Source organism: Clostridium sp. AM33-3 (genome assembly GCF_003480315.1).
Lineage (GTDB): Bacteria > Bacillota > Clostridia > Lachnospirales > Lachnospiraceae > Brotaphodocola.
The window spans coordinates 57,672-115,342 of sequence record NZ_QUIV01000008.1 but is presented as its reverse complement, the minus strand read 5'-3'; the positions used below and the strand labels follow the sequence as shown (position 1 = coordinate 115,342).

Below are 57,671 nucleotides of genomic sequence, written 5' to 3'. Positions count from 1 at the left end.
CAGCAGATACCCAGGCAGCAGATGCATCAGCAGAGACCTCTGCGGATGCGCAGAGCGCAGACAATGCAGAAAGCACAGAGGCTTCCGGCGAAGAGACAAGCGGCAACTAGTGTGAGAGCAGAAGGAGGAAAACATCAATGGGATTAACAAAATCAGTCCTGAAGCGGCCGGTTACCGTTGTTATGGTAATCCTGTGCCTGATCGTGTTCGGTCTTCAGTCTGTTCTTGGCGCAAAGCTGGAGCTGATGCCGACCATGGAAATGCCGGTACTTATTGTATATTCTGTATATCCGGGAGCCAGCCCGGAGGATGTAAATGATCTGGTAAGTACGAAGATCGAGAAAGAGATAGGCTCCTTAAGCGGTGTTGATACCATTCAGTCCCGCTCCATGGAAAACGTATCTCTGGTCATCATCCAGTATGATTATGGCAAAGACATCGATGAAGCATACGATGACTTAAAGAAGAAGATGGATGCCCTGGAGGGAGATCTCCCGGACGACTGCAATGCCCCGGTTATCATAGAGATGAATATTGACGAGATGGATACCGTGTCCCTGTCGGTCAATAACAAGGCGCAGTCCGACCTTTACAACTATGTAAACAACAAGATCGTTCCGGAGTTTGAGAAGATCACCACCGTTACCGATGTCAGCATCAGCGGCGGACAGAAGGAGTACATTCAGGTACAGCTGATTCCGGAGAAGCTGGAGCAGTATCATTTAAACCTTTCTTCTGTGGCTACTGCCATCGGCAGCGCAGACTTTACCTATCCGGCCGGTGACACCATTGTGGGAGGCCAGAAGCTTTCCGTCAGTGCCGGAACCCAGTATGACACAGAAGAATTATTAAAGAGCATTCCGTTAAATCTCGGAAATGGCAATGTGATCTACCTGTCTGATGTCGCAAACGTTCAGATGGCGAAAGAGGATGCCAGCAGTATTGCGCGTTATAACGGTGAGGATACCATTTCCATCGGTATCAAGAAGCAGCAGAGCGCTTCTGCGGTGGATGTTTCTAAGGCAGTCAAGAAGACCATCAAGAATCTGACCGATGCAGATGAGAATCTGGAGATCATCACCGTAAGTGATACCAGTGATGAGATCAACTCTTCCTTAAAGAGCGTTATGCAGACCATGGTGATGGCAGTTGTGGTCTCCATGCTGATCATCTTCCTGTTCTTTGGTGAGATCAAGGCATCCCTGATCGTTGGTACCTCCATCCCGATCTCCATCCTGGTTGCCCTGATCCTGATCCAGGTTATGGGCTTCTCCTTAAACGTAGTTACCTTATCGAGCCTGGTACTTGGTGTAGGTATGATGGTAGATAACTCCATTGTAGTGCTGGAGAGCTGCTTCCGTTCCACCAAGGGAAAAGGCATTGTGGGATACCGGGAGGCTGCCCTGGAGGGAAGCGGCATTGTGCTGCAGTCCATTATCGGAAGTACCGTGACCACCTGTGTTGTATTCCTGCCGCTGGCTCTGCTTCAGGGCCTGACAGGCCAGATGTTCAAGCCGTTAGGCTTTACGATCATCTTCTGTATGGTGGCATCCCTCATCAGTGCAATGACCATCGTTCCGCTTTGTTACTGCTTCTACCGCCCGCAGGAGAAGGAGGAATCTCCGGTCGGTGCTTTGATCCGTGCCATGCAGAATGGCTATCGCAGCATCATGAAGGTGCTGCTGAAGAAAAAGAAAACCGTCCTCTTCACTTCTGTTGCATTGCTGGTGGCTGCCTTCTGGATGGCTTCTCAGCTGCGCATGGAGCTGATGGTTTCCGATGATACCGGTGAGATCTCTGTCAGCATTGAAACCCGTCCGGGTCTGACCCTGGAGGAGGAAGACAGGATTTACGAGCAGGTAGAGAAGATCGTTACCGCAGATGAAGACCTGGATTCCTATATGTTAACCTCCGGTGGAAGCGGTATGTCTGCCATGACCAGCTCCGGCGCAACGCTGACTGCTTACTTAAAGGATGACAGAAAGCGTGAGACCAATGAGGTCATCAAGGAGTGGAAGCCGCTGTTAAACCAGATCGCAGGCGCAAACATTTCCATGGACATCGCGTCCTCGTCTACGATGACTAGCAGCACCAGCGGTATTGAGTATATTTTACAGGGTACCCAGTACGATGAGCTCAAAAGCGCATCTGACCAGATTACCAAAGAGCTGCTTGCACGTCCGGAGGTTTCCAAGGTGCACAGTACCCTGGAGAATGCGGCGCCGGTTGTCAAGCTGAACATTGATGCTGTGAAGGCAAACGCGGAGAATATCACTCCGCTTCAGATCGCAGGCACCGTCAGCAGCATGCTGGGCGGCAAGGAAGCAACCACCTTAAACGTAGATGGCGATGATGTCAGTGTTATGGTCGAGTACCCGGAGGATGAGTACGACACCATCGACAAGCTGAAGGGCATTGTCCTGACCGGAAACGCAGGCGGCTCCGTGGCACTGGCAGATGTGGCAGATATTGTTTTCCAGGACAGCCCGAACACCATTACCAGAAAGGATAAGCAGTATCAGGTAACCATCACCGGTGATGTTCCGACCGATGATGCCCGCCAGATCGATGCGATCGAGAATAAGTTATACAATGAAGTAGTAAGCAAGCACCTGACTCCGACCATCACCCGTGGATTAAACTCCCAGGATGAGAGCATGAAGGAGGAGTTCGGAAACCTGGGCACCGCGATCATCACGGCAATTTTCCTGATTTTCGTAGTCATGGCAGCACAGTTTGAGTCACCGAAGTTCTCTCTGATGGTCATGACCACCATTCCGTTCTCCCTGATCGGTTCCTTCGGACTTTTATACCTGGCGGACTGCCCGATCAGTATGGTATCCCTGCTGGGATTCCTGATGTTAGTCGGAACCGTAGTAAACAACGGTATCCTGTATGTCGATACCGTAAACCAGTACCGCAGTGAGATGGACCGCGACACCGCCCTGATCGAGGCCGGTGCGACCCGTCTGCGCCCGATCCTGATGACAACGTTAACGACCATTGTATCCATGATCCCGATGGCGCTGGCCTACGGTGACAGCGGTAAGAGCATGCAGGGTCTGGCCCTGGTAGATGTGGGAGGTCTCGTGGCTTCCACTGTGCTGGCACTCTTAATGCTGCCGATCTACTATGAGGTTATGAGCCCGAAAAAGAAACCGGAACCCCATTACGATTAATAAGCCAGACGGCTTCGGAGGATGTTAGATGAAACGATTAAAACAGGCATTATCTCTGGGAATGGCCGGAGTGATGATGACAGCAGCGCCGGTTACGGCGTTTGCTGCCAGCCCGGAGTTTTCACGCAGTGCAGAGGAGTGGGCCAGATTACAGGACAATAAGATCGAGTACGATGAGATTGCAGATCTGATCCACGAATACAATGCGACCGTCCAGAAAAATGCCATTGACTTAAGCAAATTCCGTAAGGATTACGGCGAGAGCAATGACGAATGGGCCAACCGCTACCGGGAACTGGCAGACGATCTGGAAGCCAGCTTAAGCTACCCGGATGTGGATGATACTTCCTATGCAAGTATTATGACGGCCATTGTGACCAGTGAGATGCAGATCGATAACTGGAGAAAATCCGCCGATGAAGCGGTGGATGATTACATGACCTACTATTATAATTATGCTTCCGCGGAGGCCATGCTGACTTCCAATGCCCAGCAGCAGATGATCGCATATTATGTAAATCAGCTGCAGCTGGAGCTGGATCAGAAGAATCAGGAGCTGCTGACCGAGACGTATCAGAGCGTTCAGAACCGACAGTCTCTGGGGATGGCAACCGATGTGGATGTCCTGTCTGCGGAGGAAAGCTTAAGAAATGCGAACAAGGCGATTCTGGATGATCAGAATACCATTGAGAACAACCAGGAAAAGCTGTTTGTTGCTCTGGGCTGGAAGCATGATGACCGGCCGGAGATCGGCACGCTGCCGGAGCCGGATCCGGACCGGATTGCGGCCATGAATCCTGCTGCGGATAAAGCGCAGGCGGTGGAAAACAGCTACACCATGAAGGTAAATAAACGGAAGCTGGAAAACGCAAAGAGCGATGATACGAAAGAAACCCTGGAGAAAACCATCCGGGAGGATACCCAGACCATCGGAGCTTCCGTAACCGGCAGCTATCAGAATGTGCTGGCAGCGAAGGCTTCCATGGACCTGAAGGGAGCACAGGCTCAGCTGCAGGAAAAGACCATGCAGACAACGGAACGCCAATATCAGCTTGGCATGATCGGGAAGATGGACTATCTGAACAGAAAGTATGCATACGATTCTGCCGTGATCCAGGCACAGATTGCAAAGTATAACCTGCTCCAGGCAATCCAGTCCTATGAGTGGGTACTGAATGGCCTGGCAAATGCATCATAAGGCGGTGAACAGGATGAGAAAAAATTGCAGCCGGAAGGCATATCTGAAACGTGTGGGAGCAGCAGTACTTGCAGGCACCATGCTCCTTGCGGCAATGCCGGGCACTGCATTTGCGGCGTATGCCCCGGTCACCGGAAATCCGGAGGACACCTACGATGCAGAGACCTGGGCAAAGCTTCAGGACAACGTGCTGGAATATGATGAGATTCCAGATCTGGTGCATGTCTATAACAGCAGCATTTCGGAAATCTGGAAAAACCTGCGGGAAAGCAAGGAAAAAATTGACCGGAATATCCAGGAGCTGGACAGTCAGCGCGGCAAGATGAAAAATCTGAAGGACGAGGCGAAGGATCAGGGAAACTGGACAGGATACGGAAATTATACCATGCAGGAAATCATCCTTGGCAAGGTTGCATCGGGCCTGCGCAGCACCGATCTGTACAACCGGAAAACGGTGGTCGGTATTCAGAAGGGCGAAAAGCAGATCACGAAGGCGGCGCAGTCTCTGATGATCACGTACGATTCGCTGTTAAAACAGCGCAATACCCTGGAAAAGCTGCAGGAGCTTTACGCAAAGCAGTATGAGATCGCGGTAAACAAGCATGCCCTTGGCATGGCAACCGATCAGGATGTGCTGACAGCCCAGACCAACCGGCTTTCCGCGGCAAGCTCCGTGGCATCTTTAGACGGCGGACTGCTGCAGTTAAAGCCTACGTTATGTACTCTGACCGGATGGGCGGCGGATGCTTCCCCGGAGCTTGCTCCGATCCCGGAGACTGATCTGACTCAGATCGATCAGATGAATCTGGAGGAAGATACGAAGAAGGCGATCGGCAATAACAGCACCCTGATCAGCCAGCGTACCTCCGCAAAGGGAACCAGCAATGCCAGTATCGAGAGCCGTCTCGGTGTGATCGAGGAGGGCGAACAGAAGCTGACTATTGAGATGAAGCGCCTGTACAACGATGTATATACACAGAAAGAGGCATTCGAAGGTGCAAGAGCCGGTTATCAGGCAGCTCAGAAGACACACGACAAATATACACGCATGTATCAGATGGGACTTCTCGGAGAATCCGATTATATTGGCACCGAGATTTCCTATTATCAGGCAAAGAGTTCCTATGAGAGCGCAGATACTGCGCTGCGCCTGGCCATGGAAACCTATAACTGGGGTGTTCAGGGCCTGGCGTCCATAGAATAGCCTGGGCCAAAACAAGTTCAGCCGCTGCTGTGTGATGGCAGCACCGGCTGAAAATCCGGGAAAAAGAAAAAACGAATATTCAGTTCAGGGCGATGATCCTTAAGTAGGGGATAATCGCCCTGATTCAGTTTTTCCTGAAGCTCTCTGCGGCTTTCCTCCGGAATTTCTCTGCAGGCTTCATCGAGAAAACAGAACCGCGGGTAGAGGACGCACCACCAGTTGTGGCCCTTTCCTTTTCCGAGGATGAGACGGGCGGCATCGTAGGTGCCGCAGGGGATCACCAGATCATCGTAGACTCTTGTGGGAAACCAGGTGCGTTCCAGGGAAAGCGCAGCGCTATAGGGCATTTGCTTTTCGGCAAGAAAACGACTGGCGGCAGTCTCCAGGCTGGTTTTGTTTTTGAAAAGCCAGCCGGAAACCTCGTTCTTGCTGTCTGCGCTTTCCGGCAGGTGGTCCCGGATATAGTCTAAAAGAAAACTGCGTACCTCCAGCTTTACGGCCTGATCGGTTTTGGAATCGCTGTTGGCGAGAATGTGGAAGCGCAGAATGGAAGGGGCGATGCGGTCTGCCAGTGCTTCCCGGTGTTTCTGCAGGTTTGCCATGGAAAGCAGCAGGGAAAGGAGAAGAAGGGGAAGAACTAATTTTTGTTTCATGGAAAAAGCCTCCTTCTGGCAGGGAAAAAAATCTATTCTTGTATACCCTGTCACTTCTTAAGTGTTGACAGATATGGTATAATTAATCAGATATTTTGGAAAAGAGAGGGAACATTATGAGCAAAAAGAAAATCGCAGTCCTGTTCGGCGGACAATCCTCAGAGCATGTAGTATCCTGTGTGTCTGCGGCCAATGTGATTGACCAGATAAATAAAGAAAAGTATGACCTGCTCCTCATCGGCATTACCGAGGAAGGACACTGGGTGAAGGCAGAGAGCGTGAAGGATATCCGTTCCGGAGCCTGGAGAGGGAGCAGCGTGGAGGTTGTTATCTCCCCGGATGCAACAAAAAAGTGCGCTCTCATTATGGAGAACGGCGTGACCAGAGAAGAGAGGATCGATGTGGCATTTCCGGTTCTCCATGGCCTTTACGGTGAGGACGGTACCGTTCAGAGCCTGTTCGAGCTGGCAAAGATCCCGTATGTAGGCTGCGGTGTGCTGGCTTCCGCGGTATCCATGGATAAGCTGTATACAAAGATCATCGTAGATACCCTGGGCATCCGCCAGGCAAAATATGTTCCGGTGATGCGCTGGGAGATGGAAAAGGATATGGATATTCCGGTAGCGGCAGTGGAGACTCATTTCCAGTATCCGGTATTCGTAAAGCCGTCCAACGCAGGCTCTTCCCGCGGTGTAAACAAAGCAGAAACCCGCAGAGAGCTGATCGAAGCCTTAAAGGAGGCTGCGAAGCATGACCGCAAGATCCTGGTGGAGGAGACCATCGTGGGACATGAGGTAGAGTGTGCGGTCCTTGGCGGCGGCCAGAAGCCGGTAAAGGCTTCCGGTGTCGGCGAGATCCTGGCAGCAGCAGAGTTCTATGATTTCGATGCAAAATACAATAATGCAGAGTCCCGCACTGTTATCGGACCGGAGCTTCCGGGCGATTCCGCAGAACGCGTGCGAGAGGCAGCCGCAAAGATCTTTAACGCAGTAGACGGCTATGGCCTGTCCCGCGTAGACTTCTTTGTTACCAACGATGGAGAGGTCATCTTCAATGAGATCAATACCATGCCGGGCTTTACTGCCATCAGCATGTACCCGATGCTCTGGGAGGCTGCCGGTATTTCAAAGCCGGAGCTGGTAGACCGCCTCATTGACCTGGCCTTTGAGAGGTAGGAAGCCATGAGTGACAGAAACGCGCCGGTTGGCGTATTCGATTCCGGTGTGGGGGGCCTGACGGTAGCAAGAGAGATCATGCGGCAGCTGCCGGATGAGCGGATCGTTTATTTTGGAGATACCGCAAGGGTCCCCTACGGAAGTAAATCCCGGGATACGGTCCTGCGTTATTCCCGCCAGATTATCCGTTTCCTGCGGACCAGGGAGGTGAAGGCCATTGTCATTGCCTGCAACACGGCAACGGCTCTGACTCTGGATACTGTGGCGGCAGAGTCGGATATTCCGATCATTGGTGTGATCCATGCCGGGGCAAAGACGGCTGTGGAATCTACCAGAAACGGCCGTATCGGTGTCATTGGAACGGAAGCGACCATCGGCAGCGGTATTTACACGGAGGTCATGAAAAAGATGAAGCCGGGCATTCAGGTGTTCGGCAAATCCTGTCCGCTGTTTGTTCCGCTGGTGGAGGAAGGGTGGCTTCATGATCCGGTGACAGATGAGATCGCTTCCCGGTATCTGAGCATTTTGAAGGAGCGCTATATTGACACCCTGGTGCTTGGCTGTACACATTATCCGCTGCTGCGCTCTACCATGAGACGGCTGATGGGGGAGGATGTCACTCTGGTGAATCCGGCTTATGAGACCGCGATCGAGCTTCGCGGACTTCTTGCGGAGCATGGGCTGAGCCGCGATCCGTTCGCACCGTTTGCAGGGGAGAAGTATCAGTTTTATGTCAGTGACCTGGCGGAGAAATTTACAGATTTCGCAAGCTCCATATTACCGGAAGATGTAAAGGAAACGAAGAAGATCAATATCGAAGAATATTAAAAATGCGATAGAAATGCCATAAGAGAGTTGAGGATTATGACAAGAGATGTACTGATTCGCTTAAGCGGCCTCCAGTCCATGGAGGACGATGAGGGCGTGGTAGAGGTGATCACGGCCGGTGATTACTTCTGGAAGAATAACAAGCATTACCTGATCTATGATGAGGTCATGGAGGGAACGGACGGAACGATCCGCAACACCATGAAGCTGACACCAGATAAGCTGGAGATCAGGAAAAGCGGGCCGATATCTGCCAGTATGGTGTTTGAGGTGGACAAAAAGACCCAGACCCATTATGCGACTCCCATGGGAGAGATGCTGGTGGAGATGACTACGAGCCGGATTGGCTTTGAGGAAGAGGATGATCACCTGAAGGTAGAGGTAGAGTATTCCCTCGATATCAATTACGACCATGTATCCGACTGCCGCATTGTCCTGGATGTGACATCCAAGGGCTGTGCGAAGCTGGAGCTTGGGGAAGCGTAAAGAAAAAGAAGAGGCAGGCGCCTGGCGCTTACCTCTTCTTTTGGCGTTCATGATTTAATTGTCTTTTTTAAATCTTGCGAAGAAACCTTTTTTCTTCGGTGCCTGCGGGATCGCTCCGCCGCGGACGCTCTTGATCTCGGTAATGTAAAGACCGCTTACGACTACTTTTGCCTCGGTCTTAACCGGGAGAGATGCAAACACGCGCTCATCTGCCAGCAGGGTCATAACCTTCGGACCTACCTTCGCCTTTACAACCGGAACCTTCGCCCAGCGCATGTACTTCGGAGTCTGCTCATAGACGATTTTCGGAAGACCGGATTCTTTGATCTTCATCTTCTTTTTGTCGATGACCAGCATGGAAACCGTCTGTTTGGACATTTCCAGAAGCTGTTGCTGCTCAACCTGACGTTTTTCGAGCTTCCTTCCCAAGAAGTACAGAACCGCAAGAGCAATGACTGCGATCACCAGAATTACCAGCAAAACGTTTAAAACAAGATGCATTGGGCAATACCTCCATTAGGTTCTTTTGTGTAACAGGACACACCTGTACGAAAAGTATAGCATTTTCGGCAAAAAAAATCAAGGAAAAACTTGACACCTTGACAGGCGTATGATATTATGGAGTGTGCACTATTGTGGCGTTCTGGGCTTTTTGCGCCCAAAAATACGCCAGAAATTAGATTAGAAAACAGGGGTGAAACGTCAATGGAGAAAAGCAGAATGCGCCCGGTCACATCGGGAAAGAGCGTTAGAATGAGCTACTCAAGACAGAAAGAAGTTCTTGAGATGCCAAACCTGATTGAGATTCAGAAAGACTCCTATCAGTGGTTCCTCGATGAAGGATTGAAGGAAGTATTTGAAGATATCTCCCCAATCTCCGATTTCGCAGGTCATTTAAGCCTCGAATTCGTTGATTTTACATTATGTAAAGATGAAGTCAAATACAACATCGAAGAATGCAAAGAACGCGACGCAACTTACGCTGCACCTTTAAAGGTAAAGGTAAGACTTTACAATAAGGACAAAGAAGAGATCAACGAGCACGAGATCTTTATGGGAGATCTTCCGCTCATGACCGATACCGGCTCATTCGTCATCAACGGCGCTGAACGAGTTATCGTAAGCCAGCTGGTCCGTTCTCCGGGCATTTACTACGGAATCGGACACGACAAGATCGGTAAGGAACTGTACACCTGTACCGTAATCCCGAACCGTGGTGCATGGCTTGAGTATGAGACTGACTCCAATGATATCTTCTACGTTCGCGTAGACCGTACCCGTAAGGTTCCGGTAACCGTACTGGTGCGTGCACTGGGCTATGGCACCAATGCGGAGATCATTGATCTGTTCGGTGAAGAACCGAAACTGCTGGCAAGCTTTGGCAAAGATACTGCAGAGAGCTATCAGGATGGTCTGTTAGAGCTCTACCGCAAGATCCGTCCGGGCGAGCCGTTATCCGTTGATAGTGCAGAAAGCCTGTTAAACAGCATGTTCTTTGACCCGCGCCGTTATGACCTGGCCAAAGTCGGCAGATATAAATTCAATAAGAAGCTTCACTTTAAAAACCGCATCAAAGGCCAGATCCTGGCTGAGGATGTAGTGGATGAGACAACCGGAGAGATTCTGGCAGAGGCTGGTACCAAGATCGACAAAGAGCTGGCAACTACCCTGCAGAATGCGGCAGTTCCGTATGTCATGATCCAGACTGAGGAGAGAAACTACAAGGTGCTGTCCAACTTAATGGTTGACCTGGCAGCATATGTAGACTTCGATCCGAAGGAAGCCGGTGTTACAGAGTTAGTATATTATCCGGTATTAAAAACGATTCTGGAAGAAGCTGGTGATGACCAGGAAGAGTTAAAGAAGCTGGTTCATAAGAATATCACCGAGCTGATTCCGAAGCACATTACCAAGGAAGACATCATTGCTTCCATCAACTACAACATGCATCTGGAAGGCGGAATCGGTACCCCGGACGATATCGACCATCTGGGCAACCGTCGTATCCGTGCCGTCGGTGAGCTCTTACAGAACCAGTACCGCATCGGTCTGTCCCGTATGGAGCGTGTGGTAAGAGAGCGTATGACCACCCAGGATATGGACGGCATTACCCCGCAGTCCCTGATCAACATCAAACCGGTCACCGCAGCAGTGAAGGAGTTCTTCGGAAGCTCCCAGCTGTCCCAGTTCATGGACCAGAACAACCCGCTGTCTGAGCTGACTCACAAGAGACGTCTCTCTGCACTGGGACCTGGCGGTCTGTCCCGTGACCGTGCCGGATTCGAGGTTCGAGATGTACATTACACCCATTACGGACGTATGTGCCCGATCGAGACTCCTGAGGGACCGAACATCGGTCTGATCAACTCTCTGGCAACCTATGCAAAGGTCAATGAGTACGGCTTCATCGAGGCTCCGTACCGTGTTGTAGATAAAACCGATCCGGCCAACCCGCGTGTAACCGATGAGGTTGTATACCTGACCGCAGACGAGGAGGATAACTTCGTTGTCGCACAGGCAAACACCCAGTTAGACGAGAATGGCTATTTCGTACACAATAACGTAGCCGGCCGTTTCCGTGAGGAGACTTCCGAGTTCCAGAAGAGAGCCATCGACTTAATGGACGTATCTCCTAAGATGGTATTCTCCGTAGCAACCTCCATGATCCCGTTCCTTCAGAACGACGATGCAAACCGTGCTCTGATGGGATCCAACATGCAGCGTCAGGCCGTTCCGCTTTTAAGAACCGAGGCTCCTGCAGTAGGTACCGGTATCGAGGGCAAGTCTGCGGTTGACTCTGGTGTCTGCGTTGTTGCAAAGCATGCCGGTGTTGTTGAGCGTTCCGCTTCCAACGAGATCATCATCAAGAGAGATGACAACGGCGCGAAAGATGTTTACCATCTGATCAAATTCTCCCGAAGCAACCAGTCCAACTGCTACAACCAGAAGCCGCTCGTTTATAAGAACGACCATGTTGAGGCAGGCGAGGTCATTGCAGACGGTCCGTCTACCAGCAACGGTGAGATCGCTCTCGGTAAGAACCCGCTGATCGGATTCATGACCTGGGAGGGTTACAACTACGAGGATGCGGTTCTCTTAAGTGAGAGACTGGTTATGGAAGATGTCTACACCTCCGTTCATATTGAGGAGTATGAGGCAGAAGCCCGTGATACCAAGCTCGGACCGGAAGAGATCACCCGCGACGTTCCGGGTGTCGGCGACGATGCGTTAAAGGACCTGGACGAGAGAGGTATCATCCGTATCGGTGCAGAGGTCCGTGCCGGTGATATCCTGGTTGGTAAGGTTACCCCGAAGGGTGAGACTGAGCTGACTGCAGAGGAGAGACTGCTGCGTGCCATCTTCGGTGAGAAGGCAAGAGAGGTAAGAGATACCTCCTTAAAGGTACCGCACGGTGCTTACGGCGTTATTATCGACGCAAAAGTATTTACCAGAGAGAACGGCGATGAGCTGGCTCCTGGCGTAAACCAGACTGTCCGCATTTATATTGCTCAGAAACGTAAGATTTCTGTAGGTGATAAGATGGCAGGACGTCATGGTAACAAGGGTGTCGTTTCCCGCGTGCTTCCGGTAGAGGATATGCCGTTCCTGCCGAACGGACGTCCGCTGGATATCGTGCTGAACCCGCTGGGCGTACCTTCCCGAATGAACATCGGACAGGTCCTGGAGATGCACTTAAGCCTTGCATGTAAGGCACTGGGCTTTAACATTTCCACCCCGGTATTCGAGGGCGCGAACGAGGTAGACATCATGGATACCCTGGAAATTGCCAACGATTACGTAAACACCTCCTGGGAGGAGTTTGAAGAGAAATACAAAGAGATCCTGAAACCGGAAGTTATGGATTACTTAGGCTCCCATCTGGAGCACCGTGAGCTGTGGAAGGGCGTTCCGCTCCGGCGCGACGGTAAAGTAAGACTGCGTGACGGACGTACCGGAGAGTACTTTGACAGCCCGGTAACCATCGGCCACATGCATTACCTGAAGCTGCATCACCTGGTTGACGATAAGATCCATGCACGTTCCACTGGCCCATACTCCCTTGTTACCCAGCAGCCTCTGGGTGGTAAGGCACAGTTCGGCGGACAGCGTTTCGGTGAGATGGAGGTTTGGGCTCTGGAGGCGTATGGTGCATCCTACACCCTGCAGGAGATCCTGACCGTGAAGTCCGATGATGTTGTCGGACGTGTGAAGACCTACGAGGCGATCATCAAGGGCGAGAACATCCCTGAGCCGGGTATTCCGGAGTCCTTCAAGGTACTGTTAAAAGAGCTGCAGTCCCTTGGCCTGGATGTAAGCGTACTGCGTGACGACGGAACCGAGGTTGAGATCGGTGAGAACGTAGATTACGGCGAGACCGATCTGCGTCACATCATCGAGGGTGACAGCCGCTACAACCGTGATGAGTCCTTTGGCGACTACGGCTATCAGCAGCAGGAGTTCAAGGATGGAGAGCTGGTTGGCGTCGAGGGTGACGATGACAGCAGCGATGATTTCGAAGGGGAATCTGACGATTACACCGATGATTCCTTTGATGAAGAATAATAGAAGGGAGTAACGCTCATGCCTGAGACAAATGAAACTTATCAGCCATTGACATTTGATGCCATTAAGATTGGCCTGGCTTCCCCGGAGAAGATTCTGGAGTGGTCACACGGCGAGGTAAAAAAGCCGGAGACCATCAACTATCGTACTTTAAAACCGGAGCGCGACGGTCTGTTCTGTGAGCGCATCTTCGGACCGAGCAAGGACTGGGAATGTCATTGTGGTAAATATAAAAAAATCAGATACAAAGGCGTGATCTGCGACCGATGCGGCGTTGAGGTAACCAAGGCCAGCGTCCGCAGAGAGCGTATCGGCCACATTCAGCTGGCTGCTCCTGTATCTCATATCTGGTACTTTAAGGGTATCCCGAGCCGTATGGGTCTCATCCTGGATATTTCCCCGAGAGTACTGGAGAAGGTTCTGTACTTTGCGTCCTACATCGTTCTGGACGCAGGTCAGACCAGCCTGCAGTACAAGCAGGTACTCTCCGAGAAAGAGTACCGCGAAGAGGTGGAAAAGTGGGGCTACGGCAACTTCCGCGTAGGAATGGGTGCCGAGGCTGTGCTTGAGCTTCTTCAGAGCATCGATCTGGAGAAGGAGTCTGAAATGCTCAAACGCGAGCTGAAGGATTCCAGCGGCCAGAAGCGTGCAAGAATCATCAAGAGACTGGAAGTTGTAGAGGCATTCCGCAATTCCGGAAACAAGCCGGAGTGGATGATCATGACCGTGATCCCGGTCATCCCGCCGGATATCCGTCCGATGGTACAGCTGGACGGCGGCCGTTTCGCAACCTCCGACTTAAACGATTTATACAGAAGAATCATCAACCGTAACAACCGTCTTGCCCGCCTGCTTGAGCTTGGCGCTCCGGATATCATTGTCCGTAACGAAAAGCGTATGCTGCAGGAGGCAGTCGATGCCCTCATCGACAACGGACGCCGCGGCAGACCGGTCACCGGTCCTGGAAACCGTGCACTGAAATCCCTTTCTGATATGCTGAAAGGTAAGCAGGGACGTTTCCGTCAGAACCTGCTGGGTAAGCGAGTTGACTATTCCGGACGTTCCGTTATCGTCGTTGGACCGGAGCTGAAGATCTACCAGTGCGGTCTTCCGAAGGAGATGGCGATCGAGCTGTTCAAGCCGTTCGTTATGAAGGAGCTTGTTCAGAACGGAACCGCTCACAACATTAAGAGCGCAAAGAAGATGGTAGAGCGTCTGCAGTCCGAGGTGTGGGATGTACTCGAGGATGTCATCAAAGAGCATCCGGTTATGTTAAACCGTGCCCCTACCCTGCACAGACTGGGTATCCAGGCCTTCGAGCCGATCCTGGTAGAAGGTAAGGCGATCAAGCTGCATCCGCTGGTATGTACCGCGTTCAACGCAGACTTCGATGGAGACCAGATGGCAGTACATCTTCCGCTGACCCAGGAAGCACAGGCTGAGTGCCGTTTCCTGCTCCTGTCTCCGAACAACCTGTTAAAGCCGTCTGATGGTGGTCCGGTAGCCGTTCCTTCCCAGGATATGGTACTTGGTATCTACTATCTGACCCAGGAGCGCCCGGGCGCAACCGGCGAGGGCATGATCTTCAAGAGCGTAAACGAGGCAATTCTTGCATACGAGAACGCTGCTGTGACCCTGCATTCCCGCATCAAGGTAAGAATCACCAAGACCATGCCGGATGGCACCGAGATGACCGGAATTGTAGAATCCACACTTGGCCGTTTCATCTTCAACGAGATCATCCCGCAGGATCTGGGCTTCGTAGACAGAAGCATTCCGGGCAACGAGCTGCTTCTTGAGGTTGATTTCCACGTAGGAAAGAAACAGTTAAAGAAGATTCTGGAGAAGGTCATCAACGTACATGGCGCTACCCAGACTGCTGTTACCCTGGATGATATCAAGGCGATTGGTTACAAGTACTCCACCAGAGCAGCCATGACCGTATCCATCGCGGATATGACCGTGCCGGCATCCAAGCCGCAGCTCCTGGCAGATGCTCAGGCAACCGTTGACCGTATTGCAAAGAACTTCCGCCGTGGTCTTATCACTGAGGAAGAGCGTTATAAAGAGGTTATTGAAACCTGGAAGGTTACCGATGACCAGCTGACCAAAGACCTGTTAGGCGGTCTGGATAAGTACAACAACATCTTCATGATGGCAGACTCCGGTGCGCGAGGATCTGATAAGCAGATCAAGCAGCTGGCAGGTATGCGAGGACTTATGGCAGATACAACCGGTCACACCATCGAGCTTCCTATCAAATCCAACTTCCGTGAGGGTCTTGACGTACTGGAGTACTTCATTTCCGCTCATGGTGCACGAAAGGGTATGTCCGATACCGCGCTGCGTACCGCAGACTCCGGTTACCTTACCCGTCGTCTGGTAGATGTATCCCAGGATCTGATCGTACGTGAGGTTGACTGCTGCGAAGGCAAGGATATCCCGTACATGGAGATCAAGGCATTTACCGATGGCAAAGAGACCATCGAGAGCCTGGAGGAGCGTATCACCGGCCGTTACATTGCTGAGACCATCACCGATCCGGAGACCGGAGAAGTGGTTGTAAAGGCAAACCATATGTGTACTCCGAAGCGTGCGGCAGCCGTTATGAAGGCGCTGAACAAAATGGGCCGTGATTCTGTAAAGATCCGTACTGTCTTAAGCTGTAAGTCCCACATCGGTGTCTGTGCAAAATGTTATGGTGCCAACATGGCAACCGGCCAGCCGGTACAGGTTGGTGAGGCAGTCGGCATCATCGCAGCACAGTCTATCGGTGAGCCGGGTACCCAGCTGACCATGCGTACCTTCCATACCGGCGGTGTAGCAGGTGGAGATATCACACAGGGTCTTCCTCGAGTAGAGGAGCTGTTTGAGGCACGTAAGCCGAAGGGTCTTGCGATCATCTCTGAGTTTGGCGGTGTTGTAACCCTGAAAGATACCAAGAAGAAACGTGAGATCGTAGTTACTGATCCGGAAACCGGCAATTCCAAGACCTATCTGATCCCGTACGGTTCCAGAATCAAGGTTCAGGACGAGCAGGTGATCGAGGCCGGTGATGAGCTGACCGAAGGTAGCGTAAATCCGCACGACATCTTAAAGATCAAGGGTGTCCGCGCAGTACAGGATTACATGATCCAGGAGGTACAGCGTGTATACCGTCTGCAGGGTGTAGAAATCAACGATAAGCACGTTGAGATGATCGTTCGTCAGATGTTAAAGAAGATCCGCATTGAGGAGAGCGGCGACAGCGATGTGCTGCCGGGCGTTTCCATGGATGTTCTGGACTTCAATGAGATGAATGAGGCTCTGATCGCAGAGGGCAAGCAGCCGGCAGAGGGCAAGCAGGTTATGCTTGGTATTACCAAGGCATCCCTGGCTACCGATTCCTTCCTGTCTGCAGCATCCTTCCAGGAGACCACCAAGGTTCTGACCGAGGCGGCTATCAACGGCAAGGTTGACCATCTGATCGGTCTGAAGGAGAACGTTATCATTGGTAAGCTGATCCCGGCAGGTACCGGTATGAAGCGTTACCGTTCCGTAAAGCTCAACACAGATGTAGAGCCGCAGGATGAGGTCGCTCTGGAGGATGATGATGAGATCCTGCTTTCCGGCGATGAGGATATGGAGGATGAGGCTCCGGAAGTATTCGATATCGACGACAGCGAAGAGTAAAAAATAATATAGCCTGACCGTAATCTCAGTAGGTCCGGGCATGTAAGAAAACGACTTCCTATATTTTCATGCAGAAAATACCGGAGGTCGTTTTCATACATATCGTTTTATAGAAAGTATGGGAGATATATGAGTCAGATACGTGGGGGAGAGAATTCGAGCAGGAATTTTGTGAGAAATACAGGCGGAAACGCACCCTGGCAGCCTGGCGGAAGGCCGGGGCGACCGCTTTCGGAGCGGGAGATCCGGGAGATGCGGGCAAGAAAGGCCCGGAGAATGAAGCAGCTGCGCCGGAAACGGCGGATCGTGCTCCTGGGGCTCCTGGCAGTCTGCGTACTGACTGGTGTGCTGGTGGCTGCGGTTTCCGGACGTGTACGAAGCTGGAAGGCAGAGAGGGCAGCTGTACAGGCAGCGGCAATGCAGGAAAGCATGAGCGCCTCCGCGGCAGAGGCAGAAAGCCTGGCTGCAGCGGCGGCTGAGCAGTACCGGGACAATCTACCGGATATGGGAGCCATATATGGCATCGCGGTGAATGGAGTGGGCTGGAGCCATTTCTTTGCAGACAATTCCTACAGCATGGCACCGGCTAATTCTTACATAACAGCACTACGGGCGACACTGAACGGGCAGCCGGAGGGCATGAGCGGAACCATCCGCTACCGGGTAAACTTAAGCGGAACCGGATGGCTGGACTGGCAGGAGGATGGCAATGAGGCAGGAGATTCTGCCGGCAGTATGCCTCTTGAGGGCATTGCCATGGAACTGACCGGAGATCTGGCAACCTACTATGAAGTGCTTTACAGTGTACTGCAGGATTCCCAGTGGACAGAATGGGCTTCAGACGGTGCGGAGGCCGGAGCAGTTGGTGTGGGTCTTCGCGTGGATGGTGTGCGGGTTTCTGTGGTGAAGCGGACCGGAGGTGCGGTTTACGCCGGAAATATTGATCCGAACCGACCCATGGTGGCCCTGACCTATGATGATGGTCCCTCACCTACGGTCACGCCGCGGATCTTAAAGTGTCTGCAGGATAACGGAGGCCGGGCTACCTTTTTTATGGTGGGCAAACAGGTTATCAAGAGTCCGGATGTTTTAAAACAGATGGTGGCCCAGGGCTGTGAGGTGGCAAACCATACCTTTGACCATACGCTGATGACCAAGGTATCTCCGGCTGATCTGGCGAATCAGCTGGTGGCGACAAATCAGGTGGTTTCCGATGCCTGCGGCATCTCTCCGGTGCTGATGCGTCCCTGCGGCGGCGCAAAAACGGTGGAGGGCATGAATATCGCGGGCGCTATCTCCATGCCGGCGATTCTCTGGAGCATTGACACGCTGGACTGGAAAACCAGGGATGCCTCCCAGACGATCCAGACAGTGCTCGAGAAGGTAAAGGACGGAGATATCATTTTGATGCACGATTTGTATGATGCCACCGGGGATGCCAGCGAAACGATTATCCCGGAGCTGGTAAAGCGCGGGTTTCAGCTGGTGACGGTCAGCGAGCTGGCCTCCTACCGCGGCGGTATGATTCCGGGGAGAAGCTATTCGCAGTTCCGGCCTATCTCATAACTTTAACTTGCGGACGCTCCCTGTATATGGTATAATCAACGCGAAAATATGCAATTGCAGCCTTTGAGGGTCAGATAAGGGCGGCAGAGAGCAAGAATAATACAGGAGGCAGATATCATGAAACATGTAAAGACTTTAAACAATAAAACTCTGAAGGAGTCCATGAAGAAGGGCGGATGCGGCGAGTGCCAGACTTCCTGTCAGTCTGCATGCAAGACTTCCTGCACCGTTGGCAACCAGAGCTGCGAGAACGCAAACAGATAATTATAACAATAGTTTCTGTAAAACTGGAATAGTTACACGGTAAAAGATGGCAGAGGTGGATAAGGGTTTCGAAAAACCGGGACTTTTATCTGCGTCTGCCTATGTGTGTGTTAGGGACTTGATTTAAAAAGGAGAAATTGAGTGATTCATCAGTATAAAAATAACGGATATAATATTGTCATGGACATTGCCAGCGGCTCTGTCCATGTGGTAGACGATGTAGTTTACGATGCGGTTGCGCTGTTAGAGCCAGTCATCGGAGAGGTGATGTCCCCGGTGCAGATTCCGGAAACCGCAAGAAAGAATGCAGAGGCTGAGCTTTCCAAGACATACCCAGCTGAAGATGCAAAAGAGGCCCTGGACGAGGTTCAGGAGCTGATCAACGCAGAGGAGCTGTACACGAAGGATATTTACCAGACTTATGTGACAGATTTTAAAGCGAGAAAGACCGTTGTGAAGGCACTCTGCCTGCACATTGCCCATGATTGTAACCTGGGCTGCAAGTATTGCTTCGCAGAAGAGGGTGAGTATCACGGACGCCGTGCTCTCATGAGCTTTGAAGTAGGTAAAAAGGCACTGGATTTCCTGGTAGCCAATTCCGGCAACCGCCACAACCTTGAGGTTGACTTTTTCGGCGGCGAGCCGCTTATGAACTGGGAAGTGGTAAAGCAGCTGGTTGAGTACGGCCGTTCTCTGGAGGAGCCGAACAATAAGCGTTTCCGCTTTACCATCACCACCAACGGTGTGCTTTTAAACGATGAGATCATGGACTTCTGTAACCGTGAGATGAGCAATGTAGTCATGAGCCTGGACGGACGTAAGGAAGTCAACGACTACATGCGTCCTACCAGAAACGGTCACGGCAGCAGCTATGAGATTACTGTTCCGAAGTTCCAGAAGTTTGCGAAGAGCCGCGCAGGAAAGGATTACTATGTCCGCGGCACCTTTACCCGCAACAATCTGGATTTCTCTGAGGATGTGAAGCATTTCGCAGATCTTGGCTTTGACCAGATGTCCATCGAGCCGGTAGTCGGCGCGGAGGATGAGCCGTACGCGATCCGGAAGGAAGATCTTCCGAAGATCATGGAGGAGTATGACAAGCTGGCAGTTGAGTATATTAAGCGCAAAAAAGAGGGAAGAGGCTTCAATTTCTTCCATTTCATGATTGATTTAAATCAGGGACCGTGTGTGGCAAAACGTCTTTCCGGATGCGGATCAGGTACGGAGTACCTGGCAGTTACCCCGTGGGGCGATTTCTATCCATGCCATCAGTTTGTGGGTCAGGAAGATTTCCTGATGGGCAATGTAGATACCGGAATTACGAGAACGGATATCCGGGATGAGTTCAAGCTCTGCAACGTCTACGCAAAAGAAAAGTGCAGAGACTGCTTTGCAAGATTCTACTGCAGCGGCGGCTGTGCAGCCAATTCCTACAACTTCCACGGAACCATTACCGATGCTTATGAGATCGGATGCGAGATGCAGAAAAAGCGTATCGAGTGTGCGATCATGATTAAGGCGGCTCTTGCCGACGAAGAATAAAAGGAGAAATAAGATGAAGAACAGCAAAGTAAAAGGCTTACTGGGCCTGCTGGTCCTGCTGTTCGCAGTAGGACTGTTCGGATTCTTCGGCTATGATACCATGGATGATATCAAGCTGGGTCTTGACCTGGCCGGCGGTGTCAGCATCACGTATCAGGCAGTAGATGAGAATCCGACATCGGAAGAAATGTCCGATACCATTTACAAGCTGCAGCAGCGTGTACAGAACTACAGTACCGAGGCTGTTGTGTACCAGGAGGGAAGTGACCGGATCAACATTGATATTCCGGGTGTTTCCGATGCAAACGCAATTCTGGAAGAACTCGGCAAGCCGGGTTCCCTGATCTTTACCGATGAGACCGGTAAGACCATTTTAACCGGTGACCAGGTGGCTTCCGCAAAAGCGGGAATCATCGAGCAGAACGGTCAGAAATCCTATGTGGTAAGCCTGACCTTCACCGAGGAAGGAACCAAGGCATTTGCTGACGCAACTTCCGCAAACGTAGGCAAGCGCATTGCCATCATTTACGACAACCAGATTTACTCTAACCCGGTGGTCCGTGAAGCCATTACCGGAGGCCAGTGTCAGATCGATGGCATGACCGATTATACCGAGGCTGAGAACCTGGCGGCAACCATCCGTATCGGTTCCCTCTCCCTGGAGCTGCAGGAGCTGCGCTCCAACGTAGTCGGAGCACAGCTTGGTCAGCAGGCCATCTCCACCAGCTTAAAGGCAGGTGCCATCGGCTTTGCGATTGTTGCTGTATTCATGATGGTGGTTTATCTTATCCCGGGTGTGGCTGCTGTCATTGCTCTGGCTCTGTATGTTGGCCTGGTACTCATCATGCTGACTGCATTTGATATCACTCTGACACTTCCGGGTGTGGCCGGTATCATCCTTTCTGTTGGTATGGCGGTGGATGCGAACGTTATCATCTTCACCCGTATCAAGGAGGAAATCGGTCTCGGACACAGTGTAAAATCCGCGATCAAGGCTGGTTTCTCTAAGGCACTGTCTGCGATCCTGGATGGAAACATCACCACCCTGATCGCTGCTGCAGTCCTGTACTTCCGTGGATCAGGTACCGTTAAGGGCTTTGCAAGTACTCTGGCGATTGGTATCGTGCTTTCCATGTTTACCGCTCTGTTCATCACCAAGGGCGCGCTGTATGCCCTGTATGCGGTAGGCTTTGAGGCTCCGAAGTTCTATGGAACCAAGAAGGACGGAAAGATCATCAATTTCCTCGGAAAGAAGAATATCTGCTTCATCCTTTCCATTGCTGTTATCGTTGCAGGATGGGCAGGCATGGCTCTGCACAAGGGCCAGACCGGCTACATCTTAAACTACGGCATGGATTTCACCGGCGGTACCTCCACCAACGTAACCTTCAATGAGGATATGAGCCTGGATGATATTTCTGCAAAGGTTGTTCCGGTTGTCTCCAAGATTACCGGTGACGCAGACGTTCAGACCCAGAAGGTTGCCGGTACCAACGAGGTTATCATCAAGACCAAGACTCTGGACGTAGAGCAGAGACAGCAGTTAGAGGATGCCATGGTTGAGAATTTCGGCGTTGACGCTGAGAAGATTACTGCAGAGAGCATTTCCGGCGCAGTGAGCACTGAGATGAAGAAGGATGCCGTATGGGCTGTGACCATTGCAACAGTCCTGATGCTGCTGTATATCTGGTTCCGCTTTAAGGATATCCGCTTTGCAGCCAGCGCAATCCTGGCTCTGGTACACGATGTCATGGTTGTTGTTACCTTCTATTCCCTGGCAAAGTGGTCGGTCGGCTCCACCTTCATTGCATGTATGCTGACCATTGTAGGTTACTCCATCAATGCGACGATCGTTATCTTCGACCGTATCCGAGAGAACCTGGCACTGAAGAAGGCAGGCAGTAAGCAGACACTTGAAGAGATCGTAAACTTAAGTATCACCCAGACCTTTACCAGAAGCATCAATACTTCTCTGACTACCTTCATCATGGTATTTGTTCTGTTTCTTCTGGGCGTATCCTCCATCCGTGAGTTCGCCCTGCCGCTTATGGTTGGTATCGTCTGCGGAACCTATTCTTCCGTATGCGTGACCGGTGCTCTCTGGTATGTCCTGACTACCAGAAAACAGAAAAAGGCTGAGAAATAATTATGAGATATAAACTGATCACAACGGACGGACGGGCCAAGCGCGCTGAGGTTGAGACCGTGCATGGCACCATCCAGACTCCGGTTTTCATGAATGTAGGAACGGTGGCCGCCATCAAGGGTGCGGTTTCCACCGATGACCTGCGCCAGATCGGCACGCAGGTGGAGCTGTCTAACACCTACCACCTGCATGTGCGGACTGGTGACAAGCTGATCAAGCAGTTTGGCGGACTTCATAAGTTCATGAACTGGGATAAGCCGATCTTAACCGATTCCGGCGGCTTTCAGGTATTTTCCCTTTCCGGTCTTCGCAAGATCAAGGAAGAGGGTGTAACCTTCCGTTCCCATATTGACGGACACAAGATTTTTATGGGACCGGAGGAGAGCATGCAGATCCAGTCCAATCTGGCATCTACCATTGCGATGGCCTTCGACGAGTGTCCGCCGAGCCATGCAGAGTTTTCTTATATCCAGAACTCTGTTGACCGCACGACCCGCTGGCTGGAGCGCTGCAAAAAAGAGATGGCACGCTTAAATTCTCTGCCGGATACCATCAACAAAGAGCAGCTTCTGTTCGGTATCAACCAGGGCGGTGTTGTGGATTCCATCCGGATCCAGCATGCCAGGACCATTGCGGACATGGATCTGGACGGCTATGCGGTAGGCGGCCTCGCCGTAGGTGAGACCCATGAGGAGATGTATCACATTCTCGATGTGACGGTTCCGCATCTTCCGCAGAACAAGCCGACCTACCTGATGGGCGTTGGAACTCCGGCAAACATCCTGGAGGCGGTAGACCGAGGCGTAGATTTCTTTGACTGTGTTTACCCGTCCCGCAACGGACGTCACAGCCATGTCTACACAAATCATGGCAAGCTCAATCTGTTGAACCAGAAGTATGAGCTTGACCCGCGTCCGATCGAGGAAGGCTGCCAGTGCCCGGCGTGCCGTTCCTATTCCAGGGCATACATCCGCCACCTGTTTAAGGCAAAGGAAATGCTGGGAATGCGTTTGTGCGTCTTGCATAATCTGTATTTTTATAATAAAATGATGGAAGAGATCCGCGACGCGATCGAACAGCACCGGTACGCTGAGTACAAGGCTCAGAAGCTTGCCGGTATGGAGGAAGGCCCGCAGGAATAGTTATTCACATTTCGGGGTTTTAAACAAAAACGAATAAGGCTGGCCAGAGCGAGGCGCAGGCGCAGCCGCAAGGAGGACAACATGTTATTAGCAACTTCTACCATGAACCCAACCGTTATGATTGTGTTATATGTGGTAATCTTCGGAGGTATCTTCTACTTCATGGGATATCGTCCGCAGAAGAAAGAGAAAAAGAGAGTAGACGAGATGATGGCAGGTCTTGCTATCGGTGACAGTATACTGACCAGCAGTGGTTTCTACGGCGTAATCATCGATATGACCGATGATACCGTGATCGTAGAGTTCGGCAGCAACAAAAACTGCCGCATCCCGATGCAGAAGGCAGCAATCGTACAGGTTGAGAAGCCGGAGGCATAAAATAAATGAAAAATGAACCGGGAAAGCGCATGTGCGCTGCCCCGGTTCATTTTTTGGTTACAGCAGAACAATCTTGTGTTCTTTACAGATTTTTCTCATATCCTCCGGCCACAGGCTTGCCTGTACCTCGCCGACATGGGCGCGGTCTAACAGCAGCATGCAGAGACGGGACTGTCCGATACCGCCGCCGATGGTGTACGGAAGCTCTCCGTTAAGCAGCATCTTATGGTACGGAAGGTTCTTTCTATCCTCGCAGCCGGCCTTCTTTAACTGCTCTTCTAAGGATTTTTCGTCTACACGGATACCCATACTGGAGATTTCCAGAGCGCAGTTGAGCCGCTCGTACCAGAACAGGATATCGCCGTTTAACTGCCAGTCATCGTAGTCAGGCGCACGGCCGTCGTGCGGCTCACCGGTGGTGAGCTTATCACCGATCTTCATAAGGAATACGCAACCGTGTTCTTTGGTGATAAGGTTTTCGCGCTCCTTCGGAGTCTTATCCGGGTAGCGGTCTGCCAGTTCCTGGGAGGTGATGAAGGTGATGTGCTCCGGCAGATGCTTGACTGCCTGCGGATATTTGTACCATACCTCATGCTCCATATGCTTGATAATCTTGAAGATGGTCTGGACGGTGGACTCCAGTGTCTCAATGGTGCGGTCTTCTTTTGTGATAACCTTCTCCCAGTCCCACTGGTCTACATAGCAGGAGTGGAGATTGTCTAATTCCTCGTCGCGGCGGATCGCGTTCATGTTGGTGTAAAGGCCCTCACCCGGCTCAAAGCCGTATTCCTTAAGCGCCATACGTTTCCATTTTGCCAGGGAATGTACGACCTCAACGGTCTCTCCCGGGATTGCGGCGATGTCGAACTGGACCGGACGCTCTACGCCGTTTAAGTTATCGTTCAGACCGCTGGACCGGGTGACAAACAGCGGTGCGGAGATACGCTCTAAGTGCATCTCTTTGCCAAATTCCTTCTGGAATGTATCACGGATGTATTTGATTGCTTCCTGAGTCTCCCGAACCGTGAGGTGGGGATCATAGTTTGCTGGAATGATCAGTGCCATGGTTGTTTCCTCCCTGTATTGCGTTAGGTTTCATAAAAAAGGAGCTTTGCCTGAGCAAAACTCCGCATGATACTTAATGGTAGCATTTTTGGGATGAAATCACAAGTGTTTTCTATAGAAATGGATAACTATTCATAACTATGGATAACTTTTATAGTAATGGATAACTATTCATAACTATGGATGACTTCTGTAAGTATAGTAACATTTCGGAGATTTTATGTCAAGGAAGGAACGAAAAGCAGAATAAAAGCGCAAAAAAATAGGAGCCGCTTTTCCCCCACAGAAAGCAGCTCCTGGTCACGATCAAAAACCGTTACACAATACAGTCTTCGCTTGGTATCCCCATACCAGTTAAGAAAATAAAAGGCGCCGGAGTGATGGCGCGCATGTCTTTCTTACAAAACACACTATAGCATCAATTCCGGGAAGCGTCAAGGAATATTGTGCAATTTTAAGAAGATTGTGCATTTCGGATAGGAAAAACTGCTCAAATTGTATACACACGTCCGCCATACAGAGACGTTCGTTTGCATTATAGAGAAAGACAAAAAATGTGACAGAAAAACTTTTTTTCATATCAAAAAACAGATAGTTATTTGTGCAACTTTCATGAGAACATACGGTGCATAAGTGAGGGGAATTCTCACATACTAAGTGGAAGCATGAGCTGTAAACGGCAAAAAGACGTGGAAAGGAGCGAACATAGCGTGCAGTTTTCGAAAAATCTGGAAGCTAATCTGGAACATCTGAAGCAAACACTGAGTCTGGAAAAGAATTTTGATGTGGTTTATCGTGTTGTTTCCATAGGTGGAAAAAAAGGCTGCCTGTTGTTTGTGGACGGGCTGACGAAGGATGAAGTCCTCTTAAAGATTTTGCAGGCCTGGTGGAGCATTAAGCCGGAGGACCTTCCGGCGGATGCCCACGGGTTTTCTGGAAAATATATGCCTTACGGGGAGGTGGGGCTGATCGCGAATGAGGAGGATATGATCGTACAGCTGTTAAGTGGCATTACGGCGGTGCTCATTGACGGCTATGACAAATGTATGATGATAGACTGCCGCACCTACCCGGCCCGCGGCGTGGGAGAGCCGGAGAAGGATAAGGTGCTGCGTGGTTCCAGGGACGGCTTTGTGGAGACTCTGATTTTTAACACGGCACTGATCCGCCGCCGGATTCGGGATCCGAAGCTGATCATGGAAATTTTAAGCGCAGGCAACAGCTCCCACACGGACATTGCGGTTTGTTATATGGAAGGACGGGTAGATGAGGAGCTCTTAAAAAATATCCGAAGCCGGATCCAGAATCTGCGGGTAGACGCGTTGACCATGAACCAGGAGAGTCTGGCAGAGGGAATCTTCCCTCATAAATGGTACAACCCGTTCCCAAAATTTAAGTTTTCGGAGCGTCCGGATACGGCGGCAGCCTGTATTCTGGAGGGAAATATCGTGATCCTGGTGGATAATTCTCCGGCGGCCATGGTGCTGCCTTCCTCCGTGTTTGACATCATTGAGGAGGCAGATGATTATTATTTCCCACCGGTGACCGGAACCTATCTACGTTTATCCCGCATGATGACAGGCGTTCTCTGTCTGCTTCTTACACCGACGTGGCTTCTTGGCATGATGCACGCGGATGCGCTGCCACAGTGGCTGGCGTTTACGAAGCTTTCGGATATGACCTATGTGCCGCTGATCTTTCAGCTTCTGATCCTGGAATTTGCCATTGACGGCCTGCGTCTGGCAGCCATCAACACTCCGAGTATGCTGACCACACCTTTAAGCGTGATTGCCGGTATTGTTCTGGGAGAGTACTCGGTAAAATCTGGATGGTTTAACTCGGAAACCATGCTGTACATGGCCTTTGTGACCATTGCAAACTACAGCCAGTCAAGCTTTGAACTTGGCTATGCGCTTAAGTTCATGCGTGTCATTTTGCTGCTGCTCACGGCGGTGTTTGATGTGTGGGGGTATATCACGGGATTTGTGATCGCAGTCTGCGCGATTGTGTTCAATAAGACAATTGCCGGCAAGAGCTATATTTACCCGATCATTCCTTTCAGCTGGAAGGAACTCAAAAAGCGGTTCTTCCGCGGCCGGCTCCCGGTGATACCGGAGAGCCAGAATGTGAAGCGGTGATAATCACAAAACCTGTTGGTCCTGAAACCTGCTGCTGAGCTTCCAGTACCAGCCGGTTTGGCATTATGTGGAAAGGCAGTCAGGCCTTCCACTTTGTTGTATACAGGATATCCCGGTTGATGGTGCTGTAAAGCATCTCCCTTACGGTGTCCGGGCTGTGGGTCTGTCCCAGGATCCACATGAGCTTTGTGACGGTAGCCTCCAGGGTCATATCGTATGCTTCCAGGAGCCCGAATTCTTTCTTGATGGTTTTGCCGATCTCGTAGACAGACATGTTGCTGCCTTCGTTGGTGACCTGGGTGGTCATGATGACAAACTTGCCGGCATTGATCCAGCGTTCAATAGCCCGGTGGAAGCTGTCATCCTCGTAGGAAGGGATGCCGCCTACGCCGAAGGACTCAATAATGACTGCATCATAGTGCTTAAACAGGTAATCCAGGATGCCGCCGTTCATGGACGGAATCAGCTTTAACAGAGTCACCTTGCTGTCCAGCTTGTGGTAGAAGGTTACATCCTTGCTTACCTGATCCTTGTCATCCAGATAGAAGATGATGTGGCTGTCCTGGATGGTCGCGATATAGGGGAAGTTGATGCTGGAGAACGCGTTGTAGCTCTTGGTGCGTTCCTTTTTGCCGCGGGTTCCGGCAATGACCTTGCCGTCAAACACAATATTGACACCGTGCGCCTTATCGCAGCTTGCAAAGAGAAAGCTGTCGGACAGGTTGGTCTTTGCATCGGTGATCTCCAGGTCGATGGGCTTTTGCGCACCGGTGATCACGATGGGCTTCGGGGAATTCTGGATCAGGTAGGAAAGCGCGGACGCGGTGTAGGCCAGAGTGTCGGTGCCGTGGCAGATCACAAAGCCATCGTACTGATCGTAGAAGCGCTCAATGGTGGAAGAGATCAGCAACCAGTGCTTTGGCTGGATATTGGTGCTGTCGATGTTGATGACCTGCGTGGCAGTCACTTCGCAGAATTCCTTTACATGCGGCACGAAGCCCAGCAGCTCTTCGGAGGTCATAAGCGGCTTTAAGCCGTCGGCACTGCGCTTTGAAGCAATGGTGCCGCCGGTGGCGATCATCAGGATACGTTTGAGATTCTTTTTTGGGGTTTTCATAGTGGGGTCTTGGGCCTCCTGTCACAAAAAACTTGTGAGTTTTTCAAATTCGTTCTATTATTATGTTGCAGCACATGCGTTGTACAAAATGCAATGCATGTGTGCGGAATTATATGGAATTTTCCATTCGGCAAATTCTCATCTGCAAGCAGTAACGTTATTATAACATTTTGCAAAAAGAAAGGAAATAAAAAATTATGGCAGCAATTCCAAAAGATCCGGTTATGCTGATGAGCTTTTTAAACACCCAATTGCGGGACAATTATGACAGCTTGGACGAACTGTGCGCGGTTTATGATCTGGACAAAGCAGAGATCAGCAGGAAACTGGATGCAATTGATTATCATTATGATTCGACACGGAATCAGTTTGTGTAATTGTATCAAGATGTTCCTGCAATTTACCACGCATGTAATCTGTACACAGAGCTATGAAATACTTTTCCGGCCGGGTGAAGTAGCAGCCTTTTAAGAAAGCAACGCTGCGTGACCAGCGCTGGTTTGGATTCACGGTAAAATAAGCGATCGGTGCAGCAGGATCTACATAGGATTGTGGGAAAAAGGCAGGGGCAATCTGTTCTTTTAACATGTTGATCACGGTATGGGTGCTCACAGACTCAAATAGAACTTTTGGGTGGAAACCGGCATGGGTAAAGGCCTGGTCGATCATGTCGCGCATGCGGGTTTCTTTACTTAAAAGGATAAAGCTATCATTCTTGAGCAATGTCAGGTCAAGCCGTGGAAGGGTTTCATGGCTGTTTTTCCCTGCCAGATGAGCCAGTGGATGGGTGATGGGAAGACCAAGAATCATGTATTCGGTATCCATGTCGAGGTAATCCAGATCGGGATGTCTTATCCCTTCTGCATAGGTAATAAAGGCAAAATGCACTTCGTTTTTCAAAACTAATTGTTCCATCTTTTTTACACGCTCTTCATAAATATGAAATGTGATATTTGGATATTTTCGGTGAAAAATGGGATAAACTTTGGAAAACATGGAAGCACCAGTTTCTGGTGTATATGCTACAGTGATTTCACCAAGATTTTCTTCGGAAATATCGGAAATGATTTTATAGGTTTCTTTTTTCATATCGACCATCTTATGAGCTGTCGTGAGGTAAATGCGCCCGGCAAAGGTCGGGATCATGCTGTGCTTGCGGCGCTCAAAGAGTGGCGTCCCAAGCTCCTTTTCCAGCTTTAAAAGCTGCTGGTTCAGTGCCGACTGGGTCAGGAACAGCTTTTCCGCAGCCCGGGAAATGCTCTGTTCCTGCTCGATGGCAATCATATTTTCAATCTGTTTTAAATCCATAAAAACCTCCTTTAAATAGGACTCTTAATCAAATTAAGAAAAAGCATAAAAACTGATAAGTTGAATTAAGGTAACAAAGAAAGTATAATCAAAACATCCAAAAAAAACAAGCATATCGATAAAAATGTGTGGATTTTTTGAAACAAGTGAGAAGGAGAAAAGGGTTATGAGAAAACAGTTATTAAGCGTAATGCTGGCAGGCGCAATGGCAATGGCACTGGCTGGTTGTGGAAGCAAACAGGCTGCACCGGCAGAAACTACTGCTGCAGCTGCAGAAACTCAGGCAGAGTCTAAAGAGGAAACTCAGGCAGAGTCCAAAGAAGAGGCAAAGGCTGAGGGCACTTCTACCGTAGCGGGAGATGCTTCCAAGAGCACTTGGCCGAACGGTACTGTACAGCTTTATGTACCGGCATCTGCAGGTGGTGGTACCGATATGATCGCAAGATTGTTCGCTAAGGGAATGAGCGATGCAACTGGTGCAAACTTCGTAGTTATCAACGATGCAACCGGCGGTGGTACCGTTGCACTGGAAACTGTAAGAAATGCAAAACCGGATGGTTTAAACCTGTATCTGGGTCATACCGGTCAGTGCGGTATGATGGCTACCGGTCAGTACGATCATACATATGAAGATTTCCAGATGCTTGGTACAATCACTGTTCCAGGTGCTGAGACCAACTGTATCGTTGTAAATAAGAATGTAGAAGCAAATACGCTTCAGGAACTGATTGACGCTGCGAAAGCAGAGCCAGGAAAATATCTGACTGGTGTACAGGCAAACGGAAACCGTCACTTCATGCAGATGTTATTCCAGCAGGCAACTGGTACCGAGTTCACCATTGTTGACTGTGGTGGTAACGCAGACACCATTACCAACCTGGTTGGCGGTATGGTAGATATGGCAATCCTTCCGATCGTAAATGCAAAACAGTATGTTGAGGCTGGCGATATGAAGCCACTGGCAATTACTGGTGATCAGAAGTCTGAGGCTATGCCAGATGTTCCGACTTTAAAAGAGCTTGGTATTGATAGCTGCGAGCTGTCCAGCATTTCTTTACTGTGTGGACCTCAGGGAATGTCTGCAGACGATGTTGCTAAGATCAGTGAGGCCATGAAGACTGTTCTGGAAAATCAGGACATCATCGACCAGTATCATCAGATGCAGATGGAAGCTGGCTACAATACCCCGGATGATGCAGCATCTATTGTTGCTGACATGCAGGCTAAATACGGTGAAGCAGCAGCTTTAATGAAATAAGAATTAAGAATTTAACCAGTGTAACATGCAGGAGCCCCAAGAGGTCTGAGTCGCTTGGGGCTCTTTTTCGAAATGGATTTCAAAGGAGTATATTATGACAAGAGATCGTGTTACAGGTCTGATTGCAGTTGTTTTGGGTGTTTTGATTGCCTTCATGACATCTCAGCTTCCAGCATCTACCATGGCTGGAGATATTGGTCCGCAGGCGTTTCCATATATCTCAGCTGGTATTATGATTATTTGCGGAATTGGTCTTCTGATAAACGGAAAGAAGCCATCTCCGGTATTTTACACCAGACCACAGTTTGGCAGATTATGTCTGATTTCTGCTGTAATGCTTGGCTTCATTGTTGCAATGCAGTTTTTAGGCTATGTGATCGCATGTTTTGCAGCACTTCTGGTTCTGTGCTCCATGTTTAGCCAGGGCAAGGGCATCGCAGTTTGGAAACGCATTGTATTTGCAGCAGCCATGACCGCAGTGATGTATCTGATGTTTGTAAAAGTATTCAGCATTCCGCTTCCGAGCGGCGTACTGTTCTAAGGAGGATAAAGATGGCTGATTTTGTGAGCGCAATGGGGATTCTGCTTACCCCTTATTGTCTTATTATGATGGTGATCGGTGGATTCATCGGTCTGATCCTGGGTGCGATCCCGGGTCTGTCTGGAGCAATGGCAATTACCATTATCCTTCCACTTACCTTTGCGATGGATTCTAACGTAGCAATTGCAATGCTGATTGCAATCTGGGTAGGAAGCTGCTCAGGTGGTTTCATTGGTTCTATCCTTCTTGGTATTCCGGGAACCCCGAGTTCTCTGTCTACCTGTTATGATGGATATGCCATGACAAAGAAAGGCGAAGTTACCAGAGCATTATCTGCTGGTACCGTTGCAAACTTCATGGGTACTGTTCCGTCCATCCTGATCGCAATGATCGCATGCCCGGTTATTTCCAAATTTGCAGTTAAGATGGGACCGTGGGAGTATTTTGCACTTGGTCTGATGGCAATCACCCTGGTGGCCAGTATGTCCAAAGGGCGTATGCTGAAAGGTTTTATCGGTGCAGCAATTGGCCTGTTCATTACCCAGATTGGTTATGCTCCGATTTCTTCTACTCCACGATTTACGTTTAATTCCTATTATCTGTCTGGCGGATTCAACATGGTATGCGTTCTGACTGGTCTTTTTGCAGGTGCTATGATCTTAAGCGACTATGCAAAAGGAGAGACTGGTGCAGCAGGTACTTTCAAAGGAAAAATTGGTAAATTCACCCTTCCGCTGGTTGACCTTACCAGAAACATTGGCAATATCATCCGTTCTTTCCTGGTAGGACTTGGTATTGGATTCCTTCCTGGTATGGGTGCAGCACTTTCAAACGTAGTTGCTTATACCATGGCAAAGAATTCTTCCAAACATCCTGAGGAATTTGGTGAAGGTTGTGTAGATGGTGTCATTGCTCCTGAGGTAGCAAACAATGCTTCTGTCGGTGGTGCTATCATCCCGATGATTGCACTTGGTATTCCTGGAGATGGAACCACGGCACTTTTGTTAGGTGGTCTGACCATTCATGGTATTGAGGCTGGTCCTCTGATGCAGAGAAACTACCCGGTATTCGTTTTCATGATTTTCCTGGCAGCAGTATTTGCAGCAGTGATTGCGCTGGTTGTTGAGATCTTTGGTATCAAAGCATTCCCGCTTCTTCTGAAAGCACCGTATCACTATCTGTACCCGGCAATCCTGATCCTGGCATTTACAGGTGTTTACACCAATGCAAACAATATTTTTGCAGTTTATATGGCATTGATGTTTACTGGTATCGGTATCTGGATGGCTTATGCAGGAATTCCATCTACTCCGTTTATTCTTGCGTATGTACTTGGATCTACCCTGGAGACAAACTTCCGTAAGGCAGTCAGCTTCTCCAGAGGTGACATGCTGATGTTCTTCAAGAGACCGGCATCCTGCATTTTACTTTTGATCGCAATCTTTTCTGTCCTCTGGCCGTACATCGCACCAAAGCTTAAGAAAAAAGAAAAGTAATCGATTATAATAGTTTTTATCTGGCTCAGAATAGAGAATACATCAGATCTTATCTGAAAAAACTCGTTCTGAGCCATACTTAAATAACGGCCAGTAAGACTGTATTGACCAGGAGGAATGGAAAAGATGATATATTCGATCAACGGTGAAGTAGATCAGCACATTTGCATGAAAATCAATGAGGACTTTGCTTTCCCGGAAAAAATTAAGCTTACCAGGGCTGTTTTATATACCTTTCAGCCGAAACCACGCAAGCAGGTATGGAAGGATGGAACTGGTAAAGTTCAGAAAACCTGGACATTTACTCCGTGGCTGAGAGTATACGATGAGGATGGAGACTGCGGTGAGGGGCCAGTGACGCCGGCTGTATGGCAGACCATTCTTCCGCTTATGCTGAAAGATCCGATGCCGAGAACCAATCTGGAGTGGAGAAAAATCTTCTACTGGATGGAACGTGCTAATTATAATTTTAGTGTTCCAATGTTTCAGATGGAAGTGATCCTGTTTGATCTGATTTCCAGAAAACGTGGCATTCCGATGTATCAGCTGCTTGGAGCTGAAAAAAATTACGCAGACATTTACAAAGGCGGCGGTTCTGTATTAAGAACAGATGAGGAACTGGTAGAAGAAATTCTGGCAATCAAGGAAGAGGGATTTGATACAACAAAGATTAAAATCTCTCTTGGCGATATGAAAAATGATCTTCGCCGCATCGAGAAAATCCGTCTGGCAGTAGGTCCGGATATGAAACTGGCAGTAGATTCCAATCAGGCATATGACGCCCAGACAGCTATGAAGTTTATCCGGGAAGCATACCAGTATGATATTGCATGGTATGAAGAGCCTATCGTACATACAGAGAGCGAAGAAATTGCAAAATTTATCCGTATGATGAAGGAAGAAGACCGCTATGTTCCGGTTGATTACGGTGAATCTGCACGTTATGCTCTGGAGTATAAGGCGTATATGGATGCAGGCGTGGAATATATTACTGTTATGCCATCCATCTACACAATGGGTGAGTTTTTGAAGATTACGGATATGGTCCGCAGCAGAGGCTGCCATGTATGTTCCGGTCAGAATGATCATCCGGGTGCACTGATGGGTGTCATGTTAAAAGATGGAGAAAAGGTGGAGTTCCATAAACCGAATACGGAATATATGGAGCAGTATTACCGCTTAAAGCCAACCCGCAAGGGAACCAGATTATATCTTCCGGATGAGCCTGGACTTCCAGTTCAGATAAATTTTGAAAAACTGGAAAAAGATGGATGTGTATCAAATATTCAGTATTTCTACAGATAAAAAAGTGATATACTGAATGAAGTTGTAAAGAAAAGTTGAATGAAAAAGGAGAATCATTATGTCATTTCATTGTAGCCCGGCAATCCCACATCCGGTAGAGACCCTTGTGCATGAGCCGTGGACACTGGCAGTTAAGCCGTTCCAGGTATCCCCCAATACCTGGTATGTGGCAGGTCAGACCTGGGTTGGCTGTTACCTGATCGACACAGGTGACGGACTGATCCTGATCGATACGGCAATCCCGGAGAGCAGTTACCTGTTGGTAGATTCGATCTACAGACTTGGATATAAACCGACAGATATTAAGAAGATCCTGATCAGCCACGCGCACTTTGACCATTGCGGTGCGGCGGCTGAGATGAAGAAGCTGACCGGCGCAAGCATGTATATGTCCAAAGAGGACTATGTATTCATGAAAAGCTGCCCGGAGGAGACCATGATCCCGGATTCCGGTTCCCACGTGCAGGATTTTGAACCGGACGAGTTTTATTCTGACGATAAGCCGGTAACCCTGGGAAACATCAGTGTTCAGACCATGCTGACTCCGGGCCATACCATTGGCTGCACCAGCTTTTTCTGGAAAGAGAAAAATCCGGTAAACGGAGCTGAGTATACAGTTGCCATGCATGGCGGTGTTGGGGCCAATACCATGAACGATAAGTATTACGCCACCAGTAAATATCTGACTCCGGATCTTCGTCAGCGTTTCTTTGATGATGCTGAAAAATTAAAGAAGATTCATGTAGACATTGCTCTGCCGAGCCATCCGAACCAGATTGAGATCGTGGACCGGGCAGGACAGTATACGCATGAAAACCAGCCTTATCTGGATGATACCGTATGGGCGGACTTTTTAACGGAACGTGTACGCCAGGTACGTGAATTAATAAAGTATCAGAAAACGGAAGGAGTATTGCCATGAGCATGAAGGAAGATTATCAGAATTATTGTGAGCGGCGGGTGGAGTTTAAAAAGAATCCAATGTCCAAATACTGGACGGAGCAGAATGCGCGTTATATGGAACCATTCCATATGTTTGGAAATGTCTACTATGTGGGTGACAGCTGGGTCTGTGTGCACCTGATCGATACCGGAGACGGGCTGCTTTTGATCGATGCCGGAAACTGCGGCGGCACGGCAATGCTGATCCATTCTATCTGGAAGGCTGGATTTAACCCGGAGGATGTGAAGTGGATCATTCTTTCCCATGGTCATGTAGACCACATTGGCGCTGCACAGTTCATGCGCAATATGTTCGGTACCAAAATCTATATGGGAGCTCCGGACGCGGCTATGTACCGGGAGCATCCGGAGAAGTCCTTTGTGCAGGACAGCCCGGATCTTATGGATGAGCTCATTGTACCAGATGTTGAGATCCGGGATGGTGATGAGCTTACCTTTGGCAGTGTGAAGATGAAATTTTATCTGGTACCGGGGCACACGGAGGGCTGCATCTCCTTCTTCTTTGATGTAACGGAGGAAAATCGCACTGTCCGTGCCGGTTATTACGGCGGCTTTGGCTTTAACACACTGGCAGCCGATTATCTGACTGAGATCGGGGACCCGCAGTGCCATATGCGGGAAATCTATCTGGACTCCCTGAAAAAGGTCCGGAATGAACATGTGGATTTCTTCCTGGGAAATCACTGCATCAACAACCATATGGCAGAAAAGCTGGAGAAAATCAAAAACGGAGCAGACAGCAGTGTCTGGATCGATCCGCAGGAGTGGGGCAGCTACCTGGATGAGAAGCGTGATGCCCTGCTGGCCCTCATGAAAGAAAATCCGGCCGCAGAATAAAAAACAAAGCATGACGGATGAATAAAGTGCCGGCCGGAGCGTTATATTAATCGTATGAACAGATTACGGCGATTTCTATTTCATTTTTTCCTGTGCGGCATGACAGGCTGGTGCCTGGAGGTTGTGTTTACGTCGATGGAATCCATTCTGATCCATGACTGGCGGCTGATGGGGCGGACCTCTCTTCTGATGTTCCCGATTTATGGCTGCGGTGCGCTTCTGGCGCCCATCGGCAGCTTTGCAGATCGCTGGATCGGGGACGGTCCCTTAAGCCGGGCGGACCGGATCATCCGGCATGGCCTGCTTTATATGGTACTCATCTTCACGGCAGAGTATCTGTCCGGGGCATTTTTGCAGGGCCGGGGTATGTGCCCCTGGGATTATACCGGTTATCAGACCAGTGTGAATGGTCTGATCCGTCTGGACTTTGCGCCGCTGTGGTTTGCCACCGGTTTATTGTTTGAACAGATATCCAAATTTCCAAAAAAGAGGTGCGAATGACTTGTTTTTGCACCTCTTTTTTTATATACTGGACAGGAATACTTACGAAAAGAATGAGGTGTGGGATGATACGAGTAATTTTGATTCTCCTGGTGCTGATCGTATTTCTCCTGGTGAGTGCGCTGCCGCTCCTGATCGGAGAAAAGTGCGTCTGGAAAAACGATGAAAACCGCCAGAAAGAATATGCCCTGCAGGTTGTAAAGCAGGTGCTGCGCATGGTGTTCCGCCTGACCGGTTCTACGCTGACTGTGAAAGGACTGGAGAACATTCCGGACATGCCGGTTTTATATGTGGGAAATCACAGAAGCTATTTTGATATCGTGACCGGTTATATTGTAGTGCCGGGGCAGACCGGCTTTATAGCCAAAAAAGAGATGGAAAAGATTCCGCTTTTGCGGGATTGGATGCGCAATGTGAACTGTCTGTTCCTGGACCGCAAGGATATCAAGGCGGGCTTAAAGACCATTCTGGAGGGGATCGAGAAGGTAAAAGGCGGTTCTTCCATATGGATCTTTCCGGAGGGGACCCGCTGCAAGGCGAAGGATCCGGCAGAGCTTCTGCCGTTTAAGGAGGGAAGCTTAAAGATCGCGGAGAAATCCGGATGCCCGGTGGTGCCGGTGGCCATTACCGGAACCGCGGAGATCCTGGAGAAGCATTTTCCGTTTATTCGTCCTTCTCATGTGACGATTGAGTTCGGAAAACCGTTTTATATCAAAGAGCTTCCGGCAGAAGACCGGAAACGTGCAGGCGCCTACAGTGAGGCACAGATCAGAGAAATGCTGGTAAAAGAACAGGAAGAGCGCCGCGGTTTACGAAAGGCGTGAGCAGCTGGAGGCAGAGACAAAGGAGAGAAACAGTGGATTTACTGGAGTGCAGAAATAAATTGGATGTGATCGACAAACAGATCGTAAAATTATTCGAGGAGCGCATGGATATCTGCGGCAAGGTGGCAGAGACCAAGATCGCCACCGGAAAGGCTGTCTATGACGCAGAGCGCGAGAAGCAGAAGCTGGAGGCGGTCAGTGCCATGGCAGGCAGTGACTTTAACCAGATCGCGGTGCGGGAGCTGTTCTCCCAGATGATGTCCATCAGCCGCAAATACCAGTATTCGATCCTGGCAGAGCATGGCCGGTCCGCAAAGCTGGGCTTTGAGCAGCTGGACAGACTGCCGGTAGAGGGAGTGCGCGTGGTGCATCAGGGCGTGGAAGGTGCTTACAGCCATGCGGCAGCCATTCAGTATTTTGGAAGGGATGCTGAAATCTATCATGTGGCACGCTTCGAGGACGCCATGAAGGAGGTGCAGCTGGGCAACGCGGATTACGCGGTGATGCCGATTGAGAATTCCTCCGCGGGAGCTGTCATCGACATGTACGATCTGCTGACCCGTTACGACAACTATATTGTGGCAGAAACCTTTCTTCCGGTAAATCATGCATTGCTTGGTGTGCCGGGGGCCAGACTGGCAGATGTAAAGACCGTATTTTCCCACCCGCAGGCATTGATGCAGTGTTCCATCTTTTTAAATGACAATGGTCTGAAGCAGATCAGCGTGGAGAATACGGCAGTGGCCGCAAAGCGCGTGGTGAAGGAGGGAGACAAGTCCCAGGCAGCGATCGCCAGTGAGATCGCGGGGCAGCTGTACGGACTGGAGCTGTTAAAGCCGTCCATCCAGAACAATCAGGGCAACACGACCCGCTTTGTGATCCTGGCAAATCGCAAGGTCTATCAGAAGGCTGCCGGCAAGATCAGTCTCTGCTTTGAACTGCCGCATACCAGCGGTTCCCTCTATAACATGCTGGGAAACTTCATTTTCAATCATGTCAACATGATCATGATCGAATCCCGGCCGATTCCGGGGAAAAACTGGGAATACCGGTTCTTTGTGGATATTGAGGGAAATCTGCAGGATGCAGGTGTACAGAATGCACTGCGGGGCATCGGTACGGAGGCACAGAATTTTAAAATCCTCGGCAATTATTAATGTGACAGTTTTGCGCTTTCACAGTTACTATCAGTTTACATAACGGTTCGGTGAAAGGGCACGAGGCGGTGCGTTTCGCCGGACCGTTCTGTATATGCGGACAGCTGTCGTGCACTGCGGGGGGAGAACAGGCAGTATTTTAATAGGAGGAATAGCATATGGTACGGACATTCGCGGCAATTGATGTCGGTTCCTTTGAACTGGAGCTGGGCATTTATGAAATTACGGACAAGGGCACGGTCCGCTCAGTGGACCAGGTGAAGCATATGATCGCGCTGGGCAAGGATACTTACAATACCGGCAAGATCAGCTACCGGCTGGTGGAGGAGATGTGCCAGGTTCTGCAGGATTTTGTACGGATCATGAAGGAATATCAGGTGAAGGAATACCGGGCTTATGCAACCAGCGCCATGCGGGAGGCAAGAAACAGCCAGATCGTATTAGAGCAGCTTCGGGTGCGGACCGGAATTGATGTAAAGATCATCAGCAATTCGGAGCAGCGTTTTATCAGCTACAAAGCCATTGCGGCAAAGGACGCAGAGTTCCAGAAGAATATCCGGCGCGGTATGGCAATCGTGGATGTGGGCTTTGGAAGCATGCAGGCATCCCTGTTTGACAAGGATGCACTGGTTTCCACCCAGAACCTGCCGCTTGGCGTGCTGCGCCTCCGGGAACTGATCGCCCATGAGAAGCTGACCCAGCAGGGTGCCCAGAACCTGATCGCAGAGCTCATCGACAATGAGCTGGTGACTTACCGGAAGATGTACTTAAAAGACCGGGAAATCAAAAATCTCATTGCCATCGGTGAGCCGATCCTTTCCCTTTATTATAAAATGGCAGAGGGAAACCGTTCCGAGCAGATCACGATCCAGGAATTTAATCGTTTTTATGAGCGCTTAAAGAGCATGACTCTCGCGCAGACGGAAGACTTTTTTGATGTGAACGAGGAGTATGCAAGCCTGATGTTCCCGGCCGCCGCTATTTATAAGCGTATGCTGGAAATCACGGAAGCAGAATTTATCTGGGTGCCGGGCATCCGCATGACAGACGGTATGGCGGCGGAATACGCGGAGGATAAAAAACTCATCCGTTTTAACCACAGCTTTGAGAATGATATCATCGTTGCTTCCCGAAACATGGCAAAGCGTTACAAATGTTATATGCCTCATATCCAGAACGTGGAGGAGGCGGCCCTGAAGGTCTTCGACAGCCTGAAAAAGTATCATGGCCTGGGACCGCGGGAGCGGCTGCTTTTACAGATCGCAGCAAACCTGCATTCCTGCGGAAAGTTTGTGACCATGCGCGGGGCTGATGAATGCGCCTATAATATGATCATGGCAACCGAGATCATTGGCCTGTCCCATGTGGAGCGTGAGATCGTAGCGAATATCGTGAAGTATCATCAGCAGAAGTTCCGTTACAATGAAGTGGAGGTATCGGCAAAGCCATCCAAGGACAACCGTCTGGTGTCTACGGAGGATCTTTCTATTGTCATTGCCAAGCTGACGGCGATTCTGCGGCTGGCCAATTCCATGGACCGTGGACATACCGGGAAATTAAAGGACTGCCGTCTGAATGTGAAGGACGGACAGCTTGTGATTCAGACGGACTGCCCGGCAGATGTAACGCTGGAATCCATATCCATTGTGGATAAGGGCGAGTTCTTTGAGGAAATCTTTGGGATCCGTCCGGTCTTAAGACAGAAAAGGAGGGTGTAAGCCATGCCGGAGATTGATGAGAAGTATTTGAAATCGGAAAATTATGTAAATCGCGAAATGAGCTGGCTGGAATTTGATTTCCGCATTCTGGGGGAGGCCAGGGACAAGGCAATTCCGCTGTTTGAGCGACTGAAGTTTTTAAGTATTACATCATCCAACCTGGATGAGTTTTTCATGGTGCGTGTGGCATCCTTAAAGGACATGGTGCACGCCAAATATAAAAAGACGGATATTGCAGGCTTAAGAGCCGATCAGCAGCTGGAGCTGATCGGGGGGAAGACCCATGAGCTGGTCAATCTCCAGTATTCCACCTACAACCGTTCTCTGCTTCCGGCCTTGAAGCAGCAGGGGCTGCAGCTCATCTGCGAGCATGAGGAGCTTTCGGAGGCAGATGGTGCCTTTGTGGACAAGTTTTTCCATGAGGATGTTTATCCGGTACTGACGCCTATGGCAGTGGATTCCTCCCGTCCGTTCCCGCTCATCCGCAACAAGTCCTTAAATATTGCGGCACTGGTGCAGAAAAAGGACAGCCGGGATGAGGAACTGGAATTTGCCATGGTGCAGGTTCCGTCTGTGCTGCCGCGTATCGTGGAGCTTCCGGCAGGGCCGGATGGTGAGCGCAGGGTAATCCTGTTAGAGGAAGTTATTGAGCGCAACATCAAGGATCTGTTTTTAAACTACAACATTGTCGCTGCTCATCCGTTCCGGATCATGAGAAACGCGGACTTTACGCTGGATGAGGAAGAGGCAGAGGATTTGCTGGAGGAAATCCAGAAGCAGCTGAAAAAGCGCCAGTGGGGTGAAGTCATCCGTCTGGAGGTTGAGGAAAAGGTAGACAAGCGTCTGCTTAAGATCTTAAAGAGGGAGCTTTCTGTCAGCACTGAGGATATTTACGAGATCAGCGGCCCGCTGGATCTTACATTCCTCATGAAGATGTATGGCATGAGCGGCTTTGACCACTTAAAGGAGCCCTCCTATACACCGCAGCCGGTTCCGGCCTTTATGAATGAAGATGACATTTTTACCAATATCCGAAAAGGTGATATTCTCCTGCATCATCCATACCAGACCTTTGACCCGGTGGTAAATCTGGTGCAGAAGGCAGCAAAGGACCCGGATGTCCTGGCAATCAAGCAGACCCTGTACCGCGTCAGCGGTCATTCCCCGATCGTGGCGGCCCTGGCGGAGGCAGCTGAGAACGGCAAGCAGGTATCGGTCCTCGTAGAGTTAAAGGCGCGGTTTGATGAGGAGAACAACATCAACTGGGCGAAGAAGCTGGAGAAGGCCGGATGTCATGTGATCTACGGTCTGGTGGGCTTAAAGACCCACTGCAAGATCACACTGGTGGTGCGCCGGGAGGAAGACGGCATACGGCGTTATGTGCATCTGGGAACCGGAAACTACAACGATTCCACCGCAAAGCTCTACACGGACTGTGGCCTTATGACCTGCCATCCGCTGATCGGTGAGGATGCTACCGCGGTATTTAACATGCTTTCCGGCTATTCCGAGCCACCGACCTGGAATCGCCTGATCCTGGCTCCGCTGTGGCTGAGAAACCGCTGCGTCCGTATGATCCGCAGGGAAACCATGCGGGCCAGAGAGGGAAAACCGGCCCACATCATGGCGAAGATGAACTCCCTCTGCGACCAGGAGATCATTGCATGTCTGTATGAGGCATCCTGCGCCGGTGTGAAGATTGAGCTGGTAGTCCGTGGTATCTGCTGTCTGAAGGCAGGCGTACCGGGCTTAAGTGACAACATCAGCGTGCATTCCATTGTCGGAAACTTCCTGGAGCATGCCCGCATTTTCTACTTTGAGAACGGCGGAAGCCCGGAGGTGTACATGGGAAGCGCCGACTGGATGCCGCGCAACCTTGATAAGCGCGTGGAGATTATGTTCCCGGTGGAGGATCCGGCTTTGAAGGAGCAGGTTGTTCATATCTTAAAAGTACAGCTGGAGGACAATGTGAAAGCGCATATCCTGCAGCCGGACGGCACTTATGAGAAGATTGATAAGCGGGGCAAGGTTCTTGTGACTGCCCAGAAGCAGTTCTGTGAGGAGGCCATAGCCATGGCGAAGGCTGCCGTGCAGCAGGATGACGTGCACAATACCCGGGTGTTTGTACCGGCAGAGAGTCAGAATTAATTTTAAAATAGAATATAAAACGGAGCCTTCCTGTTCTTACCGGAAATGTAATAAAAAAGTAAGACGGGAAGGCTTCTTTTATGGTACACTAGAGAAAGAATAAAACGGGATCCGCATAGCCTGGCGGTTTCCCGAATAACGATAGATACACGAGGAGGAATCAGTCATGGCAGAAACCAACATTCTGGTAGTAGACGATGAGCAGGAGATCGCGGATCTGGTAGAAATTTATCTGGTCAGCGACGGCTATAAGGTATTTAAGGCATCCAATGCCCAGGACGGTCTGGATATATTAAATAAGGAGGATATTCATCTTTGCCTTCTGGATATTATGATGCCGGGTATGAACGGCCTGGAGATGTGCAAGAAGATCCGTGAGACCAACAACATTCCGATCATCATGCTGAGTGCCAAGTCCACCGATCTGGATAAAATCCTTGGTCTTGGAACCGGTGCAGACGATTATGTGGTAAAGCCCTTCAACCCGCTGGAGCTGACAGCCCGGGTTAAATCCCAGCTGCGCCGCTACACGCAGTTAAACCCGAACAGCAATGTGCATGAGACCGTAAAGAACGAGATCAGCATCCGAGGCCTTACGATCAATAAAGACAACCACAAGGTGACGGTGTACGATGAAGAAGTCAAGCTGACCCCGATCGAGTTTGACATCCTTTATCTTCTGGCCTCCAACCCTGGCAAGGTGTTCAGCACGGATGAAATCTTTGAGAAGGTCTGGAATGAGAAGGTCTATGAAGCCAACAACACTGTTATGGTACATATTCGTCGCCTTCGCGGTAAGATGAAGGAAGACGAGCGCCAGGACAAGATCATCACCACAGTGTGGGGGGTAGGATACAAAATTGAAAAATAACGGCAGAAAAAGTGATTTAAGCCACCGCTATCATACGCGGGTCATAGCCAACATCATCTACAGCACCCTGGTAGCCTGCCTCATCGATGTGTTCCTGGTCACAAACCTGACCATGCTGGCCGAGTATGCGAAACGCTCCGAGCAGTCCAGCGCTTTCTTAAATATGGTGGCGCAGTCGGATGTAGTGGTGGTTCTGGTTTATGTGCTTGTCGGCATTCTGGCTTTTGCTGTGACATTTCTGCTTCTTCAGGAAAAATCTGCTGCCTATATCAGCCATATTTCCGATGCGATAGAACGAATTTCCGACGGAGACTTAAATACGCAGGTGGAAGTAGTGGGGGATGACGAGTTTTCTTCCATGGCTTCCAACTTAAATAAGATGGTGGAGGATATCCGCCGCCTGATGGATAAGGAACGCGAATCTGAGCGCACCAAAAATGAGCTGATCACCAATGTGGCTCACGACCTGCGCACACCGCTGACTTCCATCATCGGCTATCTGGAGCTGTTATCCGGCCCGGTAGTCCTGCCGCCAGAGATGCAGAAAAAATACATAGACATTGCCTACAGCAAGGCCAAGCGTCTGGAAAAGCTCATTGAGGATCTGTTCGGATTCACTAAGATGAATTACGGAAAGCTGGCCATGCACGTGTCCAAGGTAGATATCGTCAAGCTTCTGGGACAGCTTTTAGAGGAATCCTACCCGAATTTTGCCAACAAGGGCCTTTCCTATGAGCTCCAGAGCAATGTGCCGGCCAAGATGATCACGGCAGACGGCAACCTTCTGGCCCGTCTGTTTGATAACCTGATCGGCAATGCCATCAAGTATGGCGCGGAGGGCAAACGGATCCTGGTGAAGGTCATGGCTGATACCGATGAGGTACAGGTTTCCGTGACCAACTATGGTTATGTGATCCCGGCGGAGGAGCTTCCCCTGATCTTTGACAAGTTCTACCGGGTTGAGCAGTCCCGCTCCACCCACACCGGTGGAACCGGGCTTGGACTTGCTATTGTAAAAAATATCGTAGACATGCATGGCGGGACCATTACGGTAAAGAGCGACTTAAACGGTACCGTATTCACGGTAACCCTGCAGGTGGATTTTGATGTAGACAAGGAACATTTTTAAACAATTTTTTGGAGAATTTTGATGTGGATGAATAAAAAAAATTTTTCAGGCATCCGGATGGTCAGACCTCTGAAAAGGATAGCAGTCTGTTTTGTGGCTGCCGGCCTTTTGGGTGGTCTGGCTTTTTGTGCTCCGGCCCGGGCGCAGGATGATCCGGTAAGTATGGGTGTGAGCTATGGCTATGAGGACAGCGCCAAGGGCGGACGTTACCTGCCGGTGAATGTCACCATACAGAATAACCAGGAGACTCCGGTTGAGGGTACCCTGCAGATCAAGACCCGGGAGTCAGACCAGACGATCTACCGTTACGATTACAGCGTGGAGCTGGAGGCAAAGGGTACTGCCGATACGCGCTATTATATCCCGCTTGGCACGGCGGCGGATGAGCTGGTGCTGTCTCTGGTGGATGATTCCGGAAGCATACTTCTGAACCGCAAGGTAAAGCTGAATGTAAGTCGCGATGTGCCGGAGCTTTTTGTGGGAGTACTGTCGGACAAACCGTGGGAGCTTCATTATCTGAATGGTGTGGGAATCAACTACAGCACCCTGCGCACCCGCACTTTCGAGCTGGACGGCAGCAATTTCCCGGAGGATGAGGTAGGCTTAAGCCTTTTTGATGTGCTGGTGGTCAATGACTACAGGCTCCGCGATCTTTCCGGGACCCAGACAGCTGCGATCATGAACTGGGTCCAGGACGGAGGTGTGCTGATCCTGGGAACCGGCGACCGGGTAGATGACACTCTGGGCCGTTTTGCGCCGGAGCTTCTGGACGATTCTTATGGAACTCCGAATATTACCCATATCAATCTGGCGGAAGAGTTCACTGCGGTGAACGAGCCGGGAGCCGGGATGTTAGCGATCTCCTGTGTGGATGTGCCGCTGCACGGCGGCAACGTAATCCTCTCCAGCAACGGTTTTTCGCTTTTAACGGCAGCGGCGAAGGAGCAGGGGCTGGTGGCTGTGGCGGCCTTTGACCTGGGAGATATCGCAGAGTTCTGCGAAAAACAGACCTCCTATGTGGACTACATGTTTACTAGCCTTCTGGGGGAGGAGCGCATCAACCAGCTTGCCGAGGTGGTTTACAGCGGCAATTCCGGCCGGTTCTGGGCAGTTCAGGGTCTCATCAACACAGGAGATGTGGATAAGCTGCCTAATCTCTGGCTCTATGTGGGGATAACCGGTCTGTATCTGCTGCTTCTTGGCCCGGGACTTTATCTGTTCCTGCGCGGTCGCGGCCTTCAGAATCTGTACCGCAGAGGTGTGGTGATCATGGCTCTGGGCTTTTCCGGTCTGGTGTATGTGCTTGGCATACCGACTCGCTTTCGTTCTACCTTTTATACCTATGCGGCCATTCAGGATGTGACTGATGACTATATTACGGATACCACATACATCAATATCCGCAATCCCTATAACCGCCCGTACACTGTGGAACTGGATCCGGGATACCGTCTGCTTCCGATCACGCGGAGCAGTCAGTACACCGTGGGCGGACAGTCCCTGGATGTGGATGAGCCATATCAGATCGCCATACAGACCAGCGAGAATGGGCTGACGGTAAAGGGGCAGAATATATCTGCGTTTACACCGCGCTATTTCCGCCTGGAACGGCGCACGGAGAATACCGGACAGGTGGGAATCACCGGGGAGGTGGACTATTTTGAGGGACAGATTGGGGGAAGTCTGACAAACCGGTTTCCGTATCCGATCGAAAATGTGACGCTTGTGCTGTACGGAAACATGGTGCAGCTCGGGCGCATGGAACCCGGCGAGACCAAAAATCTGTCAGATCATGAGCTGCTCCGTTATCCGCTTGGTGATTCCTATCTGGCTGCAGAGCATATCTCCGGAGAGGATGCCTACGCTTCTGCAGATATCCGCAACCGCAGCTATATGCTGGCGGTGGAGCGTTCCAATCTGACCCGGTTTTATCTGGATAACTACTTAAACGGCTACACGGCAGATGCCCGCGTCATTGCATTCAGTACACAGAAGGAAGAGAGCCGGTTTTTAAAGAATCCGTCCGAGGAGACCTATGGCATTACCATGCTTACCCAGACGATTCCGGTCAATGCTTCCAGAGACCGTTCCATTTACCGTTCCGTGCTCATGAAGACACCAAAGGTAATGGGCGGCAGCTACGATGCGGAGACCAACTCTATGAGCGGTGCAGAACCGCTGACGCTGGAGTATCAGTTTGGAACCGACATCGAGGTGGAGAGCCTGACATTTGAGAGCGTTTCGGAAGAATTTGCTGCAGCTGGAAACAGCTTGAGCCGTATCTTTACCGGAAGCATTTATTTCTATAACTACGCGACCGGCAATTTCGATAAAATGGAGCTGGAAGAAACTACGCTGGATGTAGAGCAGCTAAAGCCATATCTTTCACCGGGCAACACGCTGACAGTGCGTTACGCCTACAATGGCGGAGGATTTGATGCAATTCAGCTTCCGATGCCGATGGCAGCAGGGAGGGAACGCTGATGTTAAAAATTCAGGGATTACATAAAAAATACGGAAATTACCATGCCCTGGACGGACTGGACATGGAGATAAAGAACGGCGCCCTGTTTGGCTTTGTCGGACCAAACGGTGCCGGAAAGACGACCACCATCAAGATCATGACCGGTTTGTTAAAGCCGGATCAGGGCGTGGTGGAGCTGGATGGCAAAAATATGCTGACGGATACGCTGGATCTGCGCAGGCGGATTGGCTACGTGCCGGATCATTTTGGCCTGTATGACAACTTAAAAGTATCCGAATACATGGAATTTTTTGCAGCCTGCTACCATCTGGAGGGCTTTGCGGCACGGAAACGAGCCAGCAGCCTTTTAGAGCAGGTTGGGCTGGGAGAGCGCAAGGATGCGTTTGTGGACGGACTTTCCCGCGGCATGCAGCAGAGACTATGCCTGGCCAGGGCACTGATCCATGATCCGGAGTTTCTGATCATGGATGAGCCGACGGCCGGACTGGATCCGAGAACTCATCTGGAATTCAGGCAGATGGTCTGGGAGCTGCATGAGCAGGGCAAGACCATTCTGTTAAGCTCCCATAACCTGGCAGAGCTTTCTGAGCTCTGCACGGATATCGGCATCATTGATGCCGGGAAGATGGTGCTCTCCGGCAGTATGGATGAGATCATGGAGCGGATCTACACATCAAAGCAGATCATCATCAGTGTGCAGGATCAGATGGAAAAGGCTCTGGCCTTTTTAAAGGAAAGTCCTATGGTGCGGACCATTTCCATCTGCGAGAAAGACATTATGGTGGGATTTATCGGCGATGAGCGCCGGGAGAGTGAACTGTTAAAGCAGATGATCGAGGCAGGCATTCCGGTACGCGGTTTCATGCGGGAGCCGGGCAGCCTGGAGTCTATCTTCATGCAGATCACAGATCATAATAAGGAAAAGGTGGTGCTGTCCTATGAAGACGAATCCGGTCTATAAGCGGGAGTGCATGGTGAGCGCCAGAAGCTTTAGACTGGCGCTGGTGCTGCTGGTTTTTAACGGGATCCTGGCGCTGGTGGCACTGTTAAACATGTATTCGGCGCTGGCCCAGGTACGGCTGACAGCAGAAGTGCAGTATACAGGCTTTCTGGATCTGTATATGTTTGTGGCGTCGCTGGAATTTCTGATGCTGATCCTGATCATGCCGGCACTGACGGCGGGAAGCATCAGCGGAGAACGGGAGCGTCAGACACTGGATCTGATGCTGACCACCTGCATGACACCGGCAGATATTGTGCTGGGTAAGCTGGAGGCAGCCTTGGGGACCATGTCCCTTATGGTGGTGTCCAGCCTGCCGATCCTGGCGATGGTGTTTGTGTACGGCGGTGTGGCGGCATCAGATCTGATTCTTCTGGTGTGCTGCTTTTTTGCGGCGGCGGTGTTTATGGGAAGCATCGGTCTGTGCTGTTCTGCCCTGTTTCGCCGGACTACAGCGGCCACGGTAGCGGCTTATGCGGTAACGGCGGTGCTGACAGCGGGAACCTGCGGCATCAATTACCTGGTAACCTATATCAACCAGATGCGGATCGGGGAATATCTGGCATCGGCGGAAGTCGGAGGGGGATCCGGAAGCCTGCTGTATATGCTGCTGCTGAACCCCATTGCCACCTTCAGCCAGGTTATCGGACGGCTGACCGCCAGCAATCAGAGCTGGGCACAGGTGGGGACCTGGTTTGGCAATAAGGCAGACAATCCCCTTATCGGCCACTGGATGGGCGTGAGCATGGTGCTGCAGATGACGCTGGCCATTGTGCTTGTGCTGTGGACGGTACGGAGTGTGGAGCGGAGTAACGCGTGAGAAAAGAATGTTTTTATGTGTAATAGCTTGAATAATTTTTTTGATAGTGTTATATTATAGATAGGAATAAGAAAGGCATCACCGATAGACGGTTGCCCCAGCTTTATATTATGGTTGACTTAGAAAAGCCGCTCAAACTTTCGCAGGGTTCGGGGCGGCTATTTCTGTGTCTTATTATTATCTCGGCCAATTTTGTAGCCGAGGCTAAAACATGTAAAGCATAAGCTCAACAATGCTATCACATCTGCAATACTCATTGGCTAAGCCCTCCTTTCAAGAGATTCCCTGTTGGGGTCTATGTAATGGAGGGTCACAGTCCCTCCGAAGAGGGCAAACCGCCTACCGTGTAATGGTGACGCCTGATATTATAGTATCATATTTTTACAACATATTAAAGCAATTTTTCGCTTTTATATTACCTCTTTACATCAGATGAAATTTCCGGCACAGCCGCAGGATCCGCATGCCGAACGGCATATCCGGCAGCTCCTGTGCAGTTACCGTCCGGGTCAGCACGATCAGGAGGCCGTAGACAATCATAGCCACCGGAACACTGATGAGGAGCCCGATCTGGTAATAGCCGGTCACTTTATTGACCAGCGCATAAATCAGGAATGCGATCGCGCCCATGACAGCCGCGCAGATACAGGGAAGCAGGAAGGTGGTCCTTACCTCCTGGCGGTAATGCAGGGCTTTGCCGATAGCATGCCAGTTCAGCAGACACACTACCAGGGCAAAGGTCACATTGCCGATGACAAGGCCGTACACGCCCAGGTTTAAATACTTTAACATCACATACACCAGTACCGCGTGAATCACCAGGGAGATGGCGGAGTGGGTGACGGATTTTCTCATCAGGTCAATTCCCTGAAGCACCGCATTGGTAACGGTAGAGAGGGAGAAGAAGATGACGGCTGGTGCGCCCAGCATCAGCAGGTTTCTGGTCAGATCCCGGCTGTCGCGGAAGATGAGCCGCAGGACCGGAGAAGCCAGTGCCGCCATGCCAAAGGCACAGGGAATGGCGATCAGCATATTGAACTTGATGGTCAGGCGGATCTTGTACATGACATCGGTGTGGTTCTTCTGGGCGCGGGAGCGCACAATGCTTGGGATCATGGAAGTTCCAAGGGAAGAAGCCACTGCCACCGGTACATTGGAAAGCAGGCGGTACTTGCCGCCGTAGATGCCGAGCAGAGAGAGACGTTCTTTCTCAGTCAGACCTTTTCCACTCATCAGGAAGCCGAACATGGAGTTATCCACAGAACCGCTTAACTGATACACAAACTGGCTGAGGATGATAGGTGTCAGTGTCAGAAACAGTGCCGTGTATACATGATTCCAGCTTTCCAGGCGGTCGGCCTGGGGACGATGCAATGCCTTTGCATTTTGTCTGCGGTATAAAAACATAAGAAGAGCCAGGAACACGAAGGCAGCCAGTGCACCGGAAAGTGTACCCAGAGTACCGCCTGCAGCACCGTAAGCCGCCGGAGTTTCCCGGTTCGCGAACCAGTGCATGAAGGCGAAGGAGGCAGCCACACTGATGATGGCATTGACAACCTGCTCAATGACCTGGGAAATTGAGGTCGGCACCATGTTGCCAAGACCCTGGAAATAGCCGCGCACCACGCCCATAACGGAAAACACCAGAATGGTCGGTGCCATGACCTTTAACGGCAGGGCGCTGTTGGGGCTGTTGAAGATATGGACCGTGATCCAGTCTGCGCCAAACAGCAAAATCGTGGTCATCAGCCCCCCGGCCACAAGACCAAAGAGCAGTCCGGCCTGAAAGACCCGCTGCACATCCTGGTTTTTTCCGTGCACGCGCCGCGCCGCGATCAGCTTGGAGATTGCCAGCGGCAGGCTGTAGGAGGACAGGATCAGTCCAATGTTGTAGATTTCGTATGCGGTGTTATAATAACCGATTCCCTCATCGCCGATGGCCCGGGTCATGGGAATCTTGTAGAGCAGTCCGATAAAACGGACAATGATACCGGCCGCGGCCAGAATACTTCCCTGGACCAGGAAGTTGCCGGAGTCGGATTTTTCCTTATTGTTACTCATACCTAAGCTTCTCCTTTTGTAATTGCGCCTGGACAAAACCACATCGTATATTGAAAGTTTTGCCGGAACAGTAACAGTATATCCCATTGGGGTTCTGAATGCAATGCACAAAAGAAACAGGAAGCAGCCCTGCGCATGGAAATGAAACCGGAGATATGCTATAATGAGCGATACGTGATTTATATTTTGTTTTACGAAAGGAATTGCTGCAATATATGAGAAATAATCAGGAATCTGTCTGGATGCTTCAGACCAAGCGGGCAGATTTTAACGCGATTGCCGCCCGGTTTCACATCAGCCCGGTAACGGCCCGTATCATAAGAAACCGCGATGTGGAGGGAGAAAAAGCCATTGACCGTTATTTAAACGGTACCCTGGACCAGCTTTATGATCCGCATCTCATGAAAGATATGGATAAGGCAGCGGCCCTGATCCTTGAAAAAATCCGGGCGGGTGTCCGTATCCGGATTGTCGGTGATTACGATATTGACGGAGTGTGTTCTACCTATCTTTTATACCGCGGCCTGACCCGTTGCGGTGCAGACGTGGACTACCAGATCCCGGAGCGCATCCGGGATGGCTATGGCATCAACGAATCCATCATCCGCAAGGCGAAGGAAGAAGGAATCGATACCATTGTCACCTGCGACAACGGCATTGCGGCCCTGGAGCAGGTGCATCTGGCCAAAGAACTGGGCATGACAGTCATTGTGACAGATCACCATGAGGTGGTACGGGATGAGGATGGCAGTCAGGTCCTGCCGGAAGCGGATGCGGTGATAAATCCCCACCGGGATGATTGCCTGTATCCGTTTGCCGGCATCTGCGGCGGTGTGGTGGCCTACAAGCTGGTACAGGTGCTCTACGAAAAGAACGGAATTCCGGAGCAGGAATGGAAAGATATGCTGGAGTTTGCGGCCATTGCCACCGTGGGTGATGTCATGAAGCTGCAGGACGAAAACCGCATCATCGTGCGCTGGGGATTAAAGCAGATCCCGCACACAGCCAGTGCCGGACTGCGTGCCCTGGTAGAAGCCTGCGGGCTGGACATCTATGACCTGACGGCCTACCATATCGGATTTGTGATCGGGCCGTGCCTGAATGCCAGCGGACGATTAAAGACTGCGCAGCTGGCGCTGGAGCTTCTGCTCTGTGAGGAATCGAATGTCAGCGGAAGTATGAGCGGGCTTTTGGAGAAGCGTCCGGGTTCGGAAATGCAGTGCAGATCCCGTGCTGAAGAAATGGCCGTAGAGTTAAAACTCCTCAACGAGGAACGCAAGGATATGACCCAGTCCGGCATGGAGCAGGCCTTTGAGCAGGTGGATGCTGAGCTTGCGGACGATGATGTGCTGGTGGTTTATCTGCCGGACTGTCATGAGTCTCTGGCCGGGATCATTGCCGGGCGGGTGCGGGAGGCCTACAACAAGCCCTCCTTTGTACTGACAAGGGGTGAGGACTGTGTGAAGGGCTCCGGGCGCTCTATAGAGAGCTACCATATGTATCAGGCCCTGTGCGGCGTGCAGGATCTGCTCCTGAAATTTGGCGGCCATCCCATGGCAGCCGGCTTTTCTTTAAAGGAAGAGAATATCGATGAGTTCCGCCGCCGTTTAAATGAGCAGTCCCAGCTCACCAAAGAGGATTTCATCCCGAAAATCTGGATCGATGTGGCAATGCCGCTGGAATACATATCGGAAGCACTGGTCAATGAACTGAAAGGCCTGGAACCCTTCGGCCAAGGAAACGAAAAGCCTCAGTTTGCCCAGAAGAATCTCCGCATCCGAAGCGTGCGTGCCATCGGACGAAACAACAATGCGGTCCGCATGACGGTGGTAACCGAACAGGGCCGTCCCATGGAGGCCATGGTGTTTACCGTGGCAGATCAGTTTGTGGAAGAAGCAAAGCAAAGCAGAAGTATCGATGTGATCTACTATCCGGATATCAATGAGTACAATGGAAACCGGACACTGCAGATCGTGGTGCGGGCGTACAAACTGCATTTTTAAAGATTTTTCTTTATGATTCTCACAATTTTTTGTACAGACTCATAATTGCTTGACACTTAGAAAACGCTGTACTATAATCGAGCGTAAATAACCGCGAAGGCGCTGGGCTGACCAGTGCCTTTGTCACAACGTGGCGGCCTGTATTCTACGGGAATCGTTGTGTCACAACAAATGCAAAGGAAAGCAACTGCCTGAAAGGTATCAGAGAGGGTATTTGCGGAAAAGGAGACAAAGCCCATGGTTAATGAGGTAATGAAATTTATCGAAAACTATGACCCGGAAGTCGGCAAGGCAATTGAGCAGGAAGCCGCACGTCAGAGAAGAAATCTGGAGCTTATCGCTTCAGAAAATATCGTATCTGAGCCGGTCATGATGGCAATGGGAACCGTGCTGACCAACAAATACGCGGAAGGGTATTCCGGAAAGCGTTATTATGGTGGATGTCAGTATGTAGACGTGGTAGAGACTATCGCAATTGAGCGTGCAAAGAAGCTGTTTGGCTGTGAGTACGCAAACGTTCAGCCGCATTCCGGCGCACAGGCAAACATGGCAGTATTCCTGGCTATGTTAAAACCAGGTGACACCGTACTCAGCATGAGCCTTGACCATGGCGGTCATCTGTCTCACGGAAGCCCAGTGAACTTTTCCGGCCTTTACTTCAACATCGTGTCCTACGGTGTTAACGATGAAGGCTTCCTCGATTACGACCAGGTAGAGCGTCTGGCTGTAGAGCACAAGCCAAAACTGATCCTTGCAGGTGCAAGTGCATACGCAAGAGAGATCGACTTTAAGCGTTTCCGCGAGATTGCAGACAAGGTTGGTGCATACCTCATGGTAGATATGGCACACATCGCAGGTCTGGTAGCAGCAGGCGAGCATATGAGCCCGATCCCGTACGCAGATGTGGTAACCACCACCACCCACAAGACCCTGCGCGGACCGAGAGGCGGCATGATCCTGGCAAGCAAGGAGTCTGCTGACAAGTTCAACTTTAACAAAGCCATCTTCCCGGGAACCCAGGGCGGTCCGTTAGAGCATGTGATCGCAGCAAAGGCAGTCTGCCTGGGTGAGGCATTAAAGCCGGAATTCACCGAGTACCAGAAGCAGGTCCGCAGGAATGCAAAGGCACTGGCAGCAGCACTGGTGGAGAAGGGATTTAAACTCTTAACCGGCGGCACTGACAACCACTTAATGTTAGTAGACCTGCGCGGCATGGACATCTCCGGTAAGGAGCTTCAGAACCGTTGTGATGAAGTCTTCATTACCCTGAATAAGAATACTGTTCCGAATGAGCCGAGAAGCCCGTTCGTAACCTCCGGTGTCCGCATCGGAACCCCGGCCGTTACCACCCGTGGCTTAAAGGAAGAGGATATGCCGAAGATCGCAGAGTGCATCTGGCTGGCAGCAACCGATTTCGAGAACAAGGCAGATTACATCCGCGGCGAAGTAACCAAGCTGTGCGAGAAATATCCGCTGTACGAATAATGAAATTAAAAACACCGTTGAAAAGCTTATTTTGCATGGCTTTTCAACGGTGTTTTTGACTTCATAAAGATGTACTCAGATTTTCGGAATTGCTGTAGAAATCTGTGAAATGTGAAGCAATCGGGCAATTTCCTTCTTTATAGTGTGGAAATATCTGCTTTCCATTACATGATCTAGGCATTCCAAATACCAGTTGATCTGAGTTGGTGTTTCGCTTAGAGAATAGAATGTAATATTGGATAACGATGGAAATGTATTAAGGTAGCTTCGAAATGTAAAGCAGCATCCGATTCCAGCAGATACATTTTGCATGGATATTTCCAGATTGTTTAGTGTAGAAAAATGGGAATAGTCAATGTTGTTTGCATTCATAAACTGAATTACAAAAGAATAGATATTTTGTGTTTTTCCCGGGAGAAAGATTTTTTCTTCTGGGATCTTTGTCAGATCTGTCAGTGGAAAACGTCCGTTCCCAAGATCTGTATTTTCCAGATTCCACACAGTAGGGCAGGCAAAAAGAAGTTCGTCTTTGCCTACAAAAATCTGTTGAAGTTTCGGCTTGTTTGGAATGGTAAGCAGAATCATGTCTAATTCCCCTTTATTGAGCATTTCACGCAGGCGTTCTGTCTTATCTACCGTTAAATGACATTCTAGGTCAGGAAAATTCGCTTTGAGTGATTCGCGTAGCGGAATCCATAGATAGGCGGCCGATCGCTTGTACATACCGATAGATATAGAGTTTTCTTTTTTGCTCTGGAGTTTCCCTAATTGTATAGAGAATTCCTGGTCAATTTCCAGAATTTTTTGGCAGCGTTCCAGGTACTTTTTACCAATATCAGTTGGAAAAAAGCGCTGCTGATTTCTATAAAATAAATCCACTCCAAGTTCTTTTTCAAGATGGTTGATATACATACTGAGCGCTGGTGCTGAAATATATAATTTTTCAGATGCCTCCCGGATGGTTCCATAGTTTGCCAGGGCGCATACATATTTTTCATCCTTTAGCCGCAAGGTAATCCCCTCCATTAAAATAAACAAATATAAATATGCGGATTAAGCTTTCCTTAATCTTAGATTAACATAATATACTGTTTCTATCAAGAAGTGTTTGTTACAATTGTAATATCAATTAGAAAAAAAGGGGGGATTCATTTGAGGACTGTATTTACTGCTTGCGGGGACGCACTGATCATGCATCGTCTTCCTGAAAATTATCCGGGTCAGATGCAGATTCAGGAGTATCTGAAAACGGGCGATTTTCGGATTGTGAATCTTGAGACCACAATCACTGACAAAAATTGTTATCCGTCTACATTTTCCGGTGGAACATGGCTGACAGCAGAAGCCCCAGTGTTGGATGATTTGCTGGACTTTGGATTTAACCTTTGGGGGATTGCCAATAATCATATGCTGGATTATTCGTACCCGGGCCTGTTCCAGACACTTTCAGCTCTTCGACAGCGAGGGATTGCCTTTACTGGTGCAGGAGAAAGCCTAGAAAAAGCATCCAAAGCGGCAATTGCAGAGTCTGCTGCAGGACGTACTGCGTTGATTGCACTTACATCCACGTTTGATGATTCTGCCAGAGCCGGTATCCAGGGACCGTATTTACCGGCCCGTCCCGGTATCAATCCCATGCGTTTTGAACAGAAATATTTGCTGAATCAAGCGCATATGGATCAATTGAAGGAAATAGCCGATGTCTGTAATGTAAATGTGAAAAATAAGCGCAGATTAAAAACGGGCTACAAACTTCAGGAAAGCAATGATATTTTTGAATTTAAAGATATGAAATTCTGCCTGAATGCTCAGGAAGGCAAAATCACGATACCTTCGACTGTGGATTTGAATCGAACGATCCGTGCAATTGAGGAATTGAAACGTGATGTGGAGCATGTTGTGGTTATGTTTCATTCGCATGAGATGAAAGACGATAATATGGAATCGATTGAGGATTTTGTTCAGGAATGCTCTCATGCGTTCATTGATGCCGGAGCCAGCCTGGTACTTGGAGGTGGCTGCCATCAGTTGAAAGGTATTGAACTATATAAAGGCAAGCCGGTTTTCTATTCCCTGGGCAATTTTATTTATCAGAATGAGTTCGTAGATGTTCTGCCCCCGGACTTCATGGATAAGTATAAGCTTCCGTACACCACCACTGCGCGGGAAGCGATTGCTTACCGAAAATCAAAGGCAAAAAACGGCGGACAGCAGTCAAAAGAAAACTTTCTGTCTGTGCTTCCGCGGGTAGTAATGGAGGGGGGGCAGTGTATTAGCATTGAGATGTTGCCGATTTCTCTTGGCTATGAGCAGGTACGGTCATTTAAAGCAATTCCGGGTCCGGCTGATGAAACTGACAGTAATCTTATTTATCAGACACTGGCACGGCTTAGTGAACCATTTGGTACGGAAATGTATATGGAAAACGGATTGATAAAAATAAGAACGGAGGAGAAGTAGATGAAAAAGTTCAAGATGCCCCATGCGTTAGTTATTATGGTCATGATTATTTTGCTGGCTGTTGTAATGACCTGGATTGTTCCTGCTGGTCAGTTTGCGCGTATTGAGAATGCGGAAGGCGTTAAAGTTGTTGATCCCACTTCTTTTCAGTATTTGGAAAGTTCTCCGGTCAGCCTGTTAAAGGTACCAAAGATGATCGTGGAATCCCTGATTTCCAAAATTGATTTGATGTATACGGTCATTTTTGCCGGTGCGGCTTTTCACATGATCGCGAAATCCGGCGCTCTGCAGGTTCTGGTTGGCTCTACTGCAGGGCAATTCCGTGGTAAGGCATATCTGTTTGTTCCTGTTATGACGGCTGCTTTTGCAGTAATTTGCTCTACACAGGCAGTGAACCATTTTATTGCATTTGCGCCTGTCATGGTTGTTATTGCTATGGGAATGGGATTTGATTCCATCGTTGGCGTCGCTATCATTCTGTTAGGCGGTGCAATTGGTTTTTCTACTGCAGGTCTGAATATTAATACGGCTGTGCTGGCCCAGAAGATTGCGGAAGTTCCAGTTTATTCCGGTTTACGTTATCGTGCAGTTTGCTTTGTTGTATTTTTGATTGTAACCTGTCTCTACCTGGTTAATTATGCCAGAAAGATTAGCAAAAATCCTGAGCTTAGCCCGGTATATGATATTGACCAGGGGCGGGAAGAACGGGTTGTAGATCTGACTGCTTTTGGTAAAATGGATTGGAGAAAAATCTGTATTCTTTTGGTTTTGCTGCTTTCTCTTGTTAGCCTGATTGTTGGCAATACGAAACTGGGCTGGGATCTGGAAGAGTATGCTGCCCTGTTTCTTGTTGTTGTTATTGTAGAAGGATTGTTGCTTGGGCTGACGCCATCTCAGATCGCTTCAGAGTTTATCAATGGTTGTAAGACCATGCTGGGAGCTGCATTTCTTATTGGCTTTGCCGGTACAATTGCTTCTGTATTAA

Annotated in this window: 44 protein-coding genes (2 of these 44 cut by a window edge); 37 read left to right on the top strand and 7 right to left on the bottom strand. The window is 50.1% G+C overall.

Annotated features, from left to right (window positions below; translation table 11 throughout):
* The 4 genes in view from DW819_RS06780 to DW819_RS06765 are tightly spaced (at most 28 nt apart) and all read left to right on the top strand, a layout consistent with a single transcriptional unit that may run on beyond the window.
* Positions 1 to 110: the 3' end of an efflux RND transporter periplasmic adaptor subunit gene (locus tag DW819_RS06780; protein ID WP_118732641.1), read on the top strand. The gene continues 1,054 nt to the left of window position 1, outside the view; the window shows 110 of its 1,164 coding nt (coding positions 1,055-1,164); the start codon falls outside the window, past its left edge; its stop codon occupies positions 108 to 110.
* Positions 111 to 137: 27 nt separating this feature from the next.
* Positions 138 to 3,179 carry an efflux RND transporter permease subunit gene (locus tag DW819_RS06775; protein ID WP_118732640.1) on the top strand — a complete coding sequence of 1,014 codons (3,042 nt, stop codon included), beginning with the start codon at positions 138 to 140 and terminating at the stop codon, positions 3,177 to 3,179.
* 28 nt (positions 3,180 to 3,207) lie between these two features.
* Positions 3,208 to 4,377 carry a TolC family protein gene (locus DW819_RS06770; RefSeq protein ID WP_118732639.1) on the top strand — a complete coding sequence of 390 codons (1,170 nt, stop codon included), beginning with the start codon at positions 3,208 to 3,210 and terminating at the stop codon, positions 4,375 to 4,377.
* Between the two features lie 13 nt (positions 4,378 to 4,390).
* The gene (locus DW819_RS06765; RefSeq protein WP_182432581.1) at positions 4,391 to 5,581 is read left to right on the top strand and encodes a TolC family protein; all 1,191 of its coding nucleotides are present in this window, start codon (positions 4,391 to 4,393) and stop codon (positions 5,579 to 5,581) included.
* Between the two features lie 17 nt (positions 5,582 to 5,598).
* On the opposite strand, the gene DW819_RS06760 is transcribed toward DW819_RS06765, so the two are convergent.
* Positions 5,599 to 6,234: a stage II sporulation protein R gene (locus tag DW819_RS06760; RefSeq protein ID WP_118732637.1), complete on the bottom strand. Its 636-nt coding sequence runs from the start codon at positions 6,232 to 6,234 to the stop codon at positions 5,599 to 5,601.
* 116 nt (positions 6,235 to 6,350) lie between these two features.
* On the opposite strand from DW819_RS06760, the gene DW819_RS06755 reads away from it, so the two are divergent.
* Genes DW819_RS06755 through DW819_RS06745 form a run of 3 tightly spaced genes read left to right on the top strand, consistent with a single transcriptional unit; the run spans position 6,351 to position 8,723 of the window.
* Positions 6,351 to 7,409 carry a D-alanine--D-alanine ligase family protein gene (locus DW819_RS06755; RefSeq protein WP_118732636.1) on the top strand — a complete coding sequence of 353 codons (1,059 nt, stop codon included), beginning with the start codon at positions 6,351 to 6,353 and terminating at the stop codon, positions 7,407 to 7,409.
* Positions 7,410 to 7,415: 6 nt separating this feature from the next.
* The gene (gene murI, locus DW819_RS06750) at positions 7,416 to 8,237 is read left to right on the top strand and encodes a glutamate racemase (RefSeq protein WP_118732635.1); all 822 of its coding nucleotides are present in this window, start codon (positions 7,416 to 7,418) and stop codon (positions 8,235 to 8,237) included.
* Between the two features lie 36 nt (positions 8,238 to 8,273).
* On the top strand, positions 8,274 to 8,723 hold the full coding sequence (locus DW819_RS06745) for a DUF1934 domain-containing protein (protein ID WP_118732634.1): 450 nt from the start codon (positions 8,274 to 8,276) through the stop codon (positions 8,721 to 8,723).
* A 54-nt stretch (positions 8,724 to 8,777) separates the two neighbouring features.
* Here the strand turns inward: DW819_RS06745 and DW819_RS06740 are convergent, their stop codons facing one another.
* Entirely contained in the window at positions 8,778 to 9,224 is a 447-nt protein-coding gene (locus tag DW819_RS06740; protein WP_118732633.1) for a hypothetical protein, read from the bottom strand.
* A gap of 204 nt (positions 9,225 to 9,428) precedes the next feature.
* Here DW819_RS06740 and DW819_RS06735 point away from each other — a divergent pair, with 204 nt between their 5' ends.
* From DW819_RS06735 to yajC, 8 genes are all read left to right on the top strand, one after another.
* Complete coding sequence (locus DW819_RS06735) at positions 9,429 to 13,286, top strand: DNA-directed RNA polymerase subunit beta (RefSeq protein WP_118732632.1); 3,858 nt, start codon at positions 9,429 to 9,431, stop codon at positions 13,284 to 13,286.
* 18 nt (positions 13,287 to 13,304) lie between these two features.
* The gene (gene rpoC, locus DW819_RS06730) at positions 13,305 to 16,958 is read left to right on the top strand and encodes a DNA-directed RNA polymerase subunit beta' (protein WP_118732631.1); all 3,654 of its coding nucleotides are present in this window, start codon (positions 13,305 to 13,307) and stop codon (positions 16,956 to 16,958) included.
* 171 nt (positions 16,959 to 17,129) lie between these two features.
* Complete coding sequence (locus DW819_RS06725; protein ID WP_147353163.1) at positions 17,130 to 18,524, top strand: polysaccharide deacetylase family protein; 1,395 nt, start codon at positions 17,130 to 17,132, stop codon at positions 18,522 to 18,524.
* A 117-nt stretch (positions 18,525 to 18,641) separates the two neighbouring features.
* Positions 18,642 to 18,788 (top strand): six-cysteine ranthipeptide SCIFF, encoded by a 147-nt coding sequence (scfA, locus tag DW819_RS06720; protein ID WP_118531699.1) that lies wholly within the window; start codon positions 18,642 to 18,644, stop codon positions 18,786 to 18,788.
* A 141-nt stretch (positions 18,789 to 18,929) separates the two neighbouring features.
* Positions 18,930 to 20,330 (top strand): thioether cross-link-forming SCIFF peptide maturase, encoded by a 1,401-nt coding sequence (scfB, locus tag DW819_RS06715; protein ID WP_118732629.1) that lies wholly within the window; start codon positions 18,930 to 18,932, stop codon positions 20,328 to 20,330.
* A gap of 13 nt (positions 20,331 to 20,343) precedes the next feature.
* On the top strand, positions 20,344 to 22,476 hold the full coding sequence (gene secD / locus DW819_RS06710) for a protein translocase subunit SecD (RefSeq protein WP_118732628.1): 2,133 nt from the start codon (positions 20,344 to 20,346) through the stop codon (positions 22,474 to 22,476).
* 2 nt (positions 22,477 to 22,478) lie between these two features.
* Positions 22,479 to 23,618, top strand: coding sequence for a tRNA guanosine(34) transglycosylase Tgt (gene tgt / locus DW819_RS06705; protein WP_118732627.1), 1,140 nt, complete (start codon positions 22,479 to 22,481; stop codon positions 23,616 to 23,618).
* An 81-nt stretch (positions 23,619 to 23,699) separates the two neighbouring features.
* Positions 23,700 to 23,996: a preprotein translocase subunit YajC gene (yajC, locus tag DW819_RS06700; RefSeq protein ID WP_118732626.1), complete on the top strand. Its 297-nt coding sequence runs from the start codon at positions 23,700 to 23,702 to the stop codon at positions 23,994 to 23,996.
* 57 nt (positions 23,997 to 24,053) lie between these two features.
* Here yajC and asnA read toward each other — a convergent pair whose 3' ends face one another.
* Complete coding sequence (gene asnA, locus DW819_RS06695; protein WP_118732625.1) at positions 24,054 to 25,061, bottom strand: aspartate--ammonia ligase; 1,008 nt, start codon at positions 25,059 to 25,061, stop codon at positions 24,054 to 24,056.
* 710 nt (positions 25,062 to 25,771) lie between these two features.
* Here asnA and DW819_RS06690 point away from each other — a divergent pair.
* Entirely contained in the window at positions 25,772 to 27,199 is a 1,428-nt protein-coding gene (locus tag DW819_RS06690) for a spore germination protein (protein WP_118732624.1), read from the top strand.
* Between the two features lie 79 nt (positions 27,200 to 27,278).
* Here DW819_RS06690 and DW819_RS06685 read toward each other — a convergent pair whose 3' ends face one another.
* Positions 27,279 to 28,316, bottom strand: a complete 1,038-nt coding sequence (locus tag DW819_RS06685) for an asparaginase (protein WP_118732623.1) — start codon at positions 28,314 to 28,316, stop codon at positions 27,279 to 27,281.
* Between the two features lie 197 nt (positions 28,317 to 28,513).
* Here DW819_RS06685 and DW819_RS06680 point away from each other — a divergent pair, with 197 nt between their 5' ends.
* Entirely contained in the window at positions 28,514 to 28,693 is a 180-nt protein-coding gene (locus DW819_RS06680; RefSeq protein WP_118719503.1) for a DUF4250 domain-containing protein, read from the top strand.
* Here the strand turns inward: DW819_RS06680 and DW819_RS06675 are convergent.
* On the bottom strand, positions 28,632 to 29,624 hold the full coding sequence (locus tag DW819_RS06675; RefSeq protein WP_118732622.1) for a LysR family transcriptional regulator: 993 nt from the start codon (positions 29,622 to 29,624) through the stop codon (positions 28,632 to 28,634). The genes DW819_RS06680 and DW819_RS06675 overlap by 62 nt on opposite strands.
* Before the next feature lie 166 nt (positions 29,625 to 29,790).
* On the opposite strand from DW819_RS06675, the gene DW819_RS06670 reads away from it, so the two are divergent.
* From DW819_RS06670 to DW819_RS06595, 16 genes are all read left to right on the top strand, one after another.
* Positions 29,791 to 30,882, top strand: coding sequence for a tripartite tricarboxylate transporter substrate binding protein (locus tag DW819_RS06670; RefSeq protein WP_182432580.1), 1,092 nt, complete (start codon positions 29,791 to 29,793; stop codon positions 30,880 to 30,882).
* A gap of 94 nt (positions 30,883 to 30,976) precedes the next feature.
* Positions 30,977 to 31,423: a tripartite tricarboxylate transporter TctB family protein gene (locus DW819_RS06665; RefSeq protein ID WP_118732620.1), complete on the top strand. Its 447-nt coding sequence runs from the start codon at positions 30,977 to 30,979 to the stop codon at positions 31,421 to 31,423.
* Positions 31,424 to 31,434: 11 nt separating this feature from the next.
* Positions 31,435 to 32,919: a tripartite tricarboxylate transporter permease gene (locus tag DW819_RS06660; RefSeq protein WP_243025661.1), complete on the top strand. Its 1,485-nt coding sequence runs from the start codon at positions 31,435 to 31,437 to the stop codon at positions 32,917 to 32,919.
* A gap of 117 nt (positions 32,920 to 33,036) precedes the next feature.
* Entirely contained in the window at positions 33,037 to 34,224 is a 1,188-nt protein-coding gene (locus DW819_RS06655; protein WP_118719494.1) for an enolase C-terminal domain-like protein, read from the top strand.
* Positions 34,225 to 34,282: 58 nt separating this feature from the next.
* Positions 34,283 to 35,146, top strand: a complete 864-nt coding sequence (locus tag DW819_RS06650; protein ID WP_118732619.1) for an MBL fold metallo-hydrolase — start codon at positions 34,283 to 34,285, stop codon at positions 35,144 to 35,146.
* The gene (locus DW819_RS06645) at positions 35,143 to 36,024 is read left to right on the top strand and encodes an MBL fold metallo-hydrolase (RefSeq protein ID WP_243025659.1); all 882 of its coding nucleotides are present in this window, start codon (positions 35,143 to 35,145) and stop codon (positions 36,022 to 36,024) included. The genes DW819_RS06650 and DW819_RS06645 overlap by 4 nt, the downstream gene beginning before the upstream one ends.
* 54 nt (positions 36,025 to 36,078) lie before the next feature.
* Positions 36,079 to 36,525, top strand: a complete 447-nt coding sequence (locus tag DW819_RS06640) for a hypothetical protein (RefSeq protein WP_118732618.1) — start codon at positions 36,079 to 36,081, stop codon at positions 36,523 to 36,525.
* Positions 36,526 to 36,590: 65 nt separating this feature from the next.
* Positions 36,591 to 37,349: a lysophospholipid acyltransferase family protein gene (locus tag DW819_RS06635; protein ID WP_118732617.1), complete on the top strand. Its 759-nt coding sequence runs from the start codon at positions 36,591 to 36,593 to the stop codon at positions 37,347 to 37,349.
* Positions 37,350 to 37,381: 32 nt separating this feature from the next.
* Complete coding sequence (locus DW819_RS06630) at positions 37,382 to 38,506, top strand: bifunctional chorismate mutase/prephenate dehydratase (RefSeq protein WP_118732616.1); 1,125 nt, start codon at positions 37,382 to 37,384, stop codon at positions 38,504 to 38,506.
* A gap of 158 nt (positions 38,507 to 38,664) precedes the next feature.
* Complete coding sequence (locus tag DW819_RS06625) at positions 38,665 to 40,224, top strand: exopolyphosphatase (RefSeq protein WP_118732615.1); 1,560 nt, start codon at positions 38,665 to 38,667, stop codon at positions 40,222 to 40,224.
* Between the two features lie 3 nt (positions 40,225 to 40,227).
* Positions 40,228 to 42,372, top strand: a complete 2,145-nt coding sequence (locus DW819_RS06620; protein ID WP_118732614.1) for an RNA degradosome polyphosphate kinase — start codon at positions 40,228 to 40,230, stop codon at positions 42,370 to 42,372.
* Between the two features lie 166 nt (positions 42,373 to 42,538).
* Complete coding sequence (locus tag DW819_RS06615; RefSeq protein WP_118732613.1) at positions 42,539 to 43,243, top strand: response regulator transcription factor; 705 nt, start codon at positions 42,539 to 42,541, stop codon at positions 43,241 to 43,243.
* Entirely contained in the window at positions 43,233 to 44,372 is a 1,140-nt protein-coding gene (locus DW819_RS06610; RefSeq protein WP_118732612.1) for a HAMP domain-containing sensor histidine kinase, read from the top strand. Before DW819_RS06615 ends, DW819_RS06610 begins: the two co-directional genes overlap by 11 nt.
* Positions 44,373 to 44,399: 27 nt before the next feature.
* Entirely contained in the window at positions 44,400 to 46,856 is a 2,457-nt protein-coding gene (locus DW819_RS06605) for a hypothetical protein (protein ID WP_147353162.1), read from the top strand.
* Positions 46,856 to 47,818 (top strand): ABC transporter ATP-binding protein, encoded by a 963-nt coding sequence (locus DW819_RS06600; RefSeq protein WP_118732610.1) that lies wholly within the window; start codon positions 46,856 to 46,858, stop codon positions 47,816 to 47,818. The genes DW819_RS06605 and DW819_RS06600 overlap by 1 nt, the downstream gene beginning before the upstream one ends.
* Positions 47,796 to 48,677 carry an ABC transporter permease subunit gene (locus tag DW819_RS06595; protein WP_118732609.1) on the top strand — a complete coding sequence of 294 codons (882 nt, stop codon included), beginning with the start codon at positions 47,796 to 47,798 and terminating at the stop codon, positions 48,675 to 48,677. The genes DW819_RS06600 and DW819_RS06595 overlap by 23 nt, the downstream gene beginning before the upstream one ends.
* Positions 48,678 to 49,100: 423 nt before the next feature.
* Here DW819_RS06595 and DW819_RS06590 read toward each other — a convergent pair whose 3' ends face one another.
* Positions 49,101 to 50,738: a polysaccharide biosynthesis protein gene (locus tag DW819_RS06590; RefSeq protein WP_118732608.1), complete on the bottom strand. Its 1,638-nt coding sequence runs from the start codon at positions 50,736 to 50,738 to the stop codon at positions 49,101 to 49,103.
* Positions 50,739 to 50,953: 215 nt separating this feature from the next.
* Here DW819_RS06590 and recJ point away from each other — a divergent pair, with 215 nt between their 5' ends.
* Positions 50,954 to 52,741, top strand: a complete 1,788-nt coding sequence (gene recJ, locus DW819_RS06585; RefSeq protein ID WP_243025657.1) for a single-stranded-DNA-specific exonuclease RecJ — start codon at positions 50,954 to 50,956, stop codon at positions 52,739 to 52,741.
* A 237-nt stretch (positions 52,742 to 52,978) separates the two neighbouring features.
* A complete protein-coding gene (gene glyA, locus DW819_RS06580) occupies positions 52,979 to 54,226 on the top strand; it encodes a serine hydroxymethyltransferase (RefSeq protein ID WP_118732607.1) in 1,248 nt (415 codons plus the stop codon).
* 75 nt (positions 54,227 to 54,301) lie between these two features.
* Here the strand turns inward: glyA and DW819_RS06575 are convergent, their stop codons facing one another.
* Positions 54,302 to 55,237: a LysR family transcriptional regulator gene (locus DW819_RS06575; protein WP_207665299.1), complete on the bottom strand. Its 936-nt coding sequence runs from the start codon at positions 55,235 to 55,237 to the stop codon at positions 54,302 to 54,304.
* A 141-nt stretch (positions 55,238 to 55,378) separates the two neighbouring features.
* On the opposite strand from DW819_RS06575, the gene DW819_RS06570 reads away from it, so the two are divergent.
* Positions 55,379 to 56,686 carry a CapA family protein gene (locus tag DW819_RS06570; RefSeq protein WP_118531472.1) on the top strand — a complete coding sequence of 436 codons (1,308 nt, stop codon included), beginning with the start codon at positions 55,379 to 55,381 and terminating at the stop codon, positions 56,684 to 56,686.
* Positions 56,687 to 57,671, top strand: partial view of a Na+/H+ antiporter NhaC family protein gene (locus DW819_RS06565; RefSeq protein WP_243025656.1) — the 5' portion only. 398 nt of this gene lie beyond the right edge of the window; the window shows 985 of its 1,383 coding nt (coding positions 1-985); it begins with the start codon at positions 56,687 to 56,689; its stop codon lies beyond the right edge, outside the window.

What these genes read in the sequence shown, in the direction of transcription:
- DW819_RS06775 (WP_118732640.1), top strand. Translation starts at nt 138, where the DNA reads ATGGGATTAACAAAATCAGTCCTGAAGCGGCCGGTTACCGTTGTTATG.
- DW819_RS06770 (WP_118732639.1), top strand. Translation starts at nt 3,208, where the DNA reads ATGAAACGATTAAAACAGGCATTATCTCTGGGAATGGCCGGAGTGATG.
- DW819_RS06765 (WP_182432581.1), top strand. Translation starts at nt 4,391, where the DNA reads ATGAGAAAAAATTGCAGCCGGAAGGCATATCTGAAACGTGTGGGAGCA.
- DW819_RS06760 (WP_118732637.1), bottom strand. Translation starts at nt 6,234, where the DNA reads ATGAAACAAAAATTAGTTCTTCCCCTTCTTCTCCTTTCCCTGCTGCTT.
- DW819_RS06755 (WP_118732636.1), top strand. Translation starts at nt 6,351, where the DNA reads ATGAGCAAAAAGAAAATCGCAGTCCTGTTCGGCGGACAATCCTCAGAG.
- murI (WP_118732635.1), top strand. Translation starts at nt 7,416, where the DNA reads ATGAGTGACAGAAACGCGCCGGTTGGCGTATTCGATTCCGGTGTGGGG.
- DW819_RS06745 (WP_118732634.1), top strand. Translation starts at nt 8,274, where the DNA reads ATGACAAGAGATGTACTGATTCGCTTAAGCGGCCTCCAGTCCATGGAG.
- DW819_RS06740 (WP_118732633.1), bottom strand. Translation starts at nt 9,224, where the DNA reads ATGCATCTTGTTTTAAACGTTTTGCTGGTAATTCTGGTGATCGCAGTC.
- DW819_RS06735 (WP_118732632.1), top strand. Translation starts at nt 9,429, where the DNA reads ATGGAGAAAAGCAGAATGCGCCCGGTCACATCGGGAAAGAGCGTTAGA.
- rpoC (WP_118732631.1), top strand. Translation starts at nt 13,305, where the DNA reads ATGCCTGAGACAAATGAAACTTATCAGCCATTGACATTTGATGCCATT.
- scfA (WP_118531699.1), top strand. Translation starts at nt 18,642, where the DNA reads ATGAAACATGTAAAGACTTTAAACAATAAAACTCTGAAGGAGTCCATG.
- secD (WP_118732628.1), top strand. Translation starts at nt 20,344, where the DNA reads ATGAAGAACAGCAAAGTAAAAGGCTTACTGGGCCTGCTGGTCCTGCTG.
- tgt (WP_118732627.1), top strand. Translation starts at nt 22,479, where the DNA reads ATGAGATATAAACTGATCACAACGGACGGACGGGCCAAGCGCGCTGAG.
- yajC (WP_118732626.1), top strand. Translation starts at nt 23,700, where the DNA reads ATGTTATTAGCAACTTCTACCATGAACCCAACCGTTATGATTGTGTTA.
- asnA (WP_118732625.1), bottom strand. Translation starts at nt 25,061, where the DNA reads ATGGCACTGATCATTCCAGCAAACTATGATCCCCACCTCACGGTTCGG.
- DW819_RS06685 (WP_118732623.1), bottom strand. Translation starts at nt 28,316, where the DNA reads ATGAAAACCCCAAAAAAGAATCTCAAACGTATCCTGATGATCGCCACC.
- DW819_RS06680 (WP_118719503.1), top strand. Translation starts at nt 28,514, where the DNA reads ATGGCAGCAATTCCAAAAGATCCGGTTATGCTGATGAGCTTTTTAAAC.
- DW819_RS06675 (WP_118732622.1), bottom strand. Translation starts at nt 29,624, where the DNA reads ATGGATTTAAAACAGATTGAAAATATGATTGCCATCGAGCAGGAACAG.
- DW819_RS06670 (WP_182432580.1), top strand. Translation starts at nt 29,791, where the DNA reads ATGAGAAAACAGTTATTAAGCGTAATGCTGGCAGGCGCAATGGCAATG.
- DW819_RS06665 (WP_118732620.1), top strand. Translation starts at nt 30,977, where the DNA reads ATGACAAGAGATCGTGTTACAGGTCTGATTGCAGTTGTTTTGGGTGTT.
- DW819_RS06660 (WP_243025661.1), top strand. Translation starts at nt 31,435, where the DNA reads ATGGCTGATTTTGTGAGCGCAATGGGGATTCTGCTTACCCCTTATTGT.
- DW819_RS06655 (WP_118719494.1), top strand. Translation starts at nt 33,037, where the DNA reads ATGGAAAAGATGATATATTCGATCAACGGTGAAGTAGATCAGCACATT.
- DW819_RS06650 (WP_118732619.1), top strand. Translation starts at nt 34,283, where the DNA reads ATGTCATTTCATTGTAGCCCGGCAATCCCACATCCGGTAGAGACCCTT.
- DW819_RS06645 (WP_243025659.1), top strand. Translation starts at nt 35,143, where the DNA reads ATGAGCATGAAGGAAGATTATCAGAATTATTGTGAGCGGCGGGTGGAG.
- DW819_RS06640 (WP_118732618.1), top strand. Translation starts at nt 36,079, where the DNA reads ATGAACAGATTACGGCGATTTCTATTTCATTTTTTCCTGTGCGGCATG.
- DW819_RS06635 (WP_118732617.1), top strand. Translation starts at nt 36,591, where the DNA reads ATGATACGAGTAATTTTGATTCTCCTGGTGCTGATCGTATTTCTCCTG.
- DW819_RS06625 (WP_118732615.1), top strand. Translation starts at nt 38,665, where the DNA reads ATGGTACGGACATTCGCGGCAATTGATGTCGGTTCCTTTGAACTGGAG.
- DW819_RS06620 (WP_118732614.1), top strand. Translation starts at nt 40,228, where the DNA reads ATGCCGGAGATTGATGAGAAGTATTTGAAATCGGAAAATTATGTAAAT.
- DW819_RS06615 (WP_118732613.1), top strand. Translation starts at nt 42,539, where the DNA reads ATGGCAGAAACCAACATTCTGGTAGTAGACGATGAGCAGGAGATCGCG.
- DW819_RS06605 (WP_147353162.1), top strand. Translation starts at nt 44,400, where the DNA reads ATGAATAAAAAAAATTTTTCAGGCATCCGGATGGTCAGACCTCTGAAA.
- DW819_RS06600 (WP_118732610.1), top strand. Translation starts at nt 46,856, where the DNA reads ATGTTAAAAATTCAGGGATTACATAAAAAATACGGAAATTACCATGCC.
- DW819_RS06595 (WP_118732609.1), top strand. Translation starts at nt 47,796, where the DNA reads ATGAAGACGAATCCGGTCTATAAGCGGGAGTGCATGGTGAGCGCCAGA.
- DW819_RS06590 (WP_118732608.1), bottom strand. Translation starts at nt 50,738, where the DNA reads ATGAGTAACAATAAGGAAAAATCCGACTCCGGCAACTTCCTGGTCCAG.
- recJ (WP_243025657.1), top strand. Translation starts at nt 50,954, where the DNA reads ATGAGAAATAATCAGGAATCTGTCTGGATGCTTCAGACCAAGCGGGCA.
- glyA (WP_118732607.1), top strand. Translation starts at nt 52,979, where the DNA reads ATGGTTAATGAGGTAATGAAATTTATCGAAAACTATGACCCGGAAGTC.